Genomic DNA, 57,434 nt, shown 5'->3' on the forward strand with positions numbered 1-57,434 from the left:
GGCAGCGAGTTCATCTCACGCGACCTGGACCTGTGGGCGTACACCCGCGGTGTCGTGCTCGACTTCAGTAGGCCGGGGAAGCCGACCGACAATGCGTTCATCGAATCGTTCAACGGCAAGTTCCGGGCGGAGTGCCTGAACCAGCACTGGTTCATGAGCCTCGACGACGCGGTCCGAAAATGCGAGGCTTGGCGTAGAGACTATAACGAGGTGCGGCCACACAGCGCGATCGGCAACAAGGTGCCGATATCGCTGGTGAACCGGTCAGCGGCACATGGCCCGCCGCTGCCGGTAGAAGCTGGATGACACCCGGCTGGGTGGTCCAAGAACGGGTAGCGGCTCAAGAAAGCCGGTTTTCTCGTAAAGACCGGACCAGAGAGGGGGGTGAGGTCATTTCCGGATCGGTCAGTTTCGCGTGCCGCAAGATCGAAACTGTGAGAAACGGACAATCGAGCCGCAAGCTGTATCCGCCGAAATTCTACCGGCGGCAACGTCCCCAAACGTTAACGAAAATCCAAAGGCATATTGGCGAGCGGCCGTGCAAAACGACCACTGGACGAGGCGTACTTAGAAGGTGATAATCCGGCGGCAGCTACTACTTTCATCGAAGGTCTGCGCATGAAGACACATTCGCCGTGCTGAAGCGCCTGCTTCTGGGCGCCGTCGTCGCGATCGTCGTCGGCATAAGCGCGTTTTGCGTTTTCGCATGGCGGCCGGCGATCGCGGAGATCCCTCAGCCCGCCCGCGACAGCTTTGCCCCCGCGCTCGTCGCCCGAGGCGAAGTGCTGGCGAGCGCGGGATATTGCGCGTCTTGCCACACCGCCAAAGGCGGCAAGCCCTTCGCGGGCGGCTATCCGATGGCAACGCAGTTCGGCACGATCTATTCGACCAACATCACGCCCGATCCCGAGACCGGGATCGGCAAATGGTCCGAGCCGGCGTTCCGGCGGGCGATGCACGAGGGCGTCTCGCGCAACGGCGCCCACCTGTTCCCGGCGTTTCCGTACGACCATTTCACCAAGCTGACCGACGCCGATGTCGCGGCGCTCTATGCCTATTTCATGACGCGGACGCCTGTGCGCCAGGACGCCAGCGACAACACCGTCCCCTTTCCCTTGAACATCCGCTTGTTGCAGGCGGGGTGGAAATTCCTGTTCTTCACCCCCGGCCGCTTCCGCGCCGAACCGGCGCAAAGCGCGGCGTGGAACCGCGGCGCGTATTTGGCCGAGGGGCTCAGCCACTGTGGTGCTTGCCACACGCCGCGCGGCATGCTCGGCGCCGAGATCAAGAGCCGCGCTTTCGCCGGCGCCCCGATCGACGGCTGGATCGCACCGCCGCTCGACAACACCAACCCCTCGCCGGTGCCGTGGACGCAGGCCGAACTCGTTGCGTATCTGAGCACCGGCATTAGCCGATACCACGGTACTGCGGCCGGACCGATGGGCGCCGTGCCGCGCGGTCTTTCGCATCTGCCGGCGGCTGATGTCGGCGCGATCGCCACCTATTTCGCCAGCCGCAACGGATCGGCAGGCCATGACAGGCGGGGTGAGGCCGCGATCGCCAAGGCGATGGCGGCGGACAAGGTCGGCACTGGCCTGACCTACGATCCCGCCGCGCGCCTCTATACGAGCGCGTGCGCGTCGTGCCACTATAACGGTCGGCAGTTGAACCCGTTACGCCCTGATCTGGCGCTCAACAGTGCCGTGAATTTGGATGATCCGACCAACCTGATCCGCGTCATTCTGTACGGGGTGAGCGCACGGGACGGTGCGCCGGGCGTGGTCATGCCAGGGTTCGCGCGCGGCTTCACAGACGCGGACGTCGCCCGAATCGCCGCCTATCTGCGCGCCACGCGGACCGGCAAGCCGGCGTGGTCCGATCTCGAGACCAAAGTTGCCACCATCCGCGCGCAGGGCCAGGGCCAATGACCAGTTTCACCATCAACGGCCGCGCGGTGACCACCGACGTGGAGGATGACACCCCGCTACTTTGGGTGATCCGGGACGCGATCGGCCTGACCGGCACCAAATTCGGCTGCGGGATCGGCATGTGTGGCGCTTGCACCGTCCATGTCGGCGGTCGCGCTACGCGATCGTGCATCACCCCGCTCGCGGCGGTCGAGGGCGCCGCCGTAACCACCATCGAGGGCCTCGACCCAGCCTCGAACCATCCGCTTCAGCGGGCGTGGCGCGAACTGCAGGTGCCGCAATGCGGCTACTGCCAATCGGGCCAGATCATGCAGGCCGCAGCGATGCTACAGGATTTCCCCGCGCCCAGCGACGCGGAAATCGACGCGGTGATGACCGGCAGCCTGTGCCGCTGCATGACCTACGTTCGCATCCGTGCGGCGATCAAGCAGGCAGCCGCCGAGATGGGATCGAAGGCATGAGCCGCCTCCCCACCCGCAGCGACGGAGCGTCACCTTTCAGCCGTCGCAGCTTCCTGGTGGCGAGCGGCGCGGCGGGGGTCGCGTTCGGCTTCTCGCGTGTGATCGCGGCGATCGACCCGGCGGTGCCGGGCAGCGTGCCGGCGCCCCCGACCGGCCCGTTGTTCGAGCCGACGATGTGGTTCGGCATCGATGCAGCCGGGATCGTCACCGTCAACATCATCCGCGCCGAGATGGGCCAGCATGTCGGCACCGCGCTCGCGCGCATCCTCGCCGACGAGCTCGAGGCGGACTGGGACAAGGTCCGCATCGTTCACGTCGATAGCGATCCCAAATGGGGCCTGATGGTTACCGGGGGAAGCTGGTCGGTGTGGCAGACCTTCCCGGTGTTCAGCCAGGCGGGCGCCGCGGGGCGGATCGCGCTGATCGAAGCCGGCGCCAAATTGATGGGCGCCAATCCGGCCAAGTGCACCGCGAAGGGCGGCGCGGTTCATTTCGGCGGGCGCTCGGTGACCTATGGCGACATCGCTAGAACCGGCGCGGTGGCGCGGCAGTTCACCCCCGACGAGCTCAAGGCGCTGCCGATCAAGCCGGTCAAGGACCGCCGGCTGATCGGGCGCGAAACGCACAGCCTCGACATCGACGCCAAGACCAATGGCACCGCGATCTACGGCATCGACGCGACGCTGCCGGGCATGGTCTATGCCCGCCCCAAGCTGCCGCCGACCCGCAACGGGTCCAAGGTCGTGTCGGTCGATGACGCCGCCGCCAAAAAAGTGAAGGGATATCTGCGCTATCTGGTACTCGATGATCCATCGGACACCGTACCCGGGTGGGTGATGGTGATCGCCAGCTCCTACTACGCCGCGCTCAAGGCGACCGACCTGCTCCAAGTCGTCTGGACCCCCGGCCCCGGCGCGGACGTGACCGAACAGACGCTTCAGGACCATGCCCGCGCGCTGGTCGCCAGGGCCGATGGCGGCATCCAGCTCGACATCGCCGACGATGACAGCACGCCCGATTTCGGCGCCGCCGCTGCGACCACGATCGAGCAGATCTACACCACCGCGACCGTTCTCCATTTCCAGCTCGAGCCGCTCAACGCGCTCGCCTTCGAGAAGGACGGCGTGTTCGAGATTCATACGGGCAATCAGTGGCAGAGCCTGATTCTGCCGACGCTCGCCAAGGCGCTGGCCGTGCCCGAGACCAAGGTGGTGTTACGAAGCTATCTGCTCGGCGGCGGCTTCGGCCGGCGACTCAACGGCGATTATACGATCCCCGCCGCGCTTGCCACCAAGGCGCTCGGCCGTCCGGTGAAGATGATCCTCACCCGTGAAGATGACGTGCGTTTCGATTCGGTGCGCTCGCCCTCGGTGCAACGCCTGCGCATGCGTTTCGACGACGGCGGCCAGATCCAGGCGATGGAGCATCACGCCTGCGCGGGCTGGCCGACGCAGGTGATCGGCGGTCCCACGCTGCTCGCCAAGACCAAGAAGGGCGGCCAGTATGATCCGTTCGCGATCTCAGGTGCGGACCATTGGTACGACGTCGGCCACCAGAAGGTGCGCGCGGTCGCCAACGATCTCGCCAACACCACCTTCCGTCCCGGCTGGCTGCGCTCGGTTGGGCCGGGCTGGACAAACTGGGCGCTGGAGAGTTTCATCGACGAGGCGGCGCACCACACCAAGTCCGATCCGGTGGCGTTTCGCCTGAAGCTGCTCACCGGCAAGGGGCGTAACGCTGGCTCCGCGCCGAACGCGGTCGGCGGCGCGCTCCGCCAGGCCGAGGTGGTGCGCCGCGTCGCCGAAAAAGCCGGCTGGGGGAGCAAACGTCCGGCCGACACCGGGCTCGGCATCGCCACCAGCTTCGGACAGGAGCGCGACATGCCGACCTGGGTAGCGTGCGCTGCGCAGGTCCATGTCGACCGCGCCACGGGCATCGTTCGCGTCGAGAAGCTGACGCTGGTGGTGGACGCGGGCACGATCGTGGATCCGGACGGCGCGCTGGCGCAGGTTCAGGGCGGTGCGCTGTGGGGCCTCAGCATGGCGCTGCACGAAGGCACCGAATTCGTCGCGGGCCAGGTGAAGGACACCAATCTCAACACCTACAACCCGCTGCGCATCGCCGACACGCCAGACATCGACGTAAGTTTTGTCGAGAGTGAGAACGTTCCGGTCGGGTTGGGCGAACCCGCCACCACGGTCGTCGCCCCTGCGATCGGAAATGCGATCTACGCCGCGATCGGAGTGAGGTTGCGCCATATCCCGATTTCGCCCGCAGCAGTCCTGTCGGGATTGAACGCGAAGTAAAGTGATCATGCCGACACGGATTCCACGTCAATCGGCCTGACACGAAGCGACTGTCTCCAAAGGCCAACTCGTAGGCGTTCGATCAAGGGAGGGAAAAGATGAACCGCTTCGTGCTGATGCCGCTTGCAATGATGGCGACTGTTTTCTCGTCGCCGGCTGTGTCGGCACCGGCGCAGATCGGGCCGGCGGCAACGTCGTTACGTGTGGGCAACTCCACCGTCATCGCGTTACGGGACATGCTGAACATCGTCCCGAATGACGGCTCGGTGTTCGGGAAGGACGTCGGTTCGAAGCAGGTGGCCGCTGCGCTCTCGGAAGCCGGGGCGCCGACGGACAGGATCACGCTCGGCGTCGATGCCCTCTTCGTCCGACAGTCCGGACGAAACGTGCTGATCGACACGGGCCTGGGCCCGAAGGCCGGCGGGGCCTTGATGGCGAGCCTCGCCAAAGCCGGAGTAAAACCAGACGCGATCAGCGATATACTCATCACCCATTCGCACGGCGATCATGTCGGCGGCCTAGTGACCGCTACGGGAGCCCGCGCGTTTCCAAAAGCGGCCATCCACATGTCCGCGGCGGAATGGGTGTGGATGCAACAGAAGGGAGATCCGGCGCTCGTGGCCGCGATCTCGGCGCGGATGAAGACCTTCCAGATAGGTGCCACGGTGTTGCCGGGCATCGTCGCGGTCGGGATAGCCGGGCACACACCGGGTCATGTCGCTTTCCAGATCGGCACCGGTGGCAGCCGTCTCTTGGACATCGGCGACTTGGCGCACAGCGCGATCCTATCGCTCGGTCATCCCGCGTGGATCATCGGCTACGATACGGACGGACTCGCGGGGCGGAAAAGTCGCGAAGCTTGGCTCGCGCGACTTGCCGCCAGCGGCGAACGCGTATTCGCCCCGCACTTCCCCTTTCCAGGCATCGGAAGGATCAAGCGGCAGGGTGGCGCGTATGCGTGGCAACCCGACGTTCGGGGAATTGACTGAAGGTTGAGCTCTTTTCTGCCGGACATGATTGGAAGAAAGTGAGAGCGTTCGGGTATGAGGCGCCGCGCCAAGTTGAAGCGATGTGCGCGGTGCCTTGCCGTTAAACCTGCCGATGCGGATGCCAGTGGTCTGCGCAGCATGACGTTCTTCCGCTTTCAACATAGGCGGCGGTTTCCCAGAAATGATGAGCATGCCCGTCCCGCGCGGGGAGTTCGCGGTTGCGAACGGCGCTATGCGCGGGCGCGGCGAAAGGCGCCATCAAGTCTTCGGGCGTGTGGACATAACCGTTGGCGATCACCTTGCGAACCGCCGCGGCATCCTCGATCCGCGTCAGGGGGTCGCCTTCGACCAGCACGAGATCGGCGAGCATGCCGGGCGCGATCCGGCCGATCGGCTCGGCAAGGAACGCGCCGGCGTTGCTGGTCGCGGTCTTCAACGCATCGACCGGAGCGATGCCGAACTTGACCATGCCGCGCAGATTGAGGTGAAGGCTGATCGCGACCAAGTCGATCGGCGCGTCGGTGCCCGAGATCACGCTTCCGCCGAGTGCCATGGTCTGCTGAATCTGCGCCACCTGGCGGCGCAGCGAGGTGAGGAACGTGTTCGGATCGCCATCGCGCATGGCTGCGACGCGCTGCATCAATTTGGCATATTCCCATGGTGGAAACAGCGTCTTGATGCGGGCGTCGCGCGCCAGCCCGTCATCCTCGCGCAGCAGCACGCTCGCCACGAACAGCGTCGGTGTGCGGCCGGCGTGCGCAGCGGCAAACAGCCCGTTGACGTCCTGATAGCCGCCGCCGCCGGTGGTGATGGTGCGCGAATAGCCATAACGGTTGGTCGCGCCGAGATGCTCCATGCCGTCCATGCCGCTGAGCAGGGCCGGATAATGGTAATGCGAGCTGAGGTGCATGCCCATCGCATGCGCTTGCGCGACGACCTCCTTCTGGACATCGTGACGCAGCCGCACATAGGTCTTGACCATGTCATAATCGAGCGCCTTCGCGCGCGACAGCTCGAGCGCCATCTGCCCCGGCTCGGTGACGGGCCGCATGAAGTTATAGTAGATGCGCGATCCGTCGACCGCCTCGCCCGTCGCGAAATGGCGCGCGGCGACGCGCTTGCCGCTCTGAATCGCCTCGCGATCCTCGACCATGTGATAGGCGGGCGCGCCCGGGCTGCGCGTCGCGGTGACGCCCATCGCGAGCCAGATCCTGCCCATGCGGTCGCCGTAATTATAGCCCTGCATCTGGCGGTGCGTGTGCATGTCGACGAGCCCCGGCATCAGCGTGAACCCAGCCCCATCTTCGACCTTTGCGTTGACGTCGCTTGCGCTGCCTGCAGCGGCGACGGCGGCGATGCGATTGCCGTCGAGGATGATGTCGGCAGGCCCGGAATAGCCGGCGCTGGTGCCATCCCAATACCGAGCAACGCGCAGGATCGTTCGATCCTTCGGCTTGGCATTTGCCCAGGTCAACCGGCACGGGACCGTGACGGCCGCGCCGCCGGTCACGGGCACGATCTTCAACGCGCCGTTGCTGAGGTACAGCAGACGGCGCGAGTCACCGCTCCAGCTCGGCGCGTCGGTCACGTCGCTGGTAATCCTCTGCGGTGCCCCCGCAGAGCTGCCGTCGGGATTCACCGCGACCGTCCACAGGTTGCTGGCGAAGACATAGGCCATCGTCTTGCCGTCCGGCGACCATACCGGCCCGTCGAGGCCACGCACGCCCAACGACTTGCCCGGCGCAACCGGGGTGTAGCGGCCTTTGCCGGTCGCGACATCGACGGTCAGCATTTCCGAATGGCCCTCGCGGTAGCGCGCGCTAACGGGTTTGAAGGCGGCATAAGCGATGGTCAACCCATCGGGACCGAAGCTCGGCCGGCCGGGTTCCCACAGCGCGTTGAAAACCTTGCGCACCGCGCCGCTCGCCACATCGACGGTGTGCAGCGCGCCGTCCTGATCGAGGAAAGCGATCGTCTTGCCGTCTTGCGACCAGCTTGGCGATACCGCGCCTTGATTGGGCAGGTTGGTGAGTTGCCGCTCCGCACCGCTCGCCATATCGCGCAACCAGATGTCGAGCGTACCGCCGCGATCGCAGGCATAGGCCAGCCATTTGCCATCGGGCGACCAGGCGGGGTCCACCTTGTACCAGGGGTCCGCGACCAGCGGTTTGGGCACGCCGCCGATGGTCAGCACATACAGATCGTTGAGCGCGCCGAAAACGATCTGCCGCCCGTCCGGGGAGAGTTGCGGACCGACGATGCCGACGACCGGCTTGGGCGTGGTACTGTCGAAATCGCGCGTCTTCTTCTTGTAGGCGGGGGTCGCGACCGGCACCGCGCATTTGATCGCGACGACGCTCCTGCCGCCCGCCGACCAGCGCCGGATCTTGCCGCCCGATCCGTACAGGAAGTCCTTGCCGATCCACGCCGGGCGGAACGGGTAAAGATCTTCGCCGACGATCACGTCCTTGCCATCCACGACGAGCGTGACCCCCTTGCTGTCTATCCGGGTGAAGGCGATCCGCCCGTCGGGCGCGAAGCTCGGCGCGTGCAGTTCGGACGCGTGAAATCGGTCGGTCGAAACCGGAACCGACGCAACCATCTGCGCCGCGCCGCCGCCGATGTCCGCCACCATCAGCCGAGTGCCGTCCGCGATATAGGCGAGGCGCTGGCCATCGGGCGACCAGCACGGTTCCGAATCCTGCGATGTTCCGGTCGAGAACGGCGTCACGGCCCCGCTTGCCACATCGAGCAGGTAGATCGCATAGCGGCCGCCGGCGCGGTCACTGGAAAAGGCGATGGTCTTGCCATCGGGCGACCAGCGCGGCTCGCGGTCATCGCAACTGCCATCGGTATGCTGGACGAGCGCGCCGCCGGCGGCCGGCACGGTCCAGATGTGGAAGTTGCCGGTCCGATAGGACTGGAAGGCGATGCGCCCGCCATCGGGCGACCAGTCGGGCTGGCCGAGATCGTCATAGGCGCCGGTCAGCTTGGTCGGTACGCCGCCGGTAATCGGCACCGTCCACAATATTCCGAGCAGGTCGAAGGCGAGATGGCTGCCATCGGGCGAGAGGGCGAGCGCGACGTTGGTCGCGTCTTCGACCACCACCGTCTTGATCGCGGCCGGGGCCGCCCCGCCAGCGCCGCCGGCCGCGCTGGCAGCAGCGCCGGCGATCAACGCCCCCGCGCTGCCGGCCGCCAAGGTTTCGCGGCGCGTCAGCCCGCCGCGCGAATGCCTGTCCGTCATGTGCTTACTCCGCGCGTCAGAAGCTGAGGTTGATCTTGCCGTAGTAGAAGCCGCCGCTGAACCCGTAGGGCGAATAGGCATTGTAGAGCGCGAAGCCGGTATTGCCCTGGTTCACCGCCGACAGCTTGCTCGGGTAGATATTGAACAGATTGTTCGCTCCCGCCGACAGCTTGATGCCCGTGGTCAGCTGGTAGCCGAGTTCGAGGTCGAACAGCGTCTTCGGCTTGACCGTATCGTCGTGGTAAATGCCGTCCGCCGCCCGCGCCGCCGCGACCTGCGTCACCTCGCCGTAGCGCGTCGCGCGCACGTTGGCCGACACTGCGCCGAGCGTCCAATAGAGATTGACGATCTCCTTGTTGCGCGGGGTACCCTTGGTGAAATCGCCCTGGCGCGCGCGGTCGATCAGTGACAGCCCCTTCGCGGCCAGCACGGGCGGCACGTCCAGCCGGGTGAATTTGGTCTTGTTGACGTTGCCCGACACGGTCAGCACCACCTTGCCGAAATCGCCCAGATCTTTGCGGTAGGTGGCGACGACATCCAGCCCGCGCGTGCGCGTGCTTGCCGCGTTGGAAAAGAAGAAACCGCTCTGCACGGGATTGAGCCCGGCGGCGTTGAGGATCGTCGCGACCGGGTTCAACGTCCCGTTGGCGGCGATCGCGCCGGTCAGCGTGCCCGACAGCAAAATACGATTGTCGATCTCGATCTGATAGGCGTCTATCGTGAAGTTGAGGGCGTTGACGGGTGTCAGCACCAGACCCGCCGAATAATTGGTCGATTTCTCGGGCTTGAGCGGCTGAGCGCCGAGCGCGCGCGCGACGGGATCGTCGACGGGCAGCGCTCGCACGGGCGCCAGCACCGTCGTGGTCGCACCGGGCAGCAGCACGCCGATCGTCGATGACGAGGAATAATGTTGCTGTTGCAGCGTGGGCGCGCGGAAACCCGTGCTGATCGTGCCGCGCACGGCGATGCCGCGCACCGGCTCGATCCGCGCGGAGACCTTGTAATTGTTGGTGGTGCCGAAATCCGAATAGGCTTCGTGCCGGCCCGACGCCGATACCTCCAGCCAGCGCGCGATCTTCTGGCTGAGATCGAGATAGATGCTCTTGTTGTTGCGTCCGAACGAACCTGCCGCCGATGGCGGGAAGCCGGTGACACCCTGCGATCCGGCCTGACGGATGACGCCGGCATTGGGCTGGCCCGCAGGGGTGCGATAGCCGCCGTCGATATAGGACGGCACGTCACCCGCGCCGATCTCATAGGTATCCTCGCGATATTCGGCACCCGCCGCGATCTGCAGCGGTTCGACGAAGCCAAGGTCCACGCGCTTGGTAAGGTCGAGATTGGTCGTCCATTCGGTGCCGATCACCTTGCCGATATAGAAGGTGCTCGGACTCGCCGGCCCGAGCGAGGCGTTGAGCGCGGTCGTTTCGACGTAGCGCACCTTGTCATATCCGTAGCTGGTGCCCAGGTCGAAATGAACACCAAGCGGCCCCTCGCCGCGCACGCCGCCGGAGACCTGATAATCCTCGTCGCGGATGTGGAGGTGCGGGATATAGCCATTGGGGTAAATCTCGGGGATGTTGTTGGTCGCATTGGGATTGCGGAAGGTGAGGAAGGCGTCGGCCTCGCGCTTGGAGCCGGTGGCGAATACATACGCCTCCACGGCACCGCCGCCGATTGTCTGGGCGAGATCGGCCGAACCGTTGATGCCGACGACCTGTGGCTGCCCCGGCTTGTTGACGCGGCGGTCGGCGGTCGCCTCGCGGGGATCGCCCGCGAAATAGAGTTGCGACAGGTTCGGCCCACCCCGGATCGTCCGACCCTGCATATAGCCATCGACGGAGAGGTGGATATGGCCGCCCGACGTGGTGATACCCTTGTCCACCTGGAATCGCCCGGTTTCACCACCGCCATCGCCATTCGCGCCGCCGATCACCGTCGCGGCACCCGAGGCGTCCTTCTTCAGGATGATGTTGACGACGCCCGCGATCGCGTCCGATCCATATTGCGCCGATGCACCGTCGCGCAGCACCTCGATATGGTCGATCGCATTTGCGGGGATGAGATCCAAATCTGGCGGCGACTGTCCATTCTGGGTGGTACCGTTGATGAACAAGGTCGCGGTGTTGTGTCGCCGCTTGCCGTTGACGAGGACCAGTACCTGATCGCCCGCCAGCCCGCGCAGTGACAGTGTCTTCACCGCGAAACTCGCGCCCGAACCGCTGCTCGAAACGCTGATCGACGGGACAAGCGTGCCGAGTAGGTCGCGAACCGATTGCTTTCCCGAAGTTTGGAGATCGGCCTTGCTCACCACGTCGATCGGCGCGAGGCTCTGCGCGACGGTGCGGTTGGTCTGGCGCGTGCCCGTGACAATGACGTCGGTTGGCGAGGCTTCCTCCGGCGTGGGCTCGCTCGGGGGAGGCGCAGCGGCGGGTATCGCTACCGCATCGCGCGTGAAGCCCGCCGGCCGCAGCCCGGCCTTACCGTGCGCCGCAATGGTGAATGTACGATCCTTCGCATAGGCGAGTTGCAGGGGCGTACCCTCGATCAACCGAGACAGCGCCTCGCTGGTGGAGAACCAGCCGCGCACCGATCGCGCCTCGTACCGGCTCGCCTCATCATAGGGGAACAGGATGCGCATCGACGATTGCCTGGACAGCGACAGCAGCGCGGCGTTGAGGCCCTGCGCCGGTATGTCGAAATGATGTTTTTCGGAAAGCGCCTCGGACGGATCCAGCGCGAAAGCCGGCGTCGCGACCAGCGCGGCGGACGCATAGAGCATGGGCAGCATCAAACGCATTGGCAGTTCCCCCTTAGCCACAGCGGACGATCTTCGTCTCACGCGGTACAACGGAACTGGCAGGCGAAACCCGCCATGCGAATGTAACAGAAAATTCAGATTCCACGCGCGGCGCGCAGCGAGCGGGGACGGCTGTTAGGTCGTCTGGTCCGCATACATCAGCAGCACGGAGCCGCTGTCTTCTTCTGCCGAATGCACCGGCAAAGTCTGCTCCAACGCCTGCAGGAAGTCCGACGATTCGTCGGTGCGGAAGCGGCCGCCAATGCGCAGCCCGGCAATCCGCGAATCGCCGATCAGGATCGGCGCGGCGCGGTAGCGGTTGAACTCGGCGACCGCCTCGCCGACCGTCTCGCCGTTCAACAGGATCATGCGCTCCCGCCACGCGACGCGCTTGGCGATGGCGCTTTCGTCCATTTTGCCGACCGCGACCGTCCGGGGCTGGATCACGGCGGATTCCCCGGCCGGTATCCGCCGCATCACCCCCTCCGCCGTCCGGACGCCGACGATGCCGTGAGTCACGGTCAGCTCGACGATCGCACCGCGCAGGCGGATGTTGAACGCGGTGCCGATCGCCCGCACGACACCGCCCGGCACTGCCACATCGAATGGCCTTTTGGCGTCATGGGCGACGTCGAAATACGCCTCGCCGCGGACCAGCGAAAGCTGCCGGCGAGCCGCCGACAAGGCGACCTCGACCTGACTATCGGTGTTGAGGTGAACGCGCGATCCGTCCGCCAGCGCCACGTCCCGCGCCTCGCCGATCGCGGTGCTGTAGCGTGTCGCTCGTGCCAGCCACACGAACACCGGAGCGCCGAAGACCGCAGCCGCCGCTGCTACGGACGCGCCGGCAACAAGACGCCGCCGTGTAACGCCACGTGCCAGTTGGATGGATGGTGGCCGGAGCGAAGCCTGTGTCGAAAAGTCCTGTCCCTTCAGCCGTTCGCCCGCGTCCCACGCCACTTCCGCCTGCGCATAGGCGACGGCATGTCGCGGGTCGCACTCGATCCAGTCGGCGATGGCCTGGCGCGCGGCAGGGTCGAGGTCACCTAAGGACGCGGCGAGATAGGCCGCGGCCTGTGTCTCGATCGCGTCCCGCGTCTGCCCTTCGCTCCTGTTCAACCGGGCCATTCCCTTGCTGTGCCAATGCCGCCATAAACAAGCGGATCGCCCTGCCCAAATGTTTTTCAACCGTAGAAACGGATAGGCCCATCTGACCCGCTATTTCGGCCATAGATTTTTCGTGGATGCGGCGCGCGACGAATACACGGCGGCATTGGTCAGGCAGACTGTCGAGGATGTGTTGCACGCGGCGTAGTTCATCGCGCGCGCAAAGCTGCGCCTCGCTGTCCAGGCCGGAACGCAGCAGTTCGACCTCGCTGATCGTGTCGAAGGAGACGACCTTGTCACGGCGCGCCTGGTCGATCACGAGATTGCGCGCGACGGTGAAAAGATACGCGCGCCCGTGCGTCACCTCACGCCAATTGGGGTTTGCGTAAGCGCGGGCGAGAACCTCCGCGACCAGATCCTGATGCTCATGGTCGCCCTGAGTCAGCCGCCGTACCCGGGCGCTCAGCGCCGCCTGATGCGGCAGGATGGTGGTTTTGAACCAGTCGAGCTTCACGCGAACATGTTCCATCGACGACCCCGTATTACCGCGCTTCAGCCCACACGTTTTCTTTAGAAGAAACTTTCATGTCAATGCAGATTACCTACCTTATTTCGACCAACTCCTTGAGCTTGGCGTGCCCATCATCGAGCTGCCGCAACCCCGAACCTACGAAGTTTCAAGAAAAGCCCTGACGCATCAGGGCCACCCATGAGAAGAAAATCATAGAAAAGCCCGCGAAAACAAGCTTTTCCTATATCTCACGGACGCCACGATCGGGAGAAATGGTGGGCCCGGCAGGACTCGAACCCGCAACCTAGCCGTTATGAGCGGCCAGCTCTAACCATTGAGCTACAGGCCCCACCGCTCGCCCCCGTTAGCGGATAGGGGCGCGCGGTGGCAAGGCGTGGCTCAGCCGGCGGCCGCGATCAGCGTGTCGAGCGACGCGGCGCGGATGCCACGCCGGTCGAGATCGGAGAGCACCGCCCGCCACCAGCGATGAAAGCGCGCGAGATCGGCGGCGTCGCGCACATAAGGCGTGTGGCCGGGCGCGAGCGAGGGCGAGTGGAACGCGAAGTTGAGCACGCGCACGCCCTCGCCCACTGCTACCGCGATCGCCTCCAGCGCGTCGGCGAGCGGCATGTCCTCGGGCGTGAGCGCGACGCGAGCGAGAAGGCCCAGCCGCGCCGCCAGTCCGCGCGCTTTGGGTACCCGGCCGAGCGCGTCGTACAGCCGCGCGCCGCCCCGCCGCAGCCGGCCCGTGAACACCGTCGTCAGCGGCAATTCAACGATCGCCTTGTCCGGCCCGGAGCGGAACGCGGCATTGCCGATCGCGCCGAAATCCGGGCCGCCGTCGGCGTCATAGCGATACCGCGCGCGCATCGAGCTATCGAGCCGGTAGCCGCGCGCCGCGAGCAGCCGCAGCGTCGCCGGGCCGATGCCATAGCGCCCGGCGCGATACGCCACCGGCCGCCGCCCGAACGCGGCTTCGATCGCGGCGCTCAGCGTATCGAGCTTCGCCGCCTCGGTCGCCTCGCGCAGATTGCCGGCATAGCTGTTCGCCGGGGTCAACGCCTCGTCGAACGGCGGGTTGACCCAGGCGTGCAATTGCGTGCCCACCGCCGAGACGCCGTCCGCCAGCAGGCCCCGCAGGATGTCCCCCGCCCGCGCATCGGTCGCGATCGGATGATCGACCATATAGGTGAGCGGCACGCCCTGATCGGCGAAGCGGCGGTGCGCCTCGGGCAGCGCCGTCACCGCTTCCAGCGAATGGCCGGCGCGCGCGAGCGGCGCGGTCCAGTCGAACCCCTCCTCGGTATCGACGAACACGGTGAAGCGCGTGCCGAAACCGTCCGGCCACGCGACCAGATCGGCGGGGGTCGGCGGTTCCGGCCGGAATCCGGGCGGGTGCGCGCGCGCCACGATCTAGCTGGAAAAAGCCTGTTCCATTCCGGCGCTTACGACGGCGGGCAACCGCAAAGTCAAGACCGCGTCGCCAAGCGTCAGCGATCCACCGAGTTCGCCCGCCAGATTGCGCGCCAGCCGCAGCGCGAAGCCGGTGCCGAGCAACGGCGCGCCCGCCTGTTCGGCTTCGGTCTCGGCGTCGATCCGCAACAGCCCGTCGGCCGGATAGGCCACGAGCGCGCGGGGGCGATCGAACACGATCACCGCCTGCGCATCCTCGATCCGTGCGGTTACGCCGATCCGCTCGCCCGCCTGCGCCGAGGCGAGCAGCGTGGCGAACAGCCGTCCGATCAGCCGCTCGACCGCGCGGTCGTCCCCGGCGATGACGAGGTCGGGCGCGGCGCGGCAATCGATCGTCGCCGAGCGCAGATCGGCGAGCGGCGCGAGATCGCCGACGATCCGCGCCAGCAGCGGCGCGAGCGGCACCGCATCCTGCCGCAGATCGAGCGCGCGCGTGTCGATCCGCGCGGCCATGTCGATATCGTCGATCGCGCCGAGCAGCGCATGCACCTGATCGCGGATCGCACCGGCGCGCCCGCGATAGACCGGCGGCACCGGCCCGAGCATCTCGGATTCGATCATCTCGGCGAAACCGGCGATCGCGTTCGCGGGCGTGCGCAGTTCGTGGACGAGCTGGCGCAGCGCGTCCGGCCCGGCGCGGCCACGGTCCCGCGACAGTTCGGCGCTTTCCTCCACGCGCGGCCGCCGCGCCGAGCCGCGATAGCCGGTGAAACGCCCGCTCGCCCGGTCGAACACCGGCATCGCGCTGATCCGCCATTGACCAGCCGCGTCCGACGTGCCTGCGACCACGAGCCGCGCGTTGGCGAATCCCGACCGCCGCCGGAACGCGCCCGATGCGACCCCGTCGATCGCCGCGCCCTCGCCGATCTGGTCGAGCGACAGCCCGATCAGCGGCGCGCGCGAGACGCCCTCGACCCAGCGGATCGTGCCGCTCGCGTCGGTCTCGAACTGGAAGGCGCGCGCGTCGATCGTCGGCAGATCGAACATTTCGGCCTGGGCCGGCGCGCCATTCTCATCGCGCTCGCGGTGGAAGGCGTCGAGCCGCGCGACCAGATCGGCGATCTCGAAGGTGCCGTCGGCGGTGGGCGCGGGCGGCGCATTGTGCTGGCGCAGCGCCTCGGCGACGACCGGCAGGCCGTGCGCGATGCTGGCGATCGACGCGAACGAGGTTTCGCGCGCCGGCTCAGGCTCGGCCACCGCCTCGGGGTCGGGCGCGCGCGCGACCAGCACCGGCTTGCGCGGCGTCTCGACCGTCGCGAGCGCCTCGGGCGAGGCGTCGAGCACGAAGTCGACGCTGCCGAACGCTTCGAGCGCGCGCGTCACGCCGACGGGCAGATCGCGGCGATGACGCAGCACCGAGCGCGCGACCGAGGACAAGCCCGGCAGCAGCGCGATCCACTCATGCTCGTCAAGCCGCGCCGCGCGCAGCACCGGCGCGGCGACAGCGGCGTCGTCCTCGACGAACAGGCGCACCAGTGCGGCCGGCGGTTCGGCGGCGGCGAGCGCCCGCGCGCTGGCGGCACGCACCGTCACGGGCACCGCGTCGCGCAGCGCGCGCAGCCGCGCCATCGTCTCCGGCCCGGCCCCGGCGCGGCCCCGCCCGATCAGATCGACGAGCTGCCGCCATGCCGATTGCGCGCCGAACGGCGTCGACATGTCGGCCGAAAGCACCGTTTCGAGACTGTCGTCGAACCGCAAGCGGCAAACATCCTTTGATCTCGGCTTGCGCGGGTCCGCGCGCCGTCATGAAACCTTAACGTGCGCCTGCGCGCACTGGAATAGCTGATTTTACCCCGTCGCAATGTGGGACAATTGCGTTCTCTGGTAATTATCTTATGATAAAGCACCTTCAGGCATTGGAAAAGCTATGTTTAAGCGGAGCGGCTCGTAATGGCGTTCGACCAGATCGACCGGCGGATTCTCGAATTGCTACAGCGCGACGGACGCATGACCAATGTCGAACTCGCCGAACGCGTCGGCCTCACCGCGCCGCCCTGCCTGCGTCGCGTGCGCGCGCTGGAGGAAGCCGGTGCGATCCGCGGCTACCACGCCGATCTCGATGCCGCAACGCTCGGCTATCCGATCACCGTGTTCGCGATGGTTTCGCTGCGCAGCCAGGCCGAGCAGGATCTCGCCGCGTTCGAGGCGCATGTCGCGACCATCCCCGAAGTGCGCGAATGCCACATGCTCAACGGCGAGATCGACTTCATCCTCAAGATCGTCGCCAGCGATCTCAAGGGCTTCCAGGAAATCCTGATGACCCATCTCACCCCCGCCCCCAACGTGGCCAGCGTCAAGACCTCGCTCACGATCCGCACCGCCAAGGCGCTGCCCGGAATACCGGTACGGGTGGGGTGACCTTTCGATTGCTGAACGCGGAAGCCCGTTCGCGCTGAGCGAAGGCGAGGACGCCTGTAAGCCAATCGTTCGTGTAGAACGCAGTCGAGACACGTGCGCTTCGGTGGTCCCTTGACTTCGCTCGGGACGAACCGAGGGGGAAGCCGATTGTCCCAAGTGCGGTAGAGTCACAGCGCCCGGAGCAATCGCCCTACGCCGTGAAGATCGCCGTCCGCCCCAACGTCGCCGCCAGCGCGGTATGCCGTCGCTCCACCGCCTCGCTATAGAGCGCGCGGTCCGTGCTTGGCGCGCTCAGCACCACCGCGCCGCCCTCGTCGCTAAGCCGGGTGCGGCGTAACGGTCCCTCCAGCCCACCGCTCAGCCGCTGGCCGAGCCGCATCGCCAGCCCCCAGCCGACCGCGCGCTTGAGATCCGCCGGCGGCGCCAGCGCCGCCACGGGCGCGGGCGCATCAGTCCCGCCGCCAAGGCTCGTGAACAGCGCCTGCGCCACCAGCGCGCGCCCGCGTCCGTCGATCCCCACCCAATTGCCATGCAGCGCGATCTCGACCCCGCGTTCGGCGCGGAAATCGGGGTTGGCGCGCCAGCCGACGTCGGCGAGGAGACAGGCCGCCAGCCGCAACCGCGCCATCGCCGGCGCATCCTGCGCGAACAGCGGCGCGATCCAGCCGTCAAGCAGATCGCCATGTTCGGCGAAGCGGCCGTGCAACCGCCCCTCGTCGCGCGCCGCCACGATCAGCGGATCGAGCGCGCGCGTCGCCGGATCGAGCGCCTGATAGAGCAACCCTTCGCGCAGGCCGTAAGCCGAGACGATCGTGCGCTCGCACTTGAGCTGCTTGAGCAGCACCGCCAGCACCGCGGTCGCATCGCTCAGCGTCCCCGCGCGCCCGGATTGCAGCCCCGGCACCGCGCGCAGCCAGCTCTTGTTGACCTGCGCGATCGTGCGGCTCATCCGCGTGATCGCGCCGCGTGGCATCGCATATTGGTGGATCACCGGCAGCGGATATTCGCGAAGATGCATGTCGAGCCGCGCCAGCGACCGCCACGATCCGCCGACCAGATACAGCGGCAGCCCCTCGCCGCGCCCGCTCCAGCCGGCGTCCGCGATCAGCCGCGCCACCCGCCGCTGGAGCGCGCCCGGCCCCTTGGCGCGGATCGCCGCCACGCGTAGCACGCCGAGCGGGAAGGAAACCCGGTCCTGCACGCCGCCCCCCGCGACCCGGATCAGTTCCAGGCTGCCCCCGCCGAGATCGCCGACGATGCCGTTCGCTTCGGGAATCGCCGAGAGCACGCCATAGCCCGCGCCGATCGCCTCCTCTTCGCCCGACAAGAGCTCGACCTCGAGACCCGCCGCCTCGGCGATCGCGAGCAGCTTGCCCCCGTTGCTGGCGTCGCGCACGGCGGCGGTCGCGACGGTGCGCAGCCGGTCGACCTCCATCTCGCGCGCGACCGCGGCGAAGCGGTGCAGCGCGTCCTCCGCCATCCGCAGCGAGTCCCGGTTGATCGCGCCCGTCTCAGCGAGGCCACGCCCCAGCCCCGCCATCACCTTCTCGTTGAACAGGATCGCCGGCAGCCGCGCTGGCCCCTGATAGACGACCAGCCGGATCGAGTTCGAGCCGATGTCGATGATCGCGGTGCGCGGTTCGCCCGCACCGTCCGTGCCCTTGCCGAACAAAACCACGCTCAGCGCGTGCGCCGCAGCGACAGCTTGGGCACGGCATCGCTCGCGGCCAATGCGGCGCCGCGCCCGGACAGCGACGGGTTGGTCATGAAATAGCGGTGCAGGTTGAACGGCCGGTCGCCCGGATCGTCGCGGACGTAGCTGCCATCGGGCTGCAATTCCCAGCTCTGCTCGTTGTCGATCAGATTGGCGACCATCACCTGATCGAGAATCTGGTCATGGACGGTCGGATTCTCGATCGGCAGCATATATTCGACGCGCCGGTCGAAATTGCGCTGCATCCAGTCGGCCGAGGAGATGAAGATCTTGGCGCCGTCGTTGGGCAGCGCCTTGCCGTTGCCGAAGCACCAGATCCGGCTGTGTTCGAGGAACCGGCCGATCACCGATTTGACGCGGATGTTCTCGGACATGCCCGGCACGCCGGGCCGCAGGCAGCAGACGCCGCGCACGATCAGGTCGATCTCGACCCCGGCGTTGCTCGCCTCGTACAGTTTCTCGATCACGGCGGGATCGACCACCGAATTCATCTTCGCCCAGATCGCCGCGGGCTTGCCGGCCAGCGCGTTGGCGATCTCCGAATCGATCAGCCCCATCAATCGCGGGCGCAGGTCGCGTGGCGACAGGCTCACCTTGGTCATGCCGGTCGGCTCGATATAACCGGTGACATAGTTGAACATCTGCGCGGCATCGCGCCCGATCACCGGATCGGCGGTGAAGAAGCTGAGGTCGGTATAGATGCGCGCGGTGATCGGATGGTAATTGCCGGTGCCGAAGTGGCAATAGGTGCGATACTGGCCGGCCTCGCGACGCACCACCATCGAGACCTTGGCGTGCGTCTTCCAGTCGATGAAGCCGTAGACGACCTGCACGCCCGCGCGCTCCAGCGCGGTCGCCCACAGGAGGTTCTGCTCCTCGTCGAAGCGCGCCTTCAGCTCGACCACCGCGGTCACCGATTTGCCCGCTTCCGCCGCCGCGATCAGCGCGTTGATGACGGCGGACTGCTTGCCCGCGCGGTACAAGGTCTGCTTGATCGCGACCACGTCCGGGTCCGCCGCCGCCTGTTTGAGAAACGCGAGCACCACGTCGAACGTCTCATACGGGTGGTGGACGACGATATCCTTCGCCCGGATCGCCGCGAAGCAATCGCCGCCGAATTCACGGATTCGCTCGGGGAACCGCGGCGAAAACGGCGTGAATTTCAGGTCCGGCCGATCCTCGTCGACCAGCGCCTCGAGATCGCCGACGCCGAGGAACGCCCCGCTTTCGGTCACGAACGCGTCGGACCCGAGCTCGTCGCGCAGCACCGCGCCCAGTTCCTCGGGCATGCCGCTTTCCAGCTCCAGCCGGATCACGCGCCCGCGCCGCCGCCGCTTGATCGCGTTGGCGAAGTAGCGGACGAGATCCTCGGCCTCTTCCTCGATCTCGATATCGCTGTCGCGCAGCACGCGGAACTCGGCGCCGCCAAGCACGCGGTAGCCGGGGAAGATCAGCGGCGCGAACCGCTTCACCAGCGATTCCACCGCGACGTAGCGCACCGTCTCGCCCGGTATGCGCAGGAAGCGCGGCATCGGCGCCGGCAGCATCACCAGTTCGCGGATCGGCTGCTCGTCCGATTCGCGGACCATGTCGAACATCACCGCCAGCCCCTTGTTGGGCATGAACGGGAACGGGTGCGCGGGGTCGAGCGCCTGCGGCGTCAGGATCGGGAAGATCTGCTCGCGGAACTGCGTCTCCAGCCAGCGCAGTTCGTCGGGCGTGACCGATTCGTCTATCGTGCGCGAACTCAGCACGACGATCCCGGTCCCGGCGAGCAGCCCGCGCAGTTCACGCCACACGGTGCGCTGCTGTTCGATCAGCTCGTCCGCCTCGCCGACGATCGCGGCGAGCTGCTGGCTGCTGTTCAGTCCGTCGGGCGAGCGCCGCTCGACATCCTGCAATTGCTGGCCCTTCAGCCCGGCAACGCGCACCATGAAGAATTCGTCGAGGTTCGATCCCGAGATCGACAGGAAGCGCAGCCGCTCGAGCAGCGGGTGCGCCTGGTTGCGCGCCTCCTCCAGCACGCGGCGGTTGAACGCTATCCACGACAGCTCGCGGTTGAAATAGCGGTCGCTGCCCTCGGTCGCGGCGAACGGATCTTCGTCATTGTCGATGCGGACGATATGCGCGGGTCGAGTCATCAGGAGCCTGCCGATTCGCTTTGGGTGCCGTCGATCAGCCCTGCCTCGGCCAAGGTCGCGCGCGCAAGCGTGATCGACAGCCGCTTGCGGCTGCCCAGCACCGCCTCGTCGAGCACGTCGACCGCGCGCAGCAACGCGACATGCGTGCGCTCGATCCGCCGTACCAGCCATTCGATCAGGTCAGCCCGCGCGTCGAGGCCGCGCCGGTAGAATTGCCGCTCGAACAGCGCGCGCATCAGCGCCTCGTCGGGGTCGCCGAGCCGCAGCGTCGGGCTGGCGACCAGCCGCGAGCGCAGATCGGGCAACCGGATCGCCCATTCGGGCGGGGGCGCATAGGCGACGATCACCACCGGCTTGCGGGTTTCCTGCGCGCGGTTCCACGCGTGGAAGATGTCGGCTTCCCTCTGCTGCTCGGCATCGTCGATCAACTGCCCGCCCGCCTTGGCGGCGAAGATCCGCGCGAGCAGGCTGCGCCCGGATTTGCGCGGGCCGGTCACCACCACCGCCGCGACCGGCCAGGTGCTCCAATGTTCGAGCTGCTGGACGGCGCGTTCGTTCGATTGGGTCACCAGAAACTCATCGTCACGCGGGTCCGCCGGCCACTCCAGGGGCAAAGCGAGTTGCGCGCTCACCCCGGATTGCCCTCCGTCGTCTGCGCGCGCCGGATGCGAATCGTGGTGCCGGTGCCGTTCACCACCCAGCCCCGCGCCTCCAGTTGCGCGCGGAACAGCGCCGGATCGGCGTCATAGGTGACGCGCATCACCGACACGCCACCCAGCGCGAGGCTGGTGGTGACGGCGCTGCGCACGCCGGCCAGGCCACGGAGCGCCGCCTCGGTCGCTGTGACGGCGGCGGCACCAGGCGTATCGACCTGCACGGTGATCGCCACCGTCGCGGTATCTCCCGGCGAAAGCGCGATCGCGCCGCTCGGCGAGACCGCGTCGGTCGGGGTTTCGCTCGGCGTGGGGGTGGGCGTCGGTGTCGGCGCGACCGGCGGCACATAGGCGAGACTGGAATCGGGCTGGAGTGCACCGCCGCGCAACTCCGCCTGATACGCCGCGTCGATCCGCTTCACGCCTTCGTCGAGCAGCAACGGCAGCGCATCGGCATTGCCGACGCGCAGCGTGAAGCGCGTAACGATCTTGTTGTCCGGCCCATGCCGCGCCTCGAACGCGCCGATGATCGGGCCGCCCGGCCATTGCCGGGACAGCCGCACGATCGGCACGAGGATGTCGTTCGATCCATATTGGTCGAGCACGGTGCGCCACCACGCGCGCCCCGGCCGCGTCGTCTGGCCGAGGTTGAGCAGCAGCGAATCATTGCCGGTGCCGCTCGGCCGCACATAATCGATCAAACTGGTGCTGGTGCGGAAGCGCCCCCACGCCTGCACCCACGGATTGTCCTGCTCGAACGCGATTCCCGCTCCGCCCGAATAGGCGATCGGAATCGTCAGCATCGATGTCGAGCGCTGTTCCTGATCGGCGACGCCGAGCAGCGCGCCCGCCCGGGCGCGGCTGAACAGCACGCCGAGGCGCGCGATATAACGGTTGGGGCCGATCTGCTCGTTCTCGACGATGATGCCCGACACCATCGAATCGAGCGCTCCGTCGGAAACGCCGCCCACGCTCGCGCCGAGCCGCTGGGCGAGCATCTGCCAGCCCTTGCGCTGCGCGAGCCGCCAGCCGGCGTAGCGCGCGGCGTCGGCATTGCCCGCGCTCACGTCGACGCGGATTCCGCTGACCTCATAGCTGCCCGATCCGTCGCCGATCGCCCCTGATGGCGAGGTCGGCGCCGGCGGCGCGGCATCCTGGGCAAGCAGCAAGCCACCGCTGGCGACGAGCGCCGATGCGACGAGAAACTGGAACGGGCGGGAAAGGCGCGGCGGCATGTCGGCGCCCTTTTGGCGAAGCAGGCGTGGAAATCCAAGCGGGATATGGCTAGGCGACGCAGTATGAGCGACAAACCCTACACCTATGCGCAGGCCGGCGTCTCGATCGCGGCCGGAAATGCGCTCGTCCGCGCGATCGCCCCGCTGGCCAAGGCGACGCGCCGCGCGGGCGCAGACGCCGATCTCGGCGGCTTCGGCGGCTTCTTCGATCTGAAGGCGGCGGGCTTCACCGATCCGCTGCTCGTTGCCGCGAACGACGGCGTCGGCACTAAGCTCAAGCTCGCGATCGACTCCGGTCACCATGATGGTGTCGGGATCGATCTCGTCGCGATGTGCGCCAACGATCTCATCGTCCAGGGCGCCGAGCCCTTGTTCTTCCTCGATTATTACGCGACCGGAAAATTGGAGCCCGGCGTCGCCGAGCGGGTCGTCGCCTCGATCGCGCAAGGCTGTCTGCAAGCCGGCTGCGCGCTGATCGGCGGCGAGACCGCCGAGATGCCGGGCATGTACGCGCCCGGCGACTATGATCTCGCCGGCTTCTGCGTCGGCGCGGTCGAGCGCGACCGCGTGCTGACCGGCAAGCATATCGCGGCGGGCGATGTCGTGCTCGGCCTCGCCTCGAGCGGTGTCCACTCGAACGGCTTCTCGCTGGTTCGCCGGCTCGCCGCCGACAAGGGCTGGAAGCTCGACCGCCCCGCCCCCTTCGATATCGACACGCTGCTGATCGACGCGCTGATGGCGCCGACCCGCATTTATGTGAAGAGCCTGCTGCCGGCGCTGCGCGTCGGCCGCATCAAGGGCCTCGCGCACATCACCGGCGGCGGCTTGCTCGAAAACATCCCGCGCGTGCTGCCCGAAGGCACCCACGCGATGATCCACGCCGACGCCTGGGAGCAACCGCGGCTGATGGCGTTCCTCCAGGCGCAGGGCGGCATCGAGCCGGGCGAGATGGCGCGCACCTTCAACTGCGGGATCGGCATGGCGGTGGTGGTCGCCGCCAACGACGCCGACGACGTGACGGCGATGCTCGCAGGCGCGGGCGAAACCGTGCTGCGCATCGGCGAGATCGTCGCGGGCGAGCGCGGCTGCACCGTCAACGGGCGCATCGAGACCTGGGGCGGCCGCGATGCCTGGTCGGCGACGCACCTGCATGCCTGACCGCATCATCGGCGCGGGTCGACCCTTGGCGAGAGCCCTCGCGATGCTCCCGCGCAGGCCGGAGCCCAGAGTCGCGCGCGCTACGCATCGGCGTTCCCCTTGCCGCTGGGTTCCCGCCTCCGTGGGAACACAAAGCTCCGGTCCGCGCAACTTTTGCCCGGAATCTCCGCAATGAAACATCGCGTCGCCATCCTCATCTCCGGGCGCGGCTCGAACATGATGAGCATCGTCGCCGCCGCGGGCGACGCCTACCAGGTCGCGCTGGTCGCCTCCGACAAACCCGATGCCGCCGGGCTCGCCTGGGCGAAGGCGCGGGGCCTGCCCACTTGGGCGCTCTCGCCCAAGGGCATCGGCAAACCCGCGTTCGAGGCCGCGCTCGACGCCGCGTTGCGCGAGGCCGGCGTCGGCACGATCGCGCTTGCCGGCTATATGCGGCTGCTCTCGGACGATTTCGTCGCGCGCTGGCGCGGCCGCATCATCAACATCCACCCCTCGCTCCTGCCCAAGTACAAGGGGCTCGACACCCACGCCCGCGCGATCGCGGCGGGCGACAGCCACGGCGGCTGCTCGGTCCACGTCGTCACCGAGGAGCTCGATGGCGGCGCCGTGCTCGGCCAGACCGAAGTGCCGATCGAGCCGGGCGACACCGCCGAAACGCTCGCCGCGCGCGTGCTGGTCGCGGAGCATCGCCTGTATCCGCGCGTTCTGGCAGAGTTCGTCGCCCAGACTTCGTAGCCAAGGTGAGTCGCCCATGAGCCCCGATCCCGAAGCCGCCCTCGCCCGCGTCCGCGCCTATTGCCTCGCCTTGCCGGAAGCGGAGGAAAAGATATCGCACGGCGCGCCCGGCTTCCTCATCGCGGGCGGCAAGTTCTTCGCCTATTTCTGGCACAACCACCACAATGACGGCGAAACGGTCGCGATCGTCCGCACCACCGGCCATGACGAGCAACAGATGCTGATCGAAAGCGGCCCGGCCTTCTATTACGCCCCGCCCTATCTCGCCCCCTTCGGCTGGGTGGCGATGCGGCTCGACGGCGCCGATCTCGACTGGGACCGGGTCGGTGACCGGATCGCGGCGAGCTGGGAACTCGCCGCGCCCGAGCGGCTGCTGGAGGCGGGCGGCCGATGAGCGAACCCAACGCCTCCGAACGCGCCGAATCGCGCGCGATCCGCAAACGCTGGGTCACGCTGGCGGAGATCGTCGCGGTGGCCGGCCTGGTCATCTCGGGCACGACGGCGTGGCTGAGCTGGTCCGAGCGGCGCAGCGACGAGCAGGAAAAACACGTCGAGAAGATCACCGAGGCGCATGCCCGCGCGCTCGTCCGCCTCACCGCGACGCCCGAGCACGGCGGTGCAACCCTCGCCCTCAAGGATGCCGAGCATGACGTGCAGAGCGTCGACATCCGCTTCCCCAAGGCGCTCGGCGTTCCCGCGCAGAACAGCATCCTCAGCCCGCATATCGACGCCGACTGGGTCGCCAAGCCGCTGCTGGAGGCGACCAAGGACGGCCCCGACAAGCGCGAAGGCCGGCTGCCGGTGTTGATCGCCGCGAGCTACTGGGATGGCGACCAGCAACGCACCGATACCGCGATCTACGATATCGTCTGGCAGACCGAGGGCGGGCTGATCTGGGGCCACAAGCTCAGGCTCAAGGGGCTGATGCTGCGCGAACGCACCGCCTCGGTCGCTCGCCTCGATTCGCTCTGGAAGGCAGAGCGGCCGCGCTGAACGCCTCGCCGCTCGCGGCGAGGATCGGCTTACCGCGACGCCAGTTCCGCCCCCGGCTTCACCCAGGTCGCAAGCTGATCGCCCGCGCCGGGGCGCACGAAGCACCGCCCGCCGGCGGCGCGATATGACGCGCACAGATTCACCGCATCGCCGCGCGCATAGCCGCCGAGCGAAAGCCGATAGAAGCTCCCCGTCCCGGTCTTGACGGTCACGCCCTGCGGCCTCTGCCCCGAGAAGGTCGGAAAGCGCCGCGCGGCGCGCTGCCACGCGTCGCGCGCGACCGCCACGGTATCGAACGCACCGAGTTGGACGTAGAATTTCCCGCTCGCGAACGCGCGCGGCGCATCCTCGACCGGCGCCGCCCTGACGGGCGTCTTGGACGCGAGCGCCGCCTCAGGCTTGGCCGCGAGCGGCTGGACGACCTCCTGCCGCGCGGCGAACCGCACCGTCGGCACGCCGGTGTCGAGCGACGGCGCCGCGTCGGGTGCCGCCGCCACCGCGGCCGCAGCGGGCTCGGCGCGCGCCACGTCGACCGGTGCCGCGGCCTTGAGCGCGAGCGCGGCCGGGCGCCCCTTGTCCGCCACCGCCGTCACGCCGAGCAGCGCCGCGACCTGGTCCGAGGCCGTCTTGGGCCGCGCGAACGCGCCCCATGCGACGATGCGCTTGTCGGCATCGGCGGGGGAGAGATCGAGCCCCGCCACCGCCCGCGCCTCGGTCCAGCGCCCGGCGAGCGCGAGGCTCAGCGCGAGGTTCTGGCGCGTCTTGGTGCCCGCCGTATCAGCCCGCGCCGCGCTGGCGAGCAGATCGACCGCCGCCGCCGGATCACCCGCCAGCGCGATCGCGAGGCCGCGGTCGCTGACCGGGATCGAGTCGGCATGCGCCGAGAGCGTCCCACGCGCCGCCGCCCAATCACCGGTCGCGATCTGCGCCAGCGCGAGATTGAGCGCGGCCTTGCCATTGCCGGCGTCGAGCGTGAGCGTGTCGCCGAAGGCGTCGCGCGCCGAGCCGAACCGCCCCGCCTTCAGATAGGATTGGCCGAGCAGCATGCGGAACTCGGCCGAATCCGGCGCGGCCAGGGCGGCACGCTCGGCATGTTTGACGGCATCGGCACCCTTGCCGCGCGCCAATAGCGCGCGCGCCTTGGCGGCTTCCGCCGCCGCCTTGCGCGCGTCGCCACTCTGCGAATGGCTGCCCGCCACCGCGACACCCTGCACGCCCACCGCCAGAGCGCCGCCGAGCAGCAGCACCGAAGCGCCCAGGGAAACGATCGCACGCGTCTTCATCATATTTCTCCATTCGAGCGCCCGGCACACGGCGGCAGGCGCGCCCCGCGACGGCCGAACACGCCGCTTACCGGGCGCTGCGCGGCCGCGCCGGTCGGCGACGGTGGCGCGAACACGGTGCGGCGGAAATTGGTTTCCAGCCGGTCCGAAACGAAGCGCCACAAGGCCTCGATCTCGGCGGCGGATCGGCCGTCGGCGTCGTGTTCGGTCACGGTGCCTCCGTCGATCATCGCGGTCGCGAAATCGGCGCGGTGATGGATGACGACCGGCGACACCGTCCCATGCCGCGAAAGCGCCAGCATCGTCTCGCCGGTGATGCGCGCATCGGGTGCCGCGCCGTTGACGACGAACAGCAACGGCTTGCCCGCGCGCGCGCACAAATCCGCGGTCGCACCGACCGCGCGCAGATCGTGCGGGCTGGGTCGCGTCGGGATGACGATCAGCTCGGCGAGCTCTACCACGCTTTGCGTCGCCGCGCTCGTGGCGGATGGCGCGTCGATCACCGCCAGCCGGAAGCCTTGCCGGCGCAGCCCCTCCAGATCGGCGGCCAGCCGCGCCATCGTGCTCCGCGCGAGCGCGGGATAGGGGGCGGCGCGGTCGTTCCACCAATCCGCCAGTGAGGCTTGCGGATCGAGGTCGATCAGCACCACCGGCCCCGCCCCGGCGCGCTCGGCCTGGACGGCGAGATGCCCGGACAGCGTGGTCTTGCCCGATCCGCCCTTCTGTGATGCCATTGCGACGACGCGCATGTGCCCCGTGAACCCCCGCCAGTAGAAGGCCGCCACTGCCCCAATATTGGTCAAGAACGGGTTAACGGCCCGCGATCCGCACCTTTTCGGCACGCGGTGCCTAACGAAATCTTTGCCAATCCTGTCTATGTCGGCCTAACCGGAAGTGGTTTGGGGCATGAAATGCGGGTCCGCGAATGAAGACACTGATTTTGGTCGCCGCCCTTGCGACGGGTGGCATGGCGCTCGCCATGCCGGCGCGCGCCGATGTCAAGGCCGGGGTCGATGCATGGAGCCGCGGCGATTATCGCAAGGCGATCGACGAATGGCGCCCCGCCGCGATCAAGGGTGATCCCGACGCGCAGTTCAATCTCGGCCAGGCGTACAAGCTCGGCCGCGGCGTCCCCGTCGATCTGCCGATCGCGGAAAGCTGGTATCGCAAGGCGGCGATGCAGGGGCATCTTCAGGCCGAGGACAATTACGGGCTGATCCTGTTCGATGAAGGCAAGCGCACCGATGCGGTCCGCTGGCTCGAACGTTCGGCGACGCGCGGCGAGCCGCGCGCGCAGCTCGTGTTCGGCACGATGCTGTTCAACGGCGACAACGTCAGCAAGGATTGGCCCCGCGCCTATGCCTTCATCCTGCGCTCGGCCGCGCAGGGCCAGCCGCGCGCGCCGCAGGTGCAGGCGCAGATGGACCAATATCTCTCGCCCGAGGATCGCCAGAAGGGCATGGTGCTGTCGCGCCAGTATGAGGCGGACGAGAAGCGCCCGCAGCTTCCGCCGGAGATCGCCGGCGCCGGTACGCAGACCGCGATCCGCGGCACCGATCTGCCACCCTCCGCCTATGATCCCGGAGCCCGCCCCGCGCCGCTCGCGGTCACGCCACGCCAGGACGGACCCAAGGCTCCGCCGCATGCTGCCGTACCCGATGCGCCGCGCGGGCGCCCCACGCCGCCGCCGCGCCCGCAACCCGCGCCGACGTTGGCCGGCAACGGCCGCTGGCGCATCCAGCTCGGCGCGTTCCGGGACGAGGGCAACGCGCGTGGCCTGTGGCAATCGGTGCAAGGCCGCCTCCCCGGCCTGCAACCCTATTACGTCAAGAGTGGCGCGGTGACCCGCCTCCAGGCAGGCCCGCTCGCCTCCGGCGCGGCCGCCACCCGCGCGTGCGGCGCCGCGCGGACGAGCTGCGTTCCCGTCGCGCCGTAAGCGGCGTAAATTCCAACACCTACCCGGTCGTGCCGGGCGAAGTCGAAGGACGCGCGCTTCGACACGCCCGGCACGAAGAGGTCAAAGTCTGAAAACGCTGCCCGCAGCGCGCGCTTAGCGGCTCAGCCCGCCGAGGCGCGCACCAGGCCGAGCAGCAGCCAGTACAGCCCGCCCGACAGCAGCATCGCCGCCGGCAGCGTCATCACCCAGGCCAGCACCATGTTGAGGATGGTGCGCGCCTGGAGTCCGCTCCCGCTCGCCACCGAAGCGCCGGCGACGCCGCTCGACAGGATGTGCGTGGTCGAAACCGGCGCCGCGAACAGATCGGCGGTCATGATCGTGAACGCCGCGACGATCTCGGCCGAGGCGCCCATGCCATAGGTCAGGTGCGTCTTGCCGATCTTCTCGCCGACGGTGACGACGATCCGCTTCCACCCGACCATCGTGCCAAGCCCGAGCGCGATCGCGACGATCACCTTCACCCACAGCGGAATGAAGCGCGTGCCCTTCTCGAGATGCTTCTGATACGCGCCGATCGCCTTCAGTTCGTCCGTCGAGAAGATCTTCTCGGAACCCTTGTCCTTGGTGACGAACTGCGCGACGCCCTGCAGCAGATACATGTCGTTGCGCAGATTGGGCGTGGCGGCGGCGGGCACCTTGTCGAGCGAACCATAGCCCGAGATGCGCGCGCTGACATCGTGCGAGAGCGTGTCGATCGCGCCATAGGTCGCGGCGCCGGTAGCCGTCTTGGCCTCCAGCGCGTGCGTCAGCACCGCGCGCGCCGCATCGACATCGGTGCCGATGGTGCCGCCATGCGCGCGAAACGCGGTGGCGGCGGCATTGGCGGAGGCGACGAAGCCGGGCATCTCGCTCGCCGGCATCGTGCGGTTGAGCGCATAAGCAGTCGGCGCGCAGCCGATCAGGATGAGCATGATGAGCCCCATGCCCTTCTGCCCGTCATTGCTGCCGTGGAAGAAGGAGACCGCGGTACAGGTCGCGATCAGCGTCGCGCGGATGCCCTTGGGCGGCGGCGAATCGGTCTTGGGCGCGGCATAGAGCTTGGGATTGCGCAGCACCTGCTTCATCACCAGCAGCAGCACCAGCGATCCGATAAAGCCGATCAGCGGGCTGAACAGCAAAGCCGACAGCACCTTCTGCGCCTGGCTCCAATCGACGCCCGAGGTGCCGTTGCCGCCATGCGACACGATCTGATTGGCGAAGCCGACGCCGAGCACCGAACCGATCAGCGCGTGGCTCGATGAATTGGGCAGCCCGACATACCAGGTCGCCAGGTTCCAGATCACCGCCGCCAACAGCAGCGCGAAGATCATCGCGAAGCCCGCGCTCGATCCGACGTGCAGGATCAGATCGACCGGCAGCAGCGTCACGATCGCATAGGCGACCGCGCCGCTCGACAGCATCACGCCGAGGAAGTTCCAGAACCCCGACCACACCACCGCCACCGGGGCGGGCAGCGAGTGGGTGTAGATCACCGTCGCGACGGCGTTAGCGGTATCATGGAAGCCGTTGACGAACTCGAACCCCAGCGCGATCAGCAGGGCGAGCGCGAGAAACGCGAAGGTCGCGGTCGCCAGCCCCTCGCCCGCCTGCGCTGTGTCGAACAGGATGCTCGCACCCGCATAACCCACCGCGCCGACAATAATCGCGAGGAATATCCAGCGCCCCGCCGGGTGCAAGGGCCGGTCGAGATGCGGCGCGCCGACGGAACGTTCACTCGGATCGAGTGACGCTGTAGTGGATATATCCATAAAGTCGGCGTGGCCCGCTTCTGTTACCATATGATGACAGAAGCGTTCTTCACGAAGCTCTGTCGAAACCAGCGCGTCGATCGCGCCGATGTTGCGGCGCCCCTTAATCTCGATTTGCCCCGGCGGCAACCGGTGCGGGCGGTCTCGGCCGCGTTTCGTCGCATCGCCCGCGCCGAGGCGCCACGATCAACGATTGCCCTCGGCGCCGCCGTTCCCTACCTGTTCGCCGATGAGTATCCCAGCGTCCACCGCCGAACCCGCCTATCTCAAAGGTCTCAACGCGCCGCAGCGCGATGCCGTGCTCACCACCGAGGGACCGGTGCTGGTGCTCGCCGGCGCGGGCACCGGCAAGACCGCCGCGCTCACCGCGCGGCTCGGCCATCTGCTCGCGACCCGGCGGGCCTATCCGAGCGAGATCCTCAGCGTCACCTTCACCAACAAGGCCGCGCGCGAGATGCGCGAGCGCGTCGGCCGGCTGGTCGGCGATCTCGTCGAGGGGATGCCGTGGCTCGGCACCTTCCACGCGATCGGCGCGAAGATGCTGCGCCGCCATGCCGAGCTGGTCGGGCTACAGTCGAACTTCACCATCCTCGATACCGACGACCAGCTCCGGCTGCTCAAGCAACTGATCCTCGCCGCCGACATCGACGAGAAGCGCTTCCCCGCGCGCAGCCTCGCCGGGCTGATAGACGAGTGGAAGAACAAGGGCCTCACCCCGCGCGAGATCGACGCGGGCGAGAGCGAGCGCTATGCCAACGGGCGCGGCGGCGAGCTCTACCAGCGCTATCAGGAGCGGCTCGCCGCGCTCAACGCCTGCGATTTCGGCGACCTGCTGCTCCACATGCTGACCATCCTCAAACGCGAGCGCGAGGTGCTCGCCGATTATCAGCGCCGCTTCAAATATATCATGGTCGACGAATATCAGGACACTAACAGCGTCCAATATCTGTGGCTGCGCCTGCTCGCGCAGGAGCGCAAGAACATCTGCTGCGTCGGCGACGACGATCAATCGATCTATTCGTGGCGCGGCGCGCAGGTCGAGAACATCCTCAAGTTCGAAAAGGATTTCCCCGGCGCCAAGGTGATCCGGCTCGAACAGAATTACCGCTCGACCCCGCACATCCTCGCCGCCGCGAGCGGTGTGATCGCCAACAATAGCGGCCGGCTCGGCAAAACCTTGTGGACCGAGGAGGCCCAGGGCGACAAGGTCAAGGTGCTCGGCGTGTGGGACGGCCCCGAGGAAGCGCGCCGCGTCGGCGAGGAGATCGAGGCGGCGCAACGGAACGGCCAGTCGCTCGACAAGATCGCCATCCTCGTGCGCGCGCAGCACCAGACGCGCGAGTTCGAAGACCGCTTCATCGCGATCGGCATGAACTATCGCATCATCGGCGGCTTCCGCTTCTACGAGCGCGCCGAAATCCGCGACGCGCTCGCCTATCTGCGCGTCGTCCACCAGAGCGCCGACGATCTCGCCTTCGAACGCATCGTCAACGTCCCCAAGCGGGGCCTGGGCGACAAGGCGGTGCAGAAGCTCCATTTGCTGGCGCGCGCCGAGAATATCCCGCTGAGCGTCGCGGCGGCGCGAATCCTCGACACCGACGAACTGACCGGCGCCGCGCGCAAATCGCTCGGCAATTTCGTGATCGATCTCGCCCGCTGGCGGCGCATGGCGAACGAACTCCCCCATGCCGAACTCGCCCGCCAGATCCTCGACGAAAGCGGCTATACCGGCGCGCTCCAGGCCGAGAAGTCGGTCGAGGCGGCGGGGCGGCTGGAAAACCTCACCGAACTCGTCCGCGCGATGGAGGAATATGAGAGCCTCGGCGCGTTCCTCGAACACGTCAGCCTCGTCATGGACAATGAGTCGCAGGCCGACGAAGCCAAGGTGACGATCATGACGATCCACGCCGCCAAGGGCCTCGAATATGACACCGTCTTCCTGGTCGGCTGGGAAGAAGGCCTGTTCCCCTCGCAACGCGCGATCGACGAAGGCGGCAACGCCTCGCTGGAGGAAGAACGCCGCCTCGCCTATGTCGCGATCACCCGCGCCCGCCGCCGCGCGATCATCCTCCACGCCGCCAACCGCCGCATCTACGGCCAGTGGACCAGCAGCATCCCGAGCCGCTTCGTCGGCGAGCTGCCCTCGGCCCACATCGAGAGCGAAAACAGCATGAGCGGCGGCGAAAGCCTGTGGCGCGCCAACTGGTCGGAACGCGCCGACCCGTTCGCGGATGTGGCGCGCGGCACGGGGCGCGGCCCGGGCTGGCAACGCGCGGCCGGGGTGAAGGACGGCGGCAGCTTCACCAGCCGCACGTTCTCCCGCGAACCCACCCGGGTTGTGGAGGCGCGGGCGAGCGCGGTGAGTTTGGGGAACAAGGGGCGTTCGGATCTGGAGGTGGGCATGCGCGTGTTCCACCAGAAATTCGGCTACGGCGCGATCGCGTTGATCGAGGGGAATAAGCTCGAAATCGACTTCGACGAGGCTGGAAGGAAGCGGGTGATGGATACGTTTGTTACGGTAGGGTGATCAAAATTTAGCGATACGGTGGCGACGTCACCATCCCATCGTGGTATCCGTGGATAGATTTAACTTTTCCCCACATCAACGCATCATTGAAATTACGGATAATTGGCGGATTAACACGCCACCAATGCGGATTCTCCTCCGACGCGGTTGATGCATTTACTTTGTAAACCGCGTGATACAACGGTTCTTTAAATCGAGAATAGTACTGATGATCGTCCTCATCGTGATAGTCGGATGATGGAAGAGTTAGCTGTAAATTCATTTCCCAGTTAATGACCTGGCCATCTATGTTATCACGTAAGGCTCGCTCGACTTCAAATTTATTTAAAGATGGTACCGTGTTTGCTGGCACTAGATAATCTGCCCAGCAGTTATAAAAACAACCATTTGGAGTATCATGCCAAATTGCCCGAACCCGAAGACACTCACCAACAGAGACTTTGACCCGGGAAAGTTCATGTATGATCCTTTGGAGAAACGGCAGACTTGGCGGATCAATACCAGACCTGCTTTCAACGTATAAAAAATTTCCCCTGTAATGCGCAGTCCATCTTTGCTCACGTTCTGTATAAAATATTTTCCAGTCTTGTGTTCCGGGCGACGAGAAAAATTGTTGTGCTAAATAATAGTTTTCGTGAGTGAGAAGACGTTTCTCAATATCTACCGCGTCCCATACAGTTACTGACAATCTTTCTGATTTTTTTATTTCATCGAGCTTTCTCATCAATTCCGCAGAAGGCTGCGTCGACGTAACAAGCAAAAATCCGGAAGCGCTAATTCGAGCGCATCGATCGAATATATCAACTACATCACCCACGCCGACCGATTTTCCGGATCGCGCGTAGTGCTTGCAATCAACCAACCATAACGCGCGCGCCCTGGTGAGTGGACCAATGATTTCCTCCTCTGCTATCAAATCCCTCCCACTATCAGCACCAACTCCCGTCCAACTCGGCCGTAAGCCCGCTTTTAAAAGAAGTTCGCGGATAAGTTGTTCAAACTTTGATCCATCTGTTGATAACTCGGTAAAATCCAGCAATTCGATCTCCACCTTACGAAAAAACCTAAGCCGCCACCCGCTCCACCACGATCTCCCCGGCCCGCGCCCACACCTCGACGAGGTCGTGCGCGGCCTGCATCCGCATCAGCGTATCGGCGCTCAGCCCGAACGCCTTTTCGAAGCGGATCGCCATTTCCGCCGACAGCCCGGCGCGCCCGCCGAGCAGGTTGCTCATTGCCTGCCGCGTCACATGCAGCTTCGCCGCCGCGTCGGTGATCGACAAACCATGCGGATCGATCACCTCCGCGCGTAGCCAGCCGCCCGGATGCACCGCGAAGCTCGAATGTAGCTTGATCGCCATCACCCCTCCTTCATCGCCGACCGCATCCCGAGATGCGTGACGAAAGGATCGAAATCGCGATCACTATACAGCAGCGCGATTCCGTCCTCGATACACCGAGTCGCGATCAGCGTGTCGATGGTCTTGCGGACCGTGACGCCGATCCCACGCAAGGTACGATAGTGTCGAGCCGCCGCCAGCGCCACATCGCGCCCGACGATGTCGATGGATTGCAGCGTGTTCATCAGCGCCAGCGCTTGCTCGAAATCGCGCTCGGTGTTGAAGCCTTGCAGAACCTCCGCCAGGATCACGTCGCCGACCATGATCGGCGCGTGCCCGAGCAGATCGTCGAGCCGGTCACTTTCCGGCGTGGCGACCCCACGAAAATAGTCGATCCAGACGCTGGAATCGACCAGGATCATCCGTCGATGCGCATCTCGTCGAGATCACCCGTCCAACCGAGCTTACCCCGAAACGCGCGGATGCCCGCCTGTCGCCGCACCTGAAGCAAGGTGCGCAGGCCGAGCTCCACCGCCTCGCGCTTGGTGCGCGCACCGCTCGCCGCCATCGCTTCCGCGATGAGGTCGTCATCGATCACGATATTGGTCCGCATATGTGTATCCTTCGAACAAAGATACACATAACCACTTGAAGCACGCCGCGCAATCCCGCTGTCCTACACCACCCGACCCATGCCAGACTTGCAGCATGCCCGTCCGCCTGCCCCCGATCGCCGCCACCAGACCGCCTCGCGCCAACAGCCCCGCCGCGCGCTCAGCCCCCAAAAATCGCACTCCGCCAACCGTGCGCACAGTGGACAACCTTAGCCACGTTTCCCTAGCGCAGCCGCCGCAACCACCGGTTCGCGGCGAACACCAGCAGCGCCCAGACCGTGCCGAAGCACCAGCCGCCGAGCACGTCGCTCGGCCAATGCACGCCGAGGTACACGCGGCTGCACCCGATCAGGACGACGAGAAGGCTGAAGAAGCTCACGATCGCGACGCGGGCGGCGCGCCGCGCCTCGACGCCCGCCAGCATCAGCGCAATCGTCAGATAGGTCGCGGCGGAGATCATCGCGTGGCCGCTCGGGAAGCTGGCGTTGTCGACCCAGACGAGGTGCGGCACCACGTCGGGGCGCGGGCGGTGGATCACGCTCTTGAGCTCGGCGGAGAGCAGCGATGCGCCGATCAGCGAGGCGGCGATCCACGCGGCCTCGGCGCGTCGGCGCAGGAAGCACAAGGCGGCGATGCCCGATCCACCGAACAGCCACATCAGCGTGAACCCGCCGAGTGCCGAAATGTCGATCGCCGACTGGCGCAGCCACACCGGCCCGATCGGCACGTCGAGGTGCCCAGGCACGCGCAGCGCGAGCAGCGTCGGCGCGTCGAACCCGAAGCCCACGCCTTCGATCAGTTCGGCCGCGATGTGGAGCCCGAGCAGCAGCGCCGATACCGCCAGCAGCGCGACCAGCGGCCACAACCACGCGATCGCGCGCGGCGCTTCGTCGAGCGGCACGCCGGCCTTCACCGGCGTCAGCCCAGTTCGACCGTCATCAGCGTCGAATCGGCGTATTTGGGGTCGCTGGGGATGAACAGGGGGTTCGCCTTGAAGGCACGCGGCGTCAGCCGCAGCCCGGTCAAGCCGGCGAGCTTGAAGGTGCCGAGCTTGAGTTCCTTGGGCGGCCGCCCGTCGCGCTCCAGCACCACGCCGTCGATGAAGAGGTCGCCGTGGCGTGTGTAGATGATGTGCGGCGCGAGCGTCACCTCGGTACGGTTGTAGGTCGCGGCGAGGCAGCGCTGGCGCACGATGCCTTCGAACACGGTGGGAACGTCGCCTGCGGGGGTGTCTGTCACGGCATGGTCTTCGGGTCGGGGAGAGTGGCGGCGCGCTTACCGCGCGCGTGACGGTACAGCAAGTGCGGATGCGGCCGGCGCGCGTGCGCGGCGGCTCGACAAGCGGGGTATCGGCCCATATCAGCCGGGCATGACTCACCCGCTCGTCGCCAGTCTCGGCCTGTCGCCACATCCCGAGGGCGGCTGGTATCGCGAGACGCTGCGCCAGCCCGCACCGGACGGCGGTCGCGCGCTCGCCACCGCGATCCTGTTCCTGCTGGATGCGGGCGAACGCTCGCACTGGCACCGGGTCGATGCCGCCGAACTGTGGCTATGGCACGCGGGATCGCCGCTGACGCTGCGGATCGGGCACGACGAACTCTCGCTCAGCGGGGAACAGCCTCAGGGTCTCGTCCCGGCGCACGCCTGGCAATCAGCCGAGGCGCGCCACGGCTGGGCGCTGGTGAGTTGCGTGGTGACGCCGGGATTCGATTTCGCCGGCTGGGAACTGGCGCCGCCCGGCTGGTCGCCGCCGCGATGAGCGATGGCCTGCCGATGCCGCGGCGCCTGCTCGCGATCGGCGCGGTGTCATGCGGGTCGGCGCTCATCATGATCGATGGCAGCGTCGCCAACGTCGCGCTGCCGACGATCGCGCGCGATCTGCGCGTCGACAGCGCCTCGATCGTGTCGATCGTGACGATCTACCAGTTGATCCTGGTGATGCTGCTGCTCCCCTTCGCGGCGCTCGGCGAACGGCTCGGGCTGAAACGGATGTACCAGATCGGGCAGATGGTGTTCACCGTCGCGACCATCCTGTGCTTCTTCGCCAAGAGCCTGCCGTTCCTGCTGATCGTGCGTGCCGCGCAGGGCATCGGCGCGGCGGCCGCGCTCAGCGTGTCGGCGGCGCTGATCCGCTCGGTCTATCCCAAGGCGCAGCTCGGACGCGGCCTCGCGCTCAACACCGTCGTCGTCACCAGCGCGAACGCGCTCGCGCCGACGCTGGGCGGGCTGGTGCTTGCGGTCGCGCCGTGGCCGTGGGTGTTCGCAAGCGCGGTGCCGTTCGCGATCGGCTCGTTACTGCTCGGCCGCGCGCTTCCCAAGGCCGAGCCGCGCGAGACACCGTTCGACGTGCTCGGCGCGGTGATGTGTGCCGCCATGTTCGGCCTGGTGATCGGCGGCGCCGAGACCGGCATCCACGGTGACAGCCCGGTCGTCTCGGGTGCGATCGTCGCGGTCGGCGTCGCAATCGGCGTGTTCTTCGTGCGGCGCGAACGGAATGAAGCCAACCCGATCCTGCCGATCGACCTGCTCGCCCGCCCCGTGCTCGCGCTTTCGGTGCTGAGTTCGTACACCGCGTTCGTCGCCTCGATGACGCTGCTGATCTCCTTCCCCTTCCGCATGCAGCATGAATTCCACATGAGCCCGGCCGAGGTCGGCGCCGCGCTCGCGCCGTGGCCGCTCACCAACATCTTCGTCGCGCCAATGGCGGGCTATCTGTCGGACCGGGTGCCGGCGGGCGTGCTCGGCGGGATCGGCATGACGATCACCGTCACCGCTCTGTGCCTGCTCGCCTTCCTCCCGCCCGATGCGACCTATGTCGACATCGTCTGGCGAATGATGCTGTGTGGCGCGGGCTTCGGGCTGTTCCTGCCCCCCAACGCGCGGCTGATCGTCGGCTCCGCGCCGCCACACCGCGCGGCGGCAGCGGGCAGCCTCGTCTCGACCGTGCGGCAGGTCGGCCAGACCACCGGCGCGACGTTGGTCGCGACGTTGCTCGCCTTCGGGGTCGGCGGCGGACGCACGCCGCCGCTCGTCGCCGCCGGGCTGGGCGTGGTGGCGGGTCTGTGCAGTGTGGCGCGGCTGCGCCCCTCGATCCGCAATGCCAAGCCGTTCGAAACCGACGATGGGAAGGCCCGCCAGCCATGATCCGTACCGTGTCTCTCGCGCTCGCCTGCTGCGTGGCGGCCTGCGCCCCCGCCGTGAAGCACGACCCGCGCCTGTCGAGCGCACCGCTCGCCGAGCGGCTCGCCGCGGCCGATGCGAACACCGGTGCCGCGATCTTCTCGCGCTGCGCGGCGTGCCACACCGTCACGCAAGGCGCGGGCGACCGGGGCGGCCCGGCGCTCTACGGGGTGGTCGGACGGCCGATCGGGCGCGGCAGTGACCGTTTCAACTATACCGCCGCGCTCGAGGCGGTCGGCGGGGTATGGACGTTCGAACGGCTCGACGCGTGGCTCACCGATCCCCGGCATTTCGCGCCCGGCACCAACATGATGTTCGCGGGTCTACCCGATGGCATGGACCGCGCCGACGTGATCCGCTTCCTCAACGAAAACGGCTCGAACCTGCCGTTACCGACGCCTAGCCCGAACAGCCGACCAGCCCGGTGACCGGCACCACCACCCCGTCCTTGCCGTCGCGGTCAAGCCGAAGCGCGCCATCGGGAACCGCCGCCCCCTTCACCAGATCGCCGCGCGTCTCGATGGTGAGATCGAGAGTCGCGTGAATACCAGCCGCGGCATATTCGGTCGTCTCGCTCAGCCCGAAATTGGCCGCGCCACGCTGCGCGGTCCGTGGCAGGTCGATGATCGCGCCGTCGAGCGACAAACGCAGCCGCCCCGGTTCGGCGGAGGCCACCGCAACCAGGTTGCGCTGCTCGGTCGCGGTCCACAGATACGCCGCGCAACCGGTCGCGGGCAGATCCTGCTTGGGCAGCACGTCGAGCGGCAAACCCGCGATCTGCGTGGCGGCGAGCAGGAGGATCATGGACGCGTTCATGCCCCCGAACCTAGCAGGAACAACCACGCCGGATAAGCCGCGACCGCGAGCAGCGCGCCGAACGGCAGACGATCGTCGAGCCGCGCCGCCCGCCCGCGTACCGCGCCGGCCGCGACGATCGCGAGCCCGGCCAGCGCGGCGAGAAACAGCACCACCGGCAACATCCGCCAGCCAAGCCACAGGCCAATCGCGCCGAACATCTTGGGGTCGCCCCCGCCCAGCCCTTCGCGACCTCGCGCGGCGCGATACGCGGCCGCGATCAACCATAGTGCGCCGAAGCCCGCCGCGCCCCCGATCAGCCGATCGGCAAGCGGCGGCATGACCCCGATCACCCCGGCGCCCAGGCCGGCGACCGCCAGCGTCAGCGTCAGCACGTCCGGCAACCAGAATTCGGTCACATCGAGCGCGGCGAGCGCGAGCAGCAACCAGCCGAACACCGCCCCCGCCAAGGCGGCCGGCCCCGGTGCCGCAAGTCCTGCCGCCACGCCGATCGCGAGCGCGACCGCTTCCACCCGCCAGTGCAGCGGGTCGATCGCCGTGCCGCAACGCCGGCACCTGCCCCGCGCCAGCGCCGCGCTGAGCAGCGGCACCAGATCCCGCGCGCCCAGCACCGCGTCGCATCCGTCGCACCGCGAACGTCCGCTGGCCACCGAGCGTCCCTGCGGCCAGCGGATCACTACCGTCGCGACGAAGCTGCCGATCACCGCGCCGAGCAGCCCGAGCAGCAGCGGCCAGATCAGCAACTCAGCCATTCGGCTTCTTGCGGATCAGATAGCGATAGGCCCCGAACAGATCGATCACCAGCAGCACCACGTTCTGCGTGCCGAGCGCCGCATCCCGCGTCAGGATCGCGCCGCCGATCCACGCGAGCGCCGAGACCGCGAACAGCACCTGCCCCCATCCCGTCAGCCGCCGCCCGAGATCGAGCGACACCATGCCCGCCGCGATCATCCCGCCGCCCGAAGCGGTCCATTTCAGCGCGGTGGTGAGTGTATCCATGGCGCCGCCGTAGGGCCGCACGCCGTCGCGCGCCAGATTGATATGGAGCAAGCGCCCGCGTCACTCGGCGGCTCAGGCGCCGAGATCGAGCGTGAAGTAGCGGCTGAAGCCGGTGTCGGAATAGTCGGCAAACGGCGGGCATGCGATGAACCCGGCTTGCGCATACATCGCCCGCGCGGCGGCGAAGGCCTGGTTGGCGCCCGTCTCCAGGCTCAGCCGCCGATAGCCGGAGGCTCGGCCTTCCGCGACGAGATGCGCCAGCATCGTGCGACCGACACCGCGACGCAGATGCGCGGGTGCGACACGCATCGACTTGAGCTCGCCATGCGCCGCGTCGAGCCGTTTGAGCGCGCCCATGCCGAGCAGCGCATCGCCCTCCCATGCCGTCCACAGCGTCACCGCGGGATCGCGCAGGCCCGCCAGGTCGAGCGCGAACACCGCGCCTGGCGGAGAGTTCGCGAACGCGGCGCGCAGATGCGACTCGACGAGATCGACCACGGCCGCCCGCGAGATATCGTCACGTTCGAACCGGATCGCAGGCGTGTTCAGGGTAACGTCTCGTTGGGCTCGACGCCCCACAGATGGATCGCCTCGACATACCCGCCCTGCCCGTGGACGTCGAAATAGCACCATCCACGCGAGCATTTGCTCAGCCGCCCGACCACGCCTGGGGCGGCGCGCCAGCGCACCCGCGCGCCAGCTTCGGGCTGGTCGAGCAGTTCGGCCTGCGCGCCCATCACGAAGCCGGTGCGCACCTCCTTGATGAGCGCACCGAGCATCCAGCCCTGCGTGCCACCGGGGTCTTCCACCTTCAGCCAGTTGCCGTGATCGTACACGTCGAGCACCTTCACCGGCAGATCGGCGCGCTGGTACAGCCAGATCGCCGGATAGGTGCGGCCCGGCCCGGTGCGCATCCGCGCCTTCGCGGCGGAGATCGAGGCGTAATATGGCGTGCGCTTCTGCACCAGCGCGCCGATCGCGGGCGTGGCCACCGCGATCGCCGCGATCATCAACGCACGTCTGCCGAACCAACCCATATACGCCCCTACTCCGGATGCGATCTGCTTAGCGCGTGCAGCAAGCAGGCTTCAACAGCGTTGACGCGGAGCCGCTGCTTCGCCAAGCGCGATATATGCCCGAAACGAGACGCGTCGCGCACCCGAAGGTCATCGTAACGCGCGAACTCACCGAAGCGGTGATGGCGCGGATGGAGCAATTGTTCGACACCACGCTCAACCGCTTCGACCGCAAGATGACGCGCGCGCAACTCGCCGAGGCGATGGCCACCTGCGATGTGCTGGTTCCCTCCGTTACCGACACGATCGACGCCGGGCTGATCGCGGGCGCGGGCGAGCGGCTCAAGCTGATCGCCAATTTCGGTGCGGGCGTGAACCACATCGACCTCAAGGCCGCGCGGGCGCGCGGCATCATCGTCACCAACACCCCCGGCGTTCTGACCGAGGACACCGCCGACCTGACGATGGCGTTGATCGTCTCCGTACCGCGCCGGCTGGCCGAGGGCGAGAAGCTGGTGCGATCGGGACAGTGGACCGGCTGGAGCCCCGGCGGGATGCTTGGACACCGCATCGGCGGCAAGGCGCTCGGCATCATCGGCATGGGCCGGATCGGCCAGGCGGTCGCCCGGCGCGCACGCGCCTTCGGCCTTTCGATCCATTACCACAACCGATCCCGTCTGCCCAAAGTGCTCGAAGGCGAACTCGGCGCGCAATGGCACGCCAATCTCGACGCGATGCTCGGAAGCATCGACATTCTGACGATCCACACGCCCCTCAATGCCGACAGCAAGGACCTGCTCGACGCCGAGCGGATCGCGCTGTTGCGCCCGCACGTGTACCTCATCAACGCCTCGCGTGGCGGCATCGTCGATGAAGAGGCGCTGGTCGATGCGCTGGAGGCGGGGCGGCTCGCCGGCGCCGGGCTGGACGTATGGCAGCACGAGCCCGCGATCGACCCGCGCCTGCTCGCGCTTCCCAACGTGGTGATGACCCCGCACATGGGTTCGGCGACGTTCGAGGGCCGAATGGCGACGGGCGAGAAGGTGATCCGCAACATCCGCGCCTGGGCGGACGGGCACCGTCCGCCGGATCAGGTGCTTGAGGGCTGGGCCTGACGCGTCACCGCAGATGCGGCAGCCGCCATGCTCCGAGCAGCGCGGCGGTTCTCAAGGCGAAGATGGCAAGGCCGGCAATCGCGCCGGCCACGTCCTTGCGCAGTTTGAAACGCTGCATCAGCACGACCATCAGCGCCGCACCCGCCAGCGCGGCGGTGGCATAAAAATCCTCGTCCAGCACCCGCGGAACCCGCGCACTCAACACGTCGCGCAGGATGCCGCCGCCACAGCCATTCACCGTCGCGATCACGACCACACTGGCGCCGTTGAGCTTATAATCCAGGCTCTTGCGCGCGCCCGCGACGGCCGCGAGCGAGAGGCCGACCCCCTCGAACACGTCCACCGCCAACGGTGGAGTGAGATCGCCCACCCGGCCCAGCGCAAGCGAGGCCGCGACGATCGTCACCGTCGCCGCGAGCGCCAGCGCCGCATAGCGCCAGTCCCGGAAGGACGCAGGAGGATGCTCGCCGAGCAGAAGGTTGCGGATGACGCCTCCGCCGACCGAGCCGACAAAGGCCAGCACCAGAATACCGAACAGATCGAAATCCGCCTGCACCCCGACCAACGCGCATTCGGCCGCGAGCACGAACGTGGCGGCGAGATCCACCGTGGTGAGCACCGTGTCGCGGATGCGACCACCAACGGGTGCGGCGGACGCCACCACAGGAGCATCTACGCCGTCGCTCAAAGGATCGCGGCCCGCTTGGTCAGCGTCATGACAATCCTCCCCTATTTTACCTGAGCATAAGCCACCAACTGCCGCCAACAATCAAGGCCGCTGCGTGGCTCCATGATCGCGACGATGCCACAGCACGCCGAGCGCCCCCGACATCCCTACGCGACCAACTCGACCAGTGCCTGGCTCGTCAGCGCCTCCGAGCACAGGAACCCCTGGTATAATTGGCATCCTTCCTTCGCGAGCAGTTCCAACTGCTCGGCGGTCTCCACCCCTTCCGCGATCACGGTCAGCCCCAGCGAGCGCGCCATGTCGATCACGCCGCGCACCACCACGCGGTCGCGGGGCGTACCGGTGATGTCCTGCGCAAGCTTCTTGTCGATCTTGAGGTAATCGAGCGGCAGCGCCTTGAGATAGGCGAGGCTCGAATAGCCGGTGCCGAAATCGTCGATCGCGATCCGGCAGCCGGCGGTGCGCAGCGCCGAAAGCAGCGCCGCCGCCACGCCAAGATCCTCGATCAGCCCGCTCTCGGTGATCTCCAGCGTCAGCCGGGAACGCGGAAATCCGCTCGAATCGACCCGGTCGAGAAACAGGTCCGTAAAGCCCGGCCGGGCGATATCCGCGGCCGTAAGATTAAGCGAAAGGCGCAGAGCGCGCAGCGCCGCCGGCCAGGCGACGGCACGCTCCAGCGCGACGCGCTGGATATGGTCGGACAGCGCGATTTCGAGATCGGCACGCGCGGCGGCGGCGAACAGCGTCTCGGCGCCGATCGTGCCGAGCGTGGCATGCTCCCAGCGCGCCAGCGCCTCGACACCCACGATCGCAGCGCTCGACACCGACACCTGCGGCTGAAACAGAACCTCGATCTCGCCCCGTTCGATCGCGCGATGGAGCGCCACCGCGAGCGCGTCGATCGGTGCCGCGTCGCCGCGCGCCTCGGCGACGCGCAGCGTGGCGCTGTCCGAATCCCGCGCATCGGCGAGCGCTTCGCTGGCCCGGCGCAGGAGCGCGGCGGCGTCGTCCTCGATCTCGCCTTGCGCGACCCCGATCCGACACCCAAGCACGGCGATCGCGTCGCCCGCGACGAATGGCCGCGCCAGTTCGCCGGCGATCCGTTCCGCAACCAACTCGATGCGGGCGCGCGGCGCGCGCGCGGCGACGAGGAAGGACGAGCCGCTCAACCGCGATATCAGAGCTCCGCGCCCAAGCACGTCGCGCACCACATCCTCGATCCGTTTCAGCGCGGCGCGCAGCAACGTATCTCCGGCGGTCCGCCCATACGCCGTATTGACCATGTCGAAGCGGTTGAGCGCCACCAGCATCGCGTGGAGCGGCTCGGCACCCCCTTCGCGCAGCCGCCGGCTGATCCAGCGCCGGGCGCTGCCGGCATCACGCGCGCCGGCCAGCGCCTCGCGCAGTTCGGCGGTCGGCTCGGGCGCGCTGCCGAGCACCTCTACGATCGCGTCGATGCGTCGCGCGGCCGCGTCGAAATGCAGATGCTGCACGACCCGGCCAATGCCGGGCATGTCATGCGCGAAGGCGGTCGTCGGGCGCACCGGCGACAGGCGCCGCAACGCCGCTAAAGCCGCCTTTCGTTCCGCCGGGTCGATGCGGCGCAACATGGCGGCACGGGCGGGTCGCTCGGAGGCGCCGAGCAGCCGCGCCAACGCCGGCGTCAGCAGCATCGCGCGCGGCTCCAAATCGAAACGCCAGCCGAGCGGCTCGGCGATGCCGCTCGCGCGCCACTCGCCGGCCATGCGCTCGGCATGACGCGCAGCATATCGCAGCGCCTGGATGAATTCGGTCTCGCCGAACGGGCTCGACAGAAAATGCGTGGCCCCAGCCTCGTAGAGCGCGCCGATCGCCTCATGGTCGCCCCGCGAGACGAGTGCCAGCATCGCGCCGCCATTCGCTTCGATCGTGCCGCCCAGCGTACGTGCGCTGGCGAGCCCGTCGTCGAGCGCGCCGCGCGCGTCGACCACCACGACTGCGGAGCCACTGGCGAGGAAGCGGCGCTCAACCCCCGCCGCACGCCGCGCCGCCACGACTTGCCACCCTGCCGCGCCCGCCAACGCGGCGAGTTCGTCACGCTGCCGAAACGAGAGGATGAACAGCGGCGCAGCTCCGGCGGAGATGCCGGAGCCGATGCGCAAGCCATCTTCGTCCACGCCCGTTCCCTGCCCCACCACGCTGCCCGATCGACCGTGAAATTCCCTTCTGCCTTGGCACACGTCAAAGAAGAAGCGCAAAAATCGCAACCCCTTGTTCGGCGGCGCAGGAAGGCTTAGCTCCATGCGATGCCCGCGCCCGCAGCCCTGATCGATCGCCACGGACGCACGATCAGCTATCTGCGCATTTCGGTGACGGACCGCTGCGACCTGCGCTGCCGCTATTGCATGGCCGAGGCGATGACCTTCCTGCCCAAAGCGGCGCTGCTCACACTGGAAGAGATCGCGGTGATCGCCGAGCACTTCATCGCGCGCGGCATCACCAAGATCCGGCTGAGCGGCGGTGAACCACTGGTACGGCGCGACGTGATCGAACTGGTCCGCAGGCTCGGGCGGCATATCGGGCGCGGTCTCGACGAGTTGACGATGACCACCAACGGCACGCGCCTCGCCGACCATGCCGAGGCGATGGCGGCGGCGGGGATGCGGCGCGTCAACGTCAGCCTCGACAGCCGCGATCCCACGACCTTCCGCCACATCACCCGGCACGGCGACGTTTCGCAGGTGCTCGCGGGCATCGCGGCGGCGCGCGCCGCCGGGCTGGCGGTCAAGATCAACATGGTCGCGCTCAAGGGTCTCAACGCCGCCGAGATCGTGTCGATGCTGGAGTGGTGCGTCGATCAGGGGCACGACCTCACGCTCATCGAGACGATGCCGATGGGCGCGATCGACGAGGACCGCACCGATCGCTTCCTGCCGCTGACGGCGGTGTTCGACGATCTCGCCGCGCGCTTCGCGCTGGAACGCGATCCGCGTGGCAGCGGCGGACCGGCCCGCTATTGGCGCGTCGACGGCACCAAGACCCGGCTGGGACTAATCTCGCCGCTGACGGGCAATTTCTGCGCTACCTGCAACCGCGTGCGGCTGACCACGGAGGGGTTGCTCTACACCTGCCTCGGCCATGACGATTGCGTCGATTTGAAGCGGGTGCTGCGCACGGACGGCGTCGGCGCGCTGGACGCCGCGCTCGATTCGGCGATGGCGAGCAAGCCCGAACGCCACGACTTCGACATCGCCGCAGCGGCCCCCGCCGTCGCGCGCCACATGAGCGTGACCGGCGGCTGAGATGGACCACGGTGCCGCGCCACAGAAGCGGGCGCTCGTCGCCTCGCCAACCGCGCCCGCGCAAGAGGCCGCCGCCGCGCTTGCCGATTCATACGACTGGGTGGCACCGGAAGAGGCGGACCTGATCGTAGCGCTCGGCGGCGACGGTTTCATGCTCCAGACGCTGCACGCGATACTGGAACGCCGCAAGCCGCCGATCCCGGTGTTCGGCATGAATCTCGGCACGGTCGGGTTCCTGATGAACGAGTGGCGTCATTTCGATCTCGACGGAAGGCTCGCCCGCACCAAGCCCTTCAAGGTCACCGCGCTGTCGATGACCGCGACCACGATAGACGGTGCGGTCCACACGCTCCCCGCGATCAACGAAGTATCGATGCTGCGCGAGACACGGCAGACCGCGAACCTCGAAGTCACCGTCAACGACCGGGTCGTACTGCCCGAACTGGCGTGCGACGGGATTCTCGTCGCCACGCCGGCGGGATCGACCGCCTACAATCTTTCCGCGCAAGGCCCCATCCTGCCGCTCGGCTCCGCGCTGCTCGCGCTCACCCCGATCAGCCCGTTTCGTCCACGGCGCTGGCGCGGCGCGATCCTGCCCGACAAGGCGCGGATCGTCGTGCGCGTGCTCGATCCGGGCAAGCGCCCCGTAAGCGCCGTCGCCGACCAGCGCGAGGTGCGCGACGTCGCCTCGGTCGAAATCGCGATCGACCGCTCGCGCGAACTGACCCTACTGTTCGACCCCGAACACGCGCTGGACGACCGCATCACGATGGAGCAATTCGTCGCATGATCAAAAGAGGGGTTGCATCGCCGTTTCAGCCGGTTATAGAGCGCCTCCACGCTGTTCCCTGATAGCTCAGCGGTAGAGCTCTCGACTGTTAATCGAGCGGCCGTTGGTTCGAATCCAACTCAGGGAGCCAGCGGAAACCCGCAGAAATGCGTGGTTCCAAGCGGCGGTGCGACGCACGGAATGAACCGCCGTTATTACACGCACTACGACGTCGCCGTTCCGCTATCAGACGCGTCGAGCCGCGATTTTACGAGTAGTTCTCCGAATGCCCGAACTGGCATTTCAGCGAAGAACGCTCGGCGCGGCGAGTCCATGCTGGGTCCTTTCAAATTTGCCGGCGTGGTGCCAGCGAACAGCCGCATCCATCGTCGGGCAGGGTTGGCAAGCTCGATAATTTGCTCGCTCCTGTCGGCGTCCCAAGGCACGGGGGTTGGTGTGAAATGCCGCCCCCCGCCCCCAGGGCCGCGACTTCCTTTTCCGAAGCCGACAGCGCCAGTCTGATCGTTACCGCTTTGGTAACCAGCGGCGACCCGCAAAGCCGACAATAAATGAAACGTTTCACATAGCAGTAACAGACCGGTGTCACTTGCGCTCTCGAATCGAATCACGGGAGGCATGATGATCATTTCGAGCAGTTCGCGGACTTCGCTGTGGGAGGCCGCAATCGGGGTTGTGGCGGTTTGCCTCGCCCAGCCCGCTCGCGCGCAGGATGCGGCCCCCGCCCCGCCCGCTATCGACCGATCAGCGCAAGAGTTGCCGGACATCGTCGTCACCGGGCGCAAGCTTGGCGCCGGCAGCGCGCGTGCGACCTTCAATCTCGACCGCAACGACATAGAGGACCGGCCGCTCGGCGCAGACATCACCCAGAGCTTGGCCAAAGTGCCCGGCGTCAAGGTCTCGACCGGCGACGCGCGTGGCGGTTCCTTCTCTTTCGAATTGTTCCTGCGCGGACTCAACAAGGAGCAGATCGGCCTGACGCTCGACGGTATCCCCACAGGCGACGCGCGCTTCAACGGCGGATCGCCGCCTCAGCGCTTCATCGAGCCGAGCAACGTCGGCAGCATTGTCGTGTCGCAGAGCGCGGGTGACATCGGCGCGCCGTCCCGCTTCGCGCTAGGCGGCTTCATCGATTTCCGCACTGACGACCCGGCCAGCGCGGCGGCGATCACGGCCGAGGCCGGCGTGGGCAGCAACGCCTTCACGCGCGAATATTTGCGGGTGGATACCGGCGAGCTGACCGGCAATGTCTCGATGTACGCCAGCTATTCGCATCAATATAACGACATCTGGGCCGGCCCGAACGCGCGACGCGCTTACCGCGACCACGGCGAGTTCAAGGCGGTGAAGCGCTTCGACAATGGCTCCTTCCTCAAGGCGCGGGTGTCGTACAACAGCCAGTTCGACAACGACTTCAACATCGTCACGCTGGCGCAGTTCAGGGCCAATCCGAAGAGCGATTATCTAAGCGACGCGCTGACCGGCATACCCAATCAGGATCTGAACTATGGCGGCACGTTCGGCGGCGCGCGTCGCGACTTCCTGGCCTATGTCAACGGCAAGCTCGTCGCCGGCGATCACGTGACGGTCACCGTCAATCCGTATTACCAGACACTCGACGGTTATTCGCTCAGCTACCAGAACCGCCACCGTCAGCTCGCCGGCAACGATCCTTATGCCGTGCTCGGCTATAACGCGACCGGCGGCGCTATCCGCCCGGCGCTCGCCACCACCTCCAATCCGAATGTCTATGGCGGCCCGGCCGACATGCGCGTCACACCCCGCACACGCGAGCGCTATGGCGCCACCGCCGAACTGAAGGTGAGCGACCTGATCCCGCGCAACACCGTCCGCGTCGGCGTCTGGTACGACGGCGGTACATCGACGGAGGAACGCGACTACTTCCCGATCGTGCCCTCGACCACACGATTGTCATGGCAGGGCGGCCGGCCCTCCTACGTGCTGTATGACCGCTCGACCTCGATCTCGACGTTGGAGGTCTATGGTCAGGATTCCGTGCAGCTCATTCCCGACATGCTGCGGATCGATGCCGGGCTGACCTGGTATCATGTCCGCTACAAGGCACGCTCGCCGCTGGAATATGCGGCGCGCCTCGATTTCACGCAGGACTCGCCGGTCCAGCCCAAGCTCGGCTTCAGCCTAACGCCCGTGCGGCATATCGAGCTGTTCGGCGGCTATGCCAAGAATTTCTCGGGCATCCCGGAGGATGCGTTCCTCGGCTCGACGGCGATGATCCAGCCGGGCGACCTCAAGCCGCTCCAGTCGAGCAACGTCGATGGCGGGGTGCGCTACACGAATGGAAACTACGCCTTTTCGGTGCAGGCCTTCCACGTCCATCTGAAGAACGGCGTCGGCATCGTGCCCAACGACCCAACCGTGACCGATCCGATCGATATCCAGCGCGGCAACGTCGCAACGCGGGCGGCGACAATCCTCGGCCAGACGACCAACGGCGTGGAGGTGACAGGGCTGGCGACCGGCCGGTGGTACGATCTTTACGCATCCTATTCCTATCAGCGCGCGACCTATGACGACGCCGCGCCGGGCTCGCGCGACCGGCTCAACCTCGCCTCGGTCGGCATCATCGCCGGCAGCGACGTGCGCGATATCCCGCGCCATAGCGTCTATGCCGAGGCTGGCCTCAAGCCGTTCGCGGGCGTGCGGGTGGAGGGGCATGTGCAATATATCAGCAGCCGGGTCGGCGGGGACATCATCGCGCCGACCACCTATCAGGAAGTCGCGATCGATCGCATTCCCGGCTATACGCTGGTCGGCGCCTCGGCCCGCTATACCTTGCCGCAGATCGGGCCGCTCAAGGCGGCGTCGATCCAGCTCAACGTCGATAACCTGTTCGACATTGGCTATATCGCATCGGTCACCAGCGCGACCGCGACCGCGACGGAAACCGGCCTGCCCGGGCGTTCGCTGGGGCGCTACTTCATCGGCGCGCCACGGACGGTGACCGCGTCGTTCCGCGTGCGGTTCTGAGCGGTGCGCCGGCCATGCTGTCTCGACGCGCTACTCGCCCTGGCGGCATGGCTGCCCGGCAGTGCGGATGCGTCGTCACCGGACGCGCCGAAGGTGATCGAACGCATCGTCTTGCCTCCCAGCGCGGCCGGCGAGGCGGTGGGCGGTATCTCGGGGATCGACTATGACCGCCGGCGACGCGCGTGGTTGTTGATCAGCGACGACAAGTCGCAGCACGGACCCGCCCGGCTTTACCGCCTGCGCCTGACCCGGATGCGACCTTCCCTCGCCCCCGTACTGCTGCGCGACGAACGGGGAGGGGTCTATCCAGCGCCGGGGTCGGGCAAGGAAGCCATCGACGGCGAGGCGATCCGCCTGACCCCGGACGGGCAGCGCTTCGCCTGGTCGAGCGAAGGGGACGCGGAGGATGGATTCGGGCCGGCGGTGCGGATCAGCGATGCTGGTGGGCGCGTGCGGGACAGCATACCGCTTCCCGCCGCGATCAAGACCGACGGCCGGCCGAACAGGACGGTCGAGGGTCTGGCATTCACGCCCGATCACGCGCTCTGGGTGGCCATGGAGGCGCCTCTGCGGCGGGACGGGCCGGCGGCGGACATCGATCACGCGGCGCTGGTCCGCTTTACCCGCATCGCCCCCGGTGCGCCGCCCAGGCAGATCGGCTATCGCGTCGATCCGATCGTACGCCAGCGCCCGAACCGGCTCGCCGACAATGGCGTCAGCGAGATCCTCGCGGTCGACGATGATCGGCTGCTCGTGCTGGAGCGCTCGGGCGAGCAGCAGGACGATGGCCGCTTCGCCTTCCATTGCCGCCTATACCTCGCCTACCTGCGCGGCGCCGATCCGGTATCGCTCACCGCACCACTCGATCCCTCGCGCGTCAGGGTCGCGACCAAGCGCCTGCTGGTCGACTTCGACCGGCTGATGCCCACCGGCTCGGGCAACCTCGAAGGCATGGCGTGGTGGCCCGGCGCGCATGGACGGCACCGTCGGCTCGTCCTCGTCAACGACAACAATTTTGCGCCCGACGAGGCCACCATACTGACGGTGATCGAGCTTCCCCCACTATCGCCGCTATCCAGAGATGGCCTTGGCTGATCCCGCCGCCGCGCTATCTACGCGAGGTGCCGAAGATCAAATCTCCAGGACCGATGGACAATCCGAGCCGCCCCAAAGCGCCCACGCTAAAGGATCTCGCCCGCGAGGCGGGGGTGTCGCTGACCAGCGCGTCTTACGCGATCAACGGCACCGGCTCGGTCGGGCCGAAGACGCGCGCGCATGTGCTCGAGGTCGCCAAGCGGATCGGCTTCCGTCTCAACCTGACGGCGCGGACGATGAAATCCGGGCGCTCGGGCATGCTCGCGCTGGTCATCCCTGATCTCGGCAATCCCTTTTTCGCCGCGCTGGTGCAGGCGGTGTTCCGCGAGGCGCGCTCGGCCGGCTACCATATCTACATGACCAACACCGAAGGCTCCGAGGAGTTGGAAGCCGACGCGCTGGCGATGGCGGTGGGGCTCCGGGTCGATGGGCTCATCTGGTTCTCGATTCGCGACAAGGACACGTCGGGCGGCATCCTCAGCAACACGCCGACCATCCTCCTCGACCGGACCGTGCCCGGTTACGACACCGTCTCGATCGATTATTACGATGCGGGGCGGCGCGCGGCCGATCACCTGCTCGCCCACGGCCACCGGAGGGTCGGCATCGTGTCCGGCCCGATGGACATCGTCAGCATGCGGGATCGTTGCGCCGGTTTCCGCGACCGCTTGATCGAAACGGGCGAGCTGGTGTTCGAAGTGGAGAATTCCTTCTCGCTCGATCTCGAACCCGGCGCCAAGGCCGCCGTGCTGGAACGGCGGGCGACCGCGATCTTCGCGGGTGCCGACATCATCGGCATCGGCATCATGCGCCACGCGCAGGTAAACGGCATCGACGTGCCGCGCGCCCTGTCTGTTGTCGGTTTCGACGATATCGACCTCGCGAGCCTCGTCAGCCCGGCCCTGACCACGGTCGAAATACCCATCGAAGAAATCGCCGCGCGATCGGTCGCGCTTCTCCTGGAGCGGATATCGGGCCAGCGCGGCGAGCTGTCTGTCGAGAAGCTGCCCGCCAGGGTCGTGGAACGAGAGTCGGTGTCCGAGCCGGGATGAACGGCCTTCGAAAAGCCCGGCAACGGGTTCGCCCTCAACGCTGACTGCCTTTCTCGGACCGGATGCGGGCGACGAGACGGCGCCTCGACCGCTCCGCGTACGTTTCGCACGCGTGGGGACCAAAAGTGAAGCGGCCGGACGAACCGCTCTGGTCGGCGTGTGCCGTTATGAGGATATCGCATGGTATGTCCCGCATCGTCGCGTAGCTGCGGCGATATCCCGCGACGATCGCTTGGTTGGAGCGCGCGGTGTACCGGTAGCTGTCGGCTGACACCGGGTTGAGGCTGGAGGCGAAGACGACCGCTTTGCAGCGCCCGGCCGCGCACGACTGCCACGTCCACGTCATACTGCCCAACGTGTGACCCGGTGTGGCCCGCGCGGTGACCGCGACCGTCCCGAGGCGGAGCACCTCGCCATCCCCGATCACGCGCACACGCGCTACGGGCGGGAAGCGGCCGTCGTAACCATGCTGCGGGTCGTCGATGGCAAGGCGGCCGGAGCGCAGCCCCGCGGCCCCTCGTGAACTGGCCACGACGACCGCCCCGGTATCGCGGGCGAGCGCGGCCAGGCCGCCGGCATGGTCGAAATGCGGCTCGGTGCTCAAAATATATCTGATGTCGCGGGGACGAAATCCCAGCCGTTTGACATTCACCAGGATCGCCGGTGCCGCTTGCGGCAAGGCGCCATCGATCAGGATCAACCCTTTGCCGGTGTCGATCAACGCCACGCTGAGGCCCCCGAAACCGACGAGATAGGTGTTGCCGAAGACGCGGACGGGCGCACGCGGCGCAAGCCACTCCGCCGCACGATCGACCGCTATCGGTCGGGTCAGCGGATCAGCGGCACGCTCGGCGGATGCGGCGCCGGTCAGCAGGAAGGCGAGCGCGGCGGTCGATCGGATAAGCATCTCATGGTCTCCTTTACGCCAACCAATGAGGCGCACGGATGAAGAGGACAAAGCATCTTCCCTCGACTTAGCCATGAGCTCCGCTCATAGGATCGGAATGGAACGCGCTCAATTGCCGCTCAACGCCCTGCGCGCCTTCGAAGCCGCGGCGCGCCACCTCAACTTCACGCGTGCCGCGATCGAACTCTGCGTCAGCCAAGGCGCGGTCAGCCATCAGGTGGCGCAACTCGAACGGCGGCTCGGCACGCGATTGTTCCATCGCCTGCCGCGCGGGATCGCGCTGACCGATGACGGACAGGCGCTGGTGCCGGTGTTGGCGGACGCCTTCGATCGGGTGGGTGCGACGCTCGATCGCTACGCCGCGGGGCGCTTTCAGGAGGTTCTGCATGTCGGGGTCGTCGGCACTTTCGCCACCGGCTGGCTGCTCGAACGGCTCGATGCCTTCGCGCACGACTTTCCGCACATCGACGTCCGCGTATCGATCAACAACAATCGGGTGGATCTCGCGGGCGAGGCACTCGATTACGCTATCCGGTTCGGGGATGGCGCATGGCACGGTACGCACGCCGAGCCCCTCGCCGCCGCGCCGCTAAGCCCATTGTGCGCCCCGGCGGTGGCAGCGCGGCTCACAGATGCGGCCGCTCTCACCCAGGAACGATTGCTGCGTTCCTACCGGGCAAATGAGTGGACCCGCTGGTTTCATGCCGCCGGCATCAGCGCGCCTTCGCCGCGCGGCCCCATGTTCGACAGCTCCGCGTTGATGGTCGGCGCCGCGATGGCGGGCCTTGGCGTCGCGCTGGCGCCGCCGTCGATGTTCACTCGCGAACTTTCGGCGGAACGGCTGGTTCAGCCGTTTCCGCTCGAGATCGACGCGGGGCGATATTGGCTGACGCGGCTGTTCTCGCGCGAGGAAGGCGCCGCGATGCGGTCCTTCCGCGGCTGGATGATCGGCGAGCTCGGCCAAGCCGGACGCGGATAGTCGGCGGGCGGACCGAATGAGCATCCATAGAAGACCACGGTCGAGCTCCCTGCCGACTTGATGCGAGGCGGCGACGCTGTTCCTCTTCATGCTCCGGTCGCGCTGCCCGCTATGCTGCACATCGTCGGAGACGACCGAAGCGCTAATCGGCCAGACTGTCGATCACCATATCCACCAGCGCACGCAAACGCGGCAGCCGCTTCATGTCGCGATGATAGGCGATCCACGTTTCCCGCGATGGCGGGGCGTCGCCGAGATCGACCTCGACCAGTCCCACGGTGGCAGCGCCCAGAGGCTTGGGCAAGACCGCCATCCCCACCCCCAACGCGCACAGCCGCGCCTGCATCTCACGGCTGTTGCTACGCGCCACGATGCGCGCGGCCGGGATCGCCTGCATCAGCCAGCCGACGTCGGGCATGCCGCCAAATCCCGTGTCCATCACCACCACATCCTGTGCGGGCACCTCGCGGCCCGCGGGCGCATAGAGTGCGTAGGACACGGTTGTCAGCCTGCGCGCGATCACCTCCGGCTCGTCGAAAGCGGCGATGCGGAACGCCAGATCGGCCTCGCGCCGGGCGAGGCTGTAAACGCGCGGATCGGTGAGCGTTTCGACCACGACGCACGGGTGCCGCTGGTTGAACGCCGCCAACACCGGCGCCAGCACGACGCGACCAAACCAGTCCGAACAGGTCAAGCGGAGCATGCCCGTCAACCCTTGCTCGCTGCCTGCTAGTTCGCGCGCAAGGGCGTGTGCGTCGCTCTCCATCCGCTCGGCATGGCGCAGCATCATCTCGCCTTCGTCGGTCAGCACGAAGCCATCAGCGGTGCGTTGGAACAGCTTCACGCCCGCAGCCCCCTCCAGCGCGCGCAGGCGGCGCCCCATGGTCGGCTGCGACTGGCCGACGCGGCGGGAGGCCGCACCCAGCGTGCCCTCGCGCGCGATGGCGAGGAAGATTGGAAGATCGCTCCATTCAAGCTGCAGTGGCATCGAAGGCTCAAACAAAAATGCATGGTTATCATGCAGTATAATTGATTTTCATTCAATCATGATAGCGCCATCTTTCCGGCATCACACAGGAGAGGTTTCCGTGCCCCAATCCCCCACTATGCTCGCCGCCTTTATCGATAGCGCGAATGGCCCCTTCACCGTTCGCCGTGTCCCCCGGCCCACCCCGAGCGCCGGCGAAGTGCTCGTCCGCGTTCACGCCAGCGGCACAAACCCGCTCGACGCGAAAATCCGCGCCGGCGAGGCCGCCCATGCGCGCCGCCCCCTGCTCGCCGTGCTCGGGATGGATGTGGCGGGCGTGGTCGAGGCGGTCGGCTCCGGCGACGCGGCCTTCGCGGTCGGCGACGAAGTCTATGGCCTGGTCGGCGGCGTAGGTGATCTGCCGGGTACACAGGCACAATATATCACGGCCGACGCACGCCTGCTGGCTCGCAAACCTACCAATCTCACCATGCGCGAAGCCGCCGTCCTGCCGCTGGTCACCCTCACCGCATGGGAAGGGTTGATCGACCGCGCCGCCATCCGCCCGGGCCAGAGCGTGCTGGTACAAGGCGGCGGGGGCGGAGTCGGCCATGCCGCGGTGCAGCTTGCGCTGGCGTACGGGGCGCACGTGTTCGCCACCGCGTTCGGCGACGATCTCGCGTATATCCGCGGCCTCGGCGCCACGCCGATCGACGCGGCACAGGAGGTCGAGCATTATGTCGCCGAGCGTACCGATGGGCGCGGTTTCGATATCGTGTATGACACGGGTGGCGGCGCCATGCTCGATGCGTCATTCAGGGCGGTGAAGCGCCTTGGCCATGTGGTCAGTTCGCTCGGCTGGGGCGTTCACGCACTGGCGCCATTGTCGTTCAAGCAAGCCACCTACTCCGGCGTCTTCACGCTTCACACGCTGCTCGCCAACGAAGGGCGCGAGCGATACGGCGAGATCCTGGCCGCGGCTGCGAAGCTGGCGGAAAGCGGGCGGCTGTCGCCCCGGCTCGACCCGCGCGACTTCGGCATCGATGAGATCGGCGCAGCCTATGACGCCGTGACGAGCCGCCGTGGAACGCCGCCCCGCCGGGGCAAGATCGCCATCACCATCGCCTGAAATACGCGCGGGCCAAAGGCCGAAAAGCAATTCAAAATGCCGCAATGCAAAATGATATTCGGACGCACATAAGTCAAACACGGTCGTTCAACCATTCTGGAGGGGAACTATTTAAGCCAATCATGTGTTTGCGCCACAATGGACAATCTATTTGTTGAGATAACTATAAAACTGGCAGATATTTCCTCCAGTCGACCAAAACGAAGTCGACGCCGCGAAAATGGAGGATATCATGTCTGCAGCCAGCGCACATCCAACCGTCCATGAAGTCAAAGATGCGGACCCCGTGCACAATACCTTCGACGGCAAGAAGGCCGACCTGTACATCAATACAGGCAAGCTCGGGAAGAATTTCCTTTTCACGGTCGAGAAGGCGGATGGCCACCCGACCTTGATCGCGATCCATCTCTGACCCATCCGCTGGTGGCCGGCGGCACGAGACATGTCGCGCTGCCGACCACCTGCGGACGTGTCCACCGTGACGGAACGGTATCGTGACCGAAGACACCTATACCGCCAGTCGCCCGCGACTCATCGCCGAGGTCCGCGTCAACGAGGCCACGCTGATGCTCGGCGACAGACACACCCTTGTCGCGCGTGATTTGCCGCAGACCGTGCTCGAACGTACGCTCAGACGGATGGACGGCGCGACCACTCTCGATCGGATCGTCTTGGATGAACCCGCCCTACCGCGCGAAGCCGCCGACGAACTCGTCGCGTCGCTCGACGCACTCGGGCTGATAGATGATTCCGCGCTCCCCGCTTTCCGATCGGGATCCGAGGTGATCCTGGAACTTGAAGAACTGATCGAAGCGCGCTGCGAGACAACGATCTACCGCAACCCGTTCTGGAGAACATGTCTTGCCGCCAACGCGCCGGACGAGTTGCCGCAACGGCTGGCCACCGGCATGGTTATCGAAAATTGGCATTTCTTGTTCCGGGAGAGTTATTTCGACGCGCCGGTGCTGTCCTACGTCCCCAACACCGCAGTCCGGCTGCTGCTCAATGAATTCTTCGCCGAAGAATATGGCCATGACGAGATTCTGCTGCGGTCGCTGGCGCACGTCGGCCTGACGTATGAGGACATGCAGGACGCCATCCCGCTCCCGGAAACCATGGCGCTGTGCAATGCCCTG

The 57,434-nt window shown here is 67.0% G+C and carries 53 protein-coding genes and 2 tRNA genes (1 of these 55 running past the window's edge); 26 read left to right on the plus strand and 29 right to left on the minus strand.

Annotated features, from left to right (window positions below; translation table 11 throughout):
- From BLS81_RS05475 to BLS81_RS05495, 5 genes are all read left to right on the plus strand, one after another.
- Positions 1-306, plus strand: a 306-nt coding sequence (locus BLS81_RS05475) for an integrase core domain-containing protein (RefSeq protein WP_143023302.1), incomplete at its 5' end; no start/stop codon positions are given.
- Positions 307-635: 329 nt separating this feature from the next.
- Positions 636-1,928 (plus strand): c-type cytochrome, encoded by a 1,293-nt coding sequence (locus BLS81_RS05480; RefSeq protein ID WP_093221887.1) that lies wholly within the window; start codon positions 636-638, stop codon positions 1,926-1,928.
- A complete protein-coding gene (locus BLS81_RS05485) occupies positions 1,925-2,389 on the plus strand; it encodes a (2Fe-2S)-binding protein (RefSeq protein WP_093221889.1) in 465 nt (154 codons plus the stop codon). Before BLS81_RS05480 ends, BLS81_RS05485 begins: the two co-directional genes overlap by 4 nt.
- A complete protein-coding gene (locus tag BLS81_RS05490; protein WP_093221892.1) occupies positions 2,386-4,695 on the plus strand; it encodes a xanthine dehydrogenase family protein molybdopterin-binding subunit in 2,310 nt (769 codons plus the stop codon). The genes BLS81_RS05485 and BLS81_RS05490 overlap by 4 nt, the downstream gene beginning before the upstream one ends.
- A gap of 98 nt (positions 4,696-4,793) precedes the next feature.
- Positions 4,794-5,684, plus strand: a complete 891-nt coding sequence (locus tag BLS81_RS05495) for an MBL fold metallo-hydrolase (protein WP_256326082.1) — start codon at positions 4,794-4,796, stop codon at positions 5,682-5,684.
- Positions 5,685-5,784: 100 nt separating this feature from the next.
- Here BLS81_RS05495 and BLS81_RS05500 read toward each other — a convergent pair whose 3' ends face one another.
- The 7 genes from BLS81_RS05500 to BLS81_RS05530 all read right to left on the minus strand — a co-directional run bounded on the left by BLS81_RS05500 (position 5,785) and on the right by BLS81_RS05530 (position 16,520).
- The gene (locus BLS81_RS05500; RefSeq protein ID WP_093221896.1) at positions 5,785-8,931 is read right to left on the minus strand and encodes an amidohydrolase family protein; all 3,147 of its coding nucleotides are present in this window, start codon (positions 8,929-8,931) and stop codon (positions 5,785-5,787) included.
- A gap of 16 nt (positions 8,932-8,947) precedes the next feature.
- On the minus strand, positions 8,948-11,731 hold the full coding sequence (locus tag BLS81_RS05505) for a TonB-dependent receptor plug domain-containing protein (RefSeq protein WP_093221899.1): 2,784 nt from the start codon (positions 11,729-11,731) through the stop codon (positions 8,948-8,950).
- A 135-nt stretch (positions 11,732-11,866) separates the two neighbouring features.
- Complete coding sequence (locus BLS81_RS05510; protein WP_256326083.1) at positions 11,867-12,850, minus strand: FecR family protein; 984 nt, start codon at positions 12,848-12,850, stop codon at positions 11,867-11,869.
- A complete protein-coding gene (locus BLS81_RS05515; protein ID WP_093221904.1) occupies positions 12,774-13,367 on the minus strand; it encodes an RNA polymerase sigma factor in 594 nt (197 codons plus the stop codon). Before BLS81_RS05515 ends, BLS81_RS05510 begins: the two co-directional genes overlap by 77 nt.
- A 255-nt stretch (positions 13,368-13,622) precedes the next feature.
- Positions 13,623-13,698, minus strand: a tRNA-Ile gene (locus BLS81_RS05520).
- A 50-nt stretch (positions 13,699-13,748) separates the two neighbouring features.
- Positions 13,749-14,759: a polysaccharide deacetylase family protein gene (locus tag BLS81_RS05525; protein WP_093221906.1), complete on the minus strand. Its 1,011-nt coding sequence runs from the start codon at positions 14,757-14,759 to the stop codon at positions 13,749-13,751.
- Between the two features lie 3 nt (positions 14,760-14,762).
- Positions 14,763-16,520 carry a sensor histidine kinase gene (locus tag BLS81_RS05530; RefSeq protein WP_371128250.1) on the minus strand — a complete coding sequence of 586 codons (1,758 nt, stop codon included), beginning with the start codon at positions 16,518-16,520 and terminating at the stop codon, positions 14,763-14,765.
- A gap of 192 nt (positions 16,521-16,712) precedes the next feature.
- Here BLS81_RS05530 and BLS81_RS05535 point away from each other — a divergent pair, with 192 nt between their 5' ends.
- Positions 16,713-17,180: an Lrp/AsnC family transcriptional regulator gene (locus BLS81_RS05535; RefSeq protein ID WP_069206059.1), complete on the plus strand. Its 468-nt coding sequence runs from the start codon at positions 16,713-16,715 to the stop codon at positions 17,178-17,180.
- Between the two features lie 190 nt (positions 17,181-17,370).
- Here BLS81_RS05535 and BLS81_RS05540 read toward each other — a convergent pair whose 3' ends face one another.
- From BLS81_RS05540 to BLS81_RS05555, 4 genes are read right to left on the minus strand one after another with little or no spacing between them, the layout of a single operon-like run.
- Positions 17,371-18,864 (minus strand): Ppx/GppA phosphatase family protein, encoded by a 1,494-nt coding sequence (locus tag BLS81_RS05540; protein WP_371128253.1) that lies wholly within the window; start codon positions 18,862-18,864, stop codon positions 17,371-17,373.
- Entirely contained in the window at positions 18,861-21,035 is a 2,175-nt protein-coding gene (locus BLS81_RS05545; protein WP_093221909.1) for an RNA degradosome polyphosphate kinase, read from the minus strand. The genes BLS81_RS05540 and BLS81_RS05545 overlap by 4 nt, the downstream gene beginning before the upstream one ends.
- Entirely contained in the window at positions 21,035-21,607 is a 573-nt protein-coding gene (locus BLS81_RS05550) for an HdaA/DnaA family protein (protein WP_371128254.1), read from the minus strand. Before BLS81_RS05550 ends, BLS81_RS05545 begins: the two co-directional genes overlap by 1 nt.
- Positions 21,608-21,663: 56 nt before the next feature.
- Positions 21,664-22,923, minus strand: a complete 1,260-nt coding sequence (locus BLS81_RS05555) for a hypothetical protein (protein WP_093221914.1) — start codon at positions 22,921-22,923, stop codon at positions 21,664-21,666.
- A gap of 63 nt (positions 22,924-22,986) precedes the next feature.
- Between BLS81_RS05555 and purM the strand changes: the two genes are divergently transcribed.
- The 4 genes from purM (at position 22,987) to BLS81_RS05575 (ending at position 25,809) form a co-directional block, all read left to right on the plus strand.
- Positions 22,987-24,081, plus strand: coding sequence for a phosphoribosylformylglycinamidine cyclo-ligase (purM, locus tag BLS81_RS05560; protein WP_093221916.1), 1,095 nt, complete (start codon positions 22,987-22,989; stop codon positions 24,079-24,081).
- A 171-nt stretch (positions 24,082-24,252) separates the two neighbouring features.
- Entirely contained in the window at positions 24,253-24,816 is a 564-nt protein-coding gene (gene purN / locus BLS81_RS05565) for a phosphoribosylglycinamide formyltransferase (RefSeq protein WP_093221919.1), read from the plus strand.
- 16 nt (positions 24,817-24,832) lie between these two features.
- Positions 24,833-25,210: an MmcQ/YjbR family DNA-binding protein gene (locus tag BLS81_RS05570; RefSeq protein WP_093221921.1), complete on the plus strand. Its 378-nt coding sequence runs from the start codon at positions 24,833-24,835 to the stop codon at positions 25,208-25,210.
- The gene (locus BLS81_RS05575; protein ID WP_093221925.1) at positions 25,207-25,809 is read left to right on the plus strand and encodes a hypothetical protein; all 603 of its coding nucleotides are present in this window, start codon (positions 25,207-25,209) and stop codon (positions 25,807-25,809) included. Before BLS81_RS05570 ends, BLS81_RS05575 begins: the two co-directional genes overlap by 4 nt.
- Before the next feature lie 29 nt (positions 25,810-25,838).
- On the opposite strand, the gene BLS81_RS05580 is transcribed toward BLS81_RS05575, so the two are convergent.
- A complete protein-coding gene (locus BLS81_RS05580) occupies positions 25,839-27,092 on the minus strand; it encodes an SPOR domain-containing protein (protein ID WP_093221927.1) in 1,254 nt (417 codons plus the stop codon).
- Positions 27,092-27,841: a ParA family protein gene (locus tag BLS81_RS05585; RefSeq protein ID WP_093221930.1), complete on the minus strand. Its 750-nt coding sequence runs from the start codon at positions 27,839-27,841 to the stop codon at positions 27,092-27,094. The genes BLS81_RS05580 and BLS81_RS05585 overlap by 1 nt, the downstream gene beginning before the upstream one ends.
- Before the next feature lie 176 nt (positions 27,842-28,017).
- On the opposite strand from BLS81_RS05585, the gene BLS81_RS05590 reads away from it, so the two are divergent.
- Positions 28,018-29,028, plus strand: a complete 1,011-nt coding sequence (locus BLS81_RS05590) for an SPOR domain-containing protein (protein ID WP_093221933.1) — start codon at positions 28,018-28,020, stop codon at positions 29,026-29,028.
- Between the two features lie 122 nt (positions 29,029-29,150).
- On the opposite strand, the gene BLS81_RS05595 is transcribed toward BLS81_RS05590, so the two are convergent.
- Positions 29,151-30,797 (minus strand): inorganic phosphate transporter, encoded by a 1,647-nt coding sequence (locus BLS81_RS05595; RefSeq protein WP_093222912.1) that lies wholly within the window; start codon positions 30,795-30,797, stop codon positions 29,151-29,153.
- A gap of 229 nt (positions 30,798-31,026) precedes the next feature.
- Between BLS81_RS05595 and BLS81_RS05600 the strand changes: the two genes are divergently transcribed.
- On the plus strand, positions 31,027-33,324 hold the full coding sequence (locus tag BLS81_RS05600; protein ID WP_093221935.1) for an ATP-dependent helicase: 2,298 nt from the start codon (positions 31,027-31,029) through the stop codon (positions 33,322-33,324).
- 7 nt (positions 33,325-33,331) lie between these two features.
- On the opposite strand, the gene BLS81_RS05605 is transcribed toward BLS81_RS05600, so the two are convergent.
- The 6 genes from BLS81_RS05605 to BLS81_RS05630 form a co-directional block, all read right to left on the minus strand.
- Complete coding sequence (locus tag BLS81_RS05605; protein WP_093221937.1) at positions 33,332-34,375, minus strand: restriction endonuclease; 1,044 nt, start codon at positions 34,373-34,375, stop codon at positions 33,332-33,334.
- Positions 34,376-34,388: 13 nt separating this feature from the next.
- Complete coding sequence (locus tag BLS81_RS05610) at positions 34,389-34,685, minus strand: HigA family addiction module antitoxin (protein WP_093221938.1); 297 nt, start codon at positions 34,683-34,685, stop codon at positions 34,389-34,391.
- On the minus strand, positions 34,685-35,086 hold the full coding sequence (locus BLS81_RS05615) for a type II toxin-antitoxin system VapC family toxin (protein WP_093221940.1): 402 nt from the start codon (positions 35,084-35,086) through the stop codon (positions 34,685-34,687). The genes BLS81_RS05610 and BLS81_RS05615 overlap by 1 nt, the downstream gene beginning before the upstream one ends.
- On the minus strand, positions 35,083-35,277 hold the full coding sequence (locus tag BLS81_RS05620) for a type II toxin-antitoxin system VapB family antitoxin (protein WP_093221942.1): 195 nt from the start codon (positions 35,275-35,277) through the stop codon (positions 35,083-35,085). Before BLS81_RS05620 ends, BLS81_RS05615 begins: the two co-directional genes overlap by 4 nt.
- Positions 35,278-35,501: 224 nt before the next feature.
- Positions 35,502-36,191: a phosphatase PAP2 family protein gene (locus BLS81_RS05625; RefSeq protein ID WP_256326085.1), complete on the minus strand. Its 690-nt coding sequence runs from the start codon at positions 36,189-36,191 to the stop codon at positions 35,502-35,504.
- A gap of 5 nt (positions 36,192-36,196) precedes the next feature.
- Positions 36,197-36,517 (minus strand): hypothetical protein, encoded by a 321-nt coding sequence (locus BLS81_RS05630; RefSeq protein WP_093221945.1) that lies wholly within the window; start codon positions 36,515-36,517, stop codon positions 36,197-36,199.
- A gap of 130 nt (positions 36,518-36,647) precedes the next feature.
- Here BLS81_RS05630 and BLS81_RS05635 point away from each other — a divergent pair, with 130 nt between their 5' ends.
- The 3 genes from BLS81_RS05635 to BLS81_RS05645 are packed head-to-tail and all read left to right on the plus strand — an operon-like array spanning position 36,648 to position 38,886.
- Positions 36,648-37,037, plus strand: coding sequence for a cupin domain-containing protein (locus BLS81_RS05635; protein ID WP_093221947.1), 390 nt, complete (start codon positions 36,648-36,650; stop codon positions 37,035-37,037).
- Positions 37,034-38,422, plus strand: a complete 1,389-nt coding sequence (locus BLS81_RS05640) for an MFS transporter (RefSeq protein ID WP_093221949.1) — start codon at positions 37,034-37,036, stop codon at positions 38,420-38,422. Before BLS81_RS05635 ends, BLS81_RS05640 begins: the two co-directional genes overlap by 4 nt.
- Positions 38,419-38,886: a c-type cytochrome gene (locus BLS81_RS05645; protein WP_093221951.1), complete on the plus strand. Its 468-nt coding sequence runs from the start codon at positions 38,419-38,421 to the stop codon at positions 38,884-38,886. The genes BLS81_RS05640 and BLS81_RS05645 overlap by 4 nt, the downstream gene beginning before the upstream one ends.
- Here the strand turns inward: BLS81_RS05645 and BLS81_RS05650 are convergent.
- From BLS81_RS05650 to BLS81_RS05670, 5 genes are read right to left on the minus strand one after another with little or no spacing between them, the layout of a single operon-like run.
- The gene (locus BLS81_RS05650) at positions 38,858-39,274 is read right to left on the minus strand and encodes a hypothetical protein (RefSeq protein WP_093221954.1); all 417 of its coding nucleotides are present in this window, start codon (positions 39,272-39,274) and stop codon (positions 38,858-38,860) included. The genes BLS81_RS05645 and BLS81_RS05650 overlap by 29 nt on opposite strands.
- Entirely contained in the window at positions 39,271-40,026 is a 756-nt protein-coding gene (locus tag BLS81_RS05655) for a prepilin peptidase (protein WP_093221958.1), read from the minus strand. Before BLS81_RS05655 ends, BLS81_RS05650 begins: the two co-directional genes overlap by 4 nt.
- Positions 40,019-40,324 carry a hypothetical protein gene (locus tag BLS81_RS05660; protein ID WP_256326086.1) on the minus strand — a complete coding sequence of 102 codons (306 nt, stop codon included), beginning with the start codon at positions 40,322-40,324 and terminating at the stop codon, positions 40,019-40,021. The genes BLS81_RS05655 and BLS81_RS05660 overlap by 8 nt, the downstream gene beginning before the upstream one ends.
- A gap of 21 nt (positions 40,325-40,345) precedes the next feature.
- On the minus strand, positions 40,346-40,771 hold the full coding sequence (locus BLS81_RS05665) for a GNAT family N-acetyltransferase (protein ID WP_256326087.1): 426 nt from the start codon (positions 40,769-40,771) through the stop codon (positions 40,346-40,348).
- A 47-nt stretch (positions 40,772-40,818) separates the two neighbouring features.
- On the minus strand, positions 40,819-41,310 hold the full coding sequence (locus tag BLS81_RS05670; protein WP_093221963.1) for an SH3 domain-containing protein: 492 nt from the start codon (positions 41,308-41,310) through the stop codon (positions 40,819-40,821).
- Between the two features lie 95 nt (positions 41,311-41,405).
- Here BLS81_RS05670 and BLS81_RS05675 point away from each other — a divergent pair, with 95 nt between their 5' ends.
- Positions 41,406-42,404, plus strand: coding sequence for a 2-hydroxyacid dehydrogenase (locus tag BLS81_RS05675; RefSeq protein ID WP_093222917.1), 999 nt, complete (start codon positions 41,406-41,408; stop codon positions 42,402-42,404).
- A 4-nt stretch (positions 42,405-42,408) separates the two neighbouring features.
- On the opposite strand, the gene BLS81_RS05680 is transcribed toward BLS81_RS05675, so the two are convergent.
- A complete protein-coding gene (locus BLS81_RS05680; protein ID WP_176787050.1) occupies positions 42,409-43,092 on the minus strand; it encodes a trimeric intracellular cation channel family protein in 684 nt (227 codons plus the stop codon).
- Between the two features lie 146 nt (positions 43,093-43,238).
- Entirely contained in the window at positions 43,239-45,248 is a 2,010-nt protein-coding gene (locus tag BLS81_RS05685) for a putative bifunctional diguanylate cyclase/phosphodiesterase (RefSeq protein WP_256326088.1), read from the minus strand.
- Positions 45,249-45,377: 129 nt separating this feature from the next.
- Here BLS81_RS05685 and moaA point away from each other — a divergent pair, with 129 nt between their 5' ends.
- The 6 genes from moaA (at position 45,378) to BLS81_RS05715 (ending at position 52,316) form a co-directional block, all read left to right on the plus strand.
- Positions 45,378-46,373 (plus strand): GTP 3',8-cyclase MoaA, encoded by a 996-nt coding sequence (gene moaA, locus BLS81_RS05690; RefSeq protein WP_093221968.1) that lies wholly within the window; start codon positions 45,378-45,380, stop codon positions 46,371-46,373.
- A 1-nt stretch (position 46,374) separates the two neighbouring features.
- Positions 46,375-47,163 (plus strand): NAD kinase, encoded by a 789-nt coding sequence (locus BLS81_RS05695; RefSeq protein ID WP_093221970.1) that lies wholly within the window; start codon positions 46,375-46,377, stop codon positions 47,161-47,163.
- A gap of 55 nt (positions 47,164-47,218) precedes the next feature.
- Positions 47,219-47,293, plus strand: a tRNA-Asn gene (locus BLS81_RS05700).
- A 623-nt stretch (positions 47,294-47,916) separates the two neighbouring features.
- Positions 47,917-50,169: a TonB-dependent receptor gene (locus BLS81_RS05705; protein ID WP_256326089.1), complete on the plus strand. Its 2,253-nt coding sequence runs from the start codon at positions 47,917-47,919 to the stop codon at positions 50,167-50,169.
- 93 nt (positions 50,170-50,262) lie between these two features.
- Positions 50,263-51,264, plus strand: coding sequence for an esterase-like activity of phytase family protein (locus BLS81_RS05710; RefSeq protein ID WP_176787052.1), 1,002 nt, complete (start codon positions 50,263-50,265; stop codon positions 51,262-51,264).
- A gap of 26 nt (positions 51,265-51,290) precedes the next feature.
- Positions 51,291-52,316: a LacI family DNA-binding transcriptional regulator gene (locus BLS81_RS05715; protein ID WP_143023303.1), complete on the plus strand. Its 1,026-nt coding sequence runs from the start codon at positions 51,291-51,293 to the stop codon at positions 52,314-52,316.
- 34 nt (positions 52,317-52,350) lie between these two features.
- Here BLS81_RS05715 and bla read toward each other — a convergent pair whose 3' ends face one another.
- The gene (gene bla / locus BLS81_RS05720) at positions 52,351-53,223 is read right to left on the minus strand and encodes a subclass B3 metallo-beta-lactamase (RefSeq protein WP_093221979.1); all 873 of its coding nucleotides are present in this window, start codon (positions 53,221-53,223) and stop codon (positions 52,351-52,353) included.
- 97 nt (positions 53,224-53,320) lie between these two features.
- Here bla and BLS81_RS05725 point away from each other — a divergent pair, with 97 nt between their 5' ends.
- Positions 53,321-54,202, plus strand: a complete 882-nt coding sequence (locus BLS81_RS05725; RefSeq protein WP_093221981.1) for a LysR family transcriptional regulator — start codon at positions 53,321-53,323, stop codon at positions 54,200-54,202.
- Between the two features lie 142 nt (positions 54,203-54,344).
- On the opposite strand, the gene BLS81_RS05730 is transcribed toward BLS81_RS05725, so the two are convergent.
- Positions 54,345-55,190 (minus strand): LysR family transcriptional regulator, encoded by an 846-nt coding sequence (locus tag BLS81_RS05730; RefSeq protein ID WP_093221984.1) that lies wholly within the window; start codon positions 55,188-55,190, stop codon positions 54,345-54,347.
- Here BLS81_RS05730 and BLS81_RS05735 point away from each other — a divergent pair.
- From BLS81_RS05735 to BLS81_RS05745, 3 genes are all read left to right on the plus strand, one after another.
- Positions 55,144-56,298, plus strand: coding sequence for a zinc-dependent alcohol dehydrogenase family protein (locus tag BLS81_RS05735; protein ID WP_256326090.1), 1,155 nt, complete (start codon positions 55,144-55,146; stop codon positions 56,296-56,298). The two genes, BLS81_RS05730 and BLS81_RS05735, sit on opposite strands and share 47 nt — an antisense overlap.
- Before the next feature lie 232 nt (positions 56,299-56,530).
- A complete protein-coding gene (locus BLS81_RS05740; RefSeq protein WP_093221989.1) occupies positions 56,531-56,710 on the plus strand; it encodes a hypothetical protein in 180 nt (59 codons plus the stop codon).
- An 82-nt stretch (positions 56,711-56,792) separates the two neighbouring features.
- Positions 56,793-57,434: the 5' portion of an iron-containing redox enzyme family protein gene (locus BLS81_RS05745; RefSeq protein ID WP_218123097.1), read on the plus strand. Its footprint extends 345 nt past the window's final position; only the first 642 of its 987 coding nucleotides appear in the window; its start codon is at positions 56,793-56,795; its stop codon lies off the right edge, out of view.

Origin of the sequence: Sphingomonas sp. NFR15, from assembly GCF_900103265.1 — a bacterium.
GTDB lineage: Bacteria > Pseudomonadota > Alphaproteobacteria > Sphingomonadales > Sphingomonadaceae > Sphingomonas > Sphingomonas pollutisoli.

Bases quoted from the DNA above. Each gene is read 5' to 3' on its own strand.
- BLS81_RS05485 (WP_093221889.1), top strand. From the start codon at position 1,925: ATGACCAGTTTCACCATCAACGGCCGCGCGGTGACCACCGACGTGGAG.
- BLS81_RS05490 (WP_093221892.1), top strand. From the start codon at position 2,386: ATGAGCCGCCTCCCCACCCGCAGCGACGGAGCGTCACCTTTCAGCCGT.
- BLS81_RS05495 (WP_256326082.1), top strand. From the start codon at position 4,794: ATGAACCGCTTCGTGCTGATGCCGCTTGCAATGATGGCGACTGTTTTC.
- BLS81_RS05500 (WP_093221896.1), bottom strand. From the start codon at position 8,931: ATGACGGACAGGCATTCGCGCGGCGGGCTGACGCGCCGCGAAACCTTG.
- BLS81_RS05505 (WP_093221899.1), bottom strand. From the start codon at position 11,731: ATGCGTTTGATGCTGCCCATGCTCTATGCGTCCGCCGCGCTGGTCGCG.
- BLS81_RS05515 (WP_093221904.1), bottom strand. From the start codon at position 13,367: ATGGAACATGTTCGCGTGAAGCTCGACTGGTTCAAAACCACCATCCTG.
- BLS81_RS05535 (WP_069206059.1), top strand. From the start codon at position 16,713: ATGGCGTTCGACCAGATCGACCGGCGGATTCTCGAATTGCTACAGCGC.
- BLS81_RS05545 (WP_093221909.1), bottom strand. From the start codon at position 21,035: ATGACTCGACCCGCGCATATCGTCCGCATCGACAATGACGAAGATCCG.
- BLS81_RS05555 (WP_093221914.1), bottom strand. From the start codon at position 22,923: ATGCCGCCGCGCCTTTCCCGCCCGTTCCAGTTTCTCGTCGCATCGGCG.
- purM (WP_093221916.1), top strand. From the start codon at position 22,987: ATGAGCGACAAACCCTACACCTATGCGCAGGCCGGCGTCTCGATCGCG.
- purN (WP_093221919.1), top strand. From the start codon at position 24,253: ATGAAACATCGCGTCGCCATCCTCATCTCCGGGCGCGGCTCGAACATG.
- BLS81_RS05570 (WP_093221921.1), top strand. From the start codon at position 24,833: ATGAGCCCCGATCCCGAAGCCGCCCTCGCCCGCGTCCGCGCCTATTGC.
- BLS81_RS05575 (WP_093221925.1), top strand. From the start codon at position 25,207: ATGAGCGAACCCAACGCCTCCGAACGCGCCGAATCGCGCGCGATCCGC.
- BLS81_RS05580 (WP_093221927.1), bottom strand. From the start codon at position 27,092: ATGAAGACGCGTGCGATCGTTTCCCTGGGCGCTTCGGTGCTGCTGCTC.
- BLS81_RS05585 (WP_093221930.1), bottom strand. From the start codon at position 27,841: ATGCGCGTCGTCGCAATGGCATCACAGAAGGGCGGATCGGGCAAGACC.
- BLS81_RS05590 (WP_093221933.1), top strand. From the start codon at position 28,018: ATGAAGACACTGATTTTGGTCGCCGCCCTTGCGACGGGTGGCATGGCG.
- BLS81_RS05595 (WP_093222912.1), bottom strand. From the start codon at position 30,797: ATGGATATATCCACTACAGCGTCACTCGATCCGAGTGAACGTTCCGTC.
- BLS81_RS05600 (WP_093221935.1), top strand. From the start codon at position 31,027: ATGAGTATCCCAGCGTCCACCGCCGAACCCGCCTATCTCAAAGGTCTC.
- BLS81_RS05610 (WP_093221938.1), bottom strand. From the start codon at position 34,685: ATGGCGATCAAGCTACATTCGAGCTTCGCGGTGCATCCGGGCGGCTGG.
- BLS81_RS05615 (WP_093221940.1), bottom strand. From the start codon at position 35,086: ATGATCCTGGTCGATTCCAGCGTCTGGATCGACTATTTTCGTGGGGTC.
- BLS81_RS05620 (WP_093221942.1), bottom strand. From the start codon at position 35,277: ATGCGGACCAATATCGTGATCGATGACGACCTCATCGCGGAAGCGATG.
- BLS81_RS05635 (WP_093221947.1), top strand. From the start codon at position 36,648: ATGACTCACCCGCTCGTCGCCAGTCTCGGCCTGTCGCCACATCCCGAG.
- BLS81_RS05640 (WP_093221949.1), top strand. From the start codon at position 37,034: ATGAGCGATGGCCTGCCGATGCCGCGGCGCCTGCTCGCGATCGGCGCG.
- BLS81_RS05645 (WP_093221951.1), top strand. From the start codon at position 38,419: ATGATCCGTACCGTGTCTCTCGCGCTCGCCTGCTGCGTGGCGGCCTGC.
- BLS81_RS05650 (WP_093221954.1), bottom strand. From the start codon at position 39,274: ATGAACGCGTCCATGATCCTCCTGCTCGCCGCCACGCAGATCGCGGGT.
- BLS81_RS05655 (WP_093221958.1), bottom strand. From the start codon at position 40,026: ATGGCTGAGTTGCTGATCTGGCCGCTGCTGCTCGGGCTGCTCGGCGCG.
- BLS81_RS05670 (WP_093221963.1), bottom strand. From the start codon at position 41,310: ATGGGTTGGTTCGGCAGACGTGCGTTGATGATCGCGGCGATCGCGGTG.
- BLS81_RS05675 (WP_093222917.1), top strand. From the start codon at position 41,406: ATGCCCGAAACGAGACGCGTCGCGCACCCGAAGGTCATCGTAACGCGC.
- moaA (WP_093221968.1), top strand. From the start codon at position 45,378: ATGCCCGCGCCCGCAGCCCTGATCGATCGCCACGGACGCACGATCAGC.
- BLS81_RS05695 (WP_093221970.1), top strand. From the start codon at position 46,375: ATGGACCACGGTGCCGCGCCACAGAAGCGGGCGCTCGTCGCCTCGCCA.
- bla (WP_093221979.1), bottom strand. From the start codon at position 53,223: ATGCTTATCCGATCGACCGCCGCGCTCGCCTTCCTGCTGACCGGCGCC.
- BLS81_RS05725 (WP_093221981.1), top strand. From the start codon at position 53,321: ATGGAACGCGCTCAATTGCCGCTCAACGCCCTGCGCGCCTTCGAAGCC.
- BLS81_RS05735 (WP_256326090.1), top strand. From the start codon at position 55,144: ATGGCGAGGAAGATTGGAAGATCGCTCCATTCAAGCTGCAGTGGCATC.
- BLS81_RS05730 (WP_093221984.1), bottom strand. From the start codon at position 55,190: ATGCCACTGCAGCTTGAATGGAGCGATCTTCCAATCTTCCTCGCCATC.
- BLS81_RS05740 (WP_093221989.1), top strand. From the start codon at position 56,531: ATGTCTGCAGCCAGCGCACATCCAACCGTCCATGAAGTCAAAGATGCG.